Origin of the sequence: Janthinobacterium sp. SUN026 (genome assembly GCF_030397625.1) — a bacterium.
GTDB classification, from domain to species: domain Bacteria; phylum Pseudomonadota; class Gammaproteobacteria; order Burkholderiales; family Burkholderiaceae_D; genus Janthinobacterium; species Janthinobacterium kumbetense.
In genome coordinates, this window is sequence record NZ_JAPQNU010000007.1 from 173,015 (window position 1) to 230,685 (window position 57,671).

Below are 57,671 nucleotides of genomic sequence, written 5' to 3' on the forward strand. Positions count from 1 at the left end.
TTCCACCAGCCATGCGCCCAGCACGTTGATGTCATAGATCTTCCAGCCGGATGGGGTTTTCGCCACGCGGTAGTTCAGGGGCACGGGTTCGCCGCGCGCCACGTTCACCTGCGAGCGCACTTCCACTTCCGTGTCGGCCGGGTCGGCGCGCAGCGGCTTGAATTCCACGGTTTCGTTCTTGATCTGCGACAAGGCGCCCGAATACGTGTAGATCAGCAGGGTGCGGAATTCGCTGGACAGCTGCTTTTGCTGGTCCGGCGTGGCGTCGCGCCAGAAGCGGCCAGCGGCCAGGGCCGTCATGCGCTGGAAATCCACGTACGGCAGGATCTTGCTTTCCACCAATTCGGTGACGCGCTTGATATCGCCAGCCTGGATGGCCTTGTCGTTCTTGGCCGTCTCGATCACGTCCTGGCTGATGCGTTTGACCAAGACGTCCGGCGCTTCCACGGCGGGAGCGGCCTGGGCGGCGGTGGCAAAGGCGATGGTGGCCATCGCCAGCAGTTGTTTCATCAATTTCATGGTTCTACCTTTCATGGTGTTGCTATGCACCGGCTGGCGTCGATCGCAGCCGTGGTGTTTCTTTACCGCAGTTTACTCCTGAGGCCTAGCCTGGGAAGCCACGGTATTGCTACCAGATGTTACGAGGTCCGCCGGCGCCACATCGGCCGCGGCCGTCGCAGGCGGTGTTTCCGCTGGGACAGGCTGCGGTTGCGCCTCATAGGCCGGCTCGTAATCGCTGGTGTCGTTTTTTGGCACTTTGCGGTCGCGGCGGTCCGTATCGCCATCGAAAACCTTGCTTTCGCGCGCCTGCAGGAAGCCGTCGCGGATGAATTCATAACGGTCCAACGCGGCCGCTTCCATCAGGTTGGTGGCGTCGAGCAGCGCGGCGCGCTTGTCGACCACGCGCGTCACCGTGCCGATATTGCGCACCGAGACAGGATCCTTGTAGCGCCATGGGTCGCCCGTGATATCGAGCGGCAGGGCCACCGTGTCGCGCACGGTCGATGGGCCCAGCAGCGGCAGCATCACGTACGGACCAGGCTGAACGCCATACCAGCCCAGGGTCTGGCCAAAGTCTTCGTTATGCTTCGGAATGCCCGCCTGCGACGCGATGTCGATCAGGCCGAAGATGCCGAAGGTCGAGTTCATGCTGACGCGCACGACGTCTTGCAAGCCCGCCTCACCCTTGCCTTGCAGCAAGTTGTTCACGGCGCTCCACACATCGGACAAGTTGCCGAAGAAATTGCCCACGCCCGTTTGCACGAACGATGGCGTGACGGTCTTGTAAGCCGTGGCGACCGGTTTCAGGGCCACCTGGTCGACGGTATCGTTGAACTTGAACATGGCGCGGTTGTAACCCTCGAGCGGGTCGCGCGGATTGGTACCGGTGGCGCAAGCGCTCACGCTGGCGGCGATGGCCAGGGCCAGGCCGATACGCGCCAGGCTGCCTTGGGATTGTTTGGTCGACTCGCTCATTTGCTGTCCTTTCCTTCCGCTGCCTTGCTGTAGATGAACTGATTGATCAGGTCTTCCAGCACTGTGGCCGATTGAGTACGGGCGATCTTGTCGCCCTCCGCCAGGTTCGCCAGATCGCCGCCTGCTTCCAGGCCGATATATTGCTCACCCAGCAAACCGGCCGTCAAAATCTTAGCCGAGCTGTCTTTCGGAAATTTGTAGCCATCTTCGATGTCGAGTTTCACCAGCGCCTGATACGTCTTGTCGTCAAAGCGGATCTCCGCCACGCGCCCCACCACCACGCCAGCGCCCTTGACGGGCGCCTGCGGCTTGAGGCCGCCAATATTGTCGAACTTGGCACTAATGGTATACGTCTTGCTGAAAGACAGCGAGCTCATATTGCCGGCCTTGAGCGCCAGAAACATCAATGCCGCCACACCCAGCAAGACGAACAAGCCGACCCAGACATCCAAAGATTTACGTTGCATAAACAATCCTAAATAATTTTTACTTGCTGCCGCCTGCGCAATATCTTGCCCAGGCCCGCTGTTTTGTCGCTGATTGGCAATTACTTGCTAAACATCAACGCCGTCATCATGAAATCGAGCCACCACACCATCAACGATGAAATGACCACCGTACGCGTGGTGGCGCCGGACACGTCTTCCGGCGTCGGCTGTGCCTGGTAACCCTGGAACAGCGCGATGAAGGTCACCGCAATACCGAACACCAGGCTCTTGATGGTGCCATTGCCCACTTCTTTCCAGACATCCACGCCGCCCTGCATCTGCGACCAGAACGAGCCTTCATCGACGCCGATCAGCACCACGCCGACCAGGTAGCTGCCGATGATGCCGACGGCCGTGAAGATGGCGCCCAGGATCGGCATGGCGATCACGCCGGCCCAGAAACGGGGCGCCAGCACGCGCTGGATCGGGTTCACGGCCATCATTTCCATGGCCGACAATTGCTCGCCCGCCTTCATCAGGCCGATTTCCGCCGTCAGCGAGGTGCCGGCGCGGCCGGCAAACAGCAGCGCCGTGACGACCGGGCCCAGTTCGCGCGTCAGCGACAGCGCCACCAGCAAGCCCAGCGACTGCTCGGCGCCATACGTGGTCAGGGTGTAATAGCCTTGCAAACCCAGCACCATGCCGACAAACAGGCCGGAGACGGCGGTAATCACCAGCGAGCGGTTACCGATAAAAAACAGTTGCTCAATCACCAAGCGCGGACGGCGCCACAGGCCGCCCGACGAGGCGATGATGATGAAAAACGAACGCACGGCAAAGCCGAGGTCTTGTACCGAATTGCGCAACCATGCTCCGATCGCCGCCAGGAAACGCGCGATCATCGGCCGCCCCCCGCCTGCAAGCCCAGGTCGTCGGCCAGCGACTTGCCCGGGTAATGGAACGGTACGGGGCCATCGGCCTCGGCATTGACGAACTGCTTGACGTACGGATGCGTCGACACGGCCATCTCGGCCGGCGTGCCGTGCGCCACAATCTTGCCCGATGACAGAAAATAGACATAATCAGCGATGGCGAAACACTCCTTCACATCGTGCGATACCAGGATAGACGTGGAGCCCAGCGCATCGTTCAGATTGCGGATCAAATTCGCCGTCACGCCCATGGAAATCGGGTCCAGGCCGGCGAACGGCTCGTCGTACATGATCAGTTCGGGGTCGAGCGCGATGGCGCGCGCCAGCGCGACGCGGCGGCCCATGCCGCCCGAGATCTCGGCCGGCTTCAATTGCGCCGCATTGCGCAAGCCGACGGCATGCAGCTTCATCAGCACCAGGGTGCGGATCAGCTCTTCATTCAAATCCGTGTGTTCGCGCAGGGGGAACGCCACGTTCTCGAACGCCGTCAAGTCTGTAAACAACGCGCCGTGCTGGAACAGCATGCCCATCTTGCGGCGCAGTTGATATAGCTCATCGGTTCCCAGCGTATGCACGATCTGGCCATCGACATTCACGGAGCCGGAACTGGGACGCAGCTGCCCGCCGATCAGGCGCAATACGGTCGTCTTGCCACTGCCGGAGCCACCCATGACGGCCACAACTTTTCCACGTGGGAAATCCATTTGAAGGCCCGATAAAATCGAACGTTCTCCATAGGCAAAGTGTAAATCACGGATCTCAACAAGATTTGGCACGACGAAGCTCACTATTTTAATGGCGTATTGTAGTGCAGAAACGCCAACCTCTGCTGAGACACCCCTCGGGACAGCCCCGTAAAGGGGAAGAATACAACACTAATGAATCGAAAGTCAGATATTGTAGTGGAAATTTGGCCCGCGCATCGCGTCCCTGTCCGGCGATGTTCACCGCTGTTGACTTGACAAGTAAAAATAACAAGGGCCACGCCGCATTCCGCGCCGTGGCCCTGGCAAAAAACGAACAATTGCTCGTTAATTAGCGCGGCAGCAGGGAAGCCCCCATCAGGAACTCATCGACGGCGCGCGCACACTGGCGCCCTTCGCGGATGGCCCACACCACCAGCGACTGGCCACGGCGCATGTCGCCGGCGGCAAATACCTTGGCCACCGAGGTCTGGTAGCAGCCGGCGCCGTCTGTTGTCGCCTTGACGTTGCCGCGCGCATCCGTGTCGACGCCGAACGCTTCCAGCACCTGTTGTACAGGGGAAACAAAACCCATGGCCAGGAAGACCAGGTCCGCCTTCATCTCGAATTCCGAGTTCGGCACTTCGCTCATCTTGCCGTCTTTCCATTCGACACGGCAGGCGATCAGCTTTTCCACCTTGCCGCCCTTGCCTTCGAAACGCTTGGTGGCCACGGCCCAGTCGCGCTCGCAGCCTTCCTCGTGCGAGGACGAGGTGCGCAGCTTGGTCGGCCAGTACGGCCACACCAGCGGCTTGTTTTCCTGTTCCGGCGGCTGCGGCATCAGTTCGAACTGGGCCACCGAGGCGGCGCCATGGCGGTTCGAGGTGCCGACGCAGTCGGAACCCGTGTCGCCGCCGCCGATCACCACCACGTGCTTGCCCGTGGCCTTGATCTGGTCCTTGAGCTTGTCGCCCGCGTTGACCTTGTTTTGCAGCGGCAGGAAATCCATGGCGAAATGCACGCCCTTCAGCTCGCGGCCCGGCACGGGCAAGTCGCGCGGCTGCTCGGCGCCGCCGGCCATGATGACGGCGTCGAATTCTTTTTCCAGGTCTTCCGGGAAAATGGTTTCCTTGGCCCAGTTGTTGACGTGGGCCGGGAAATCCTTGCCCACCAGTACGCTGGTGCGGAACACCACGCCTTCGGCTTCCATCTGTTTCACGCGCAAGTCGATGTGCGACTTTTCCATCTTGAAGTCGGGGATGCCATAACGCAACAAACCACCGACCCGGTCGCTCTTCTCGAACACGGTGACGGCGTGGCCGGCGCGCGCCAGCTGCTGCGCCGCCGCCAGGCCGGCGGGACCGGAACCGACGATGGCCACTTTCTTGCCGGTACTAAAACCGGCAGGCTGCGGCGTGACCCAGCCGTGCTCCCAGCCCATGTCGATGATTTTATGTTCGATCGACTTGATGCCGACCGGATCTTCGTGGATGCCCAGGGTACAGGCCGATTCGCACGGCGCCGGGCAGATGCGGCCCGTAAATTCCGGGAAGTTGTTGGTCGAATGCAAGATGTCGAGCGCTTCGCGGTAAGCGCCGCGGTACACCAGGTCATTCCAGTCGGGAATGATGTTATTCACGGGACAACCCGTGGTGCAGAAGGGAATGCCGCAATCCATGCAGCGCGCGCCTTGCACGGTCGCTTGCGCGTCCGACAGGTGCAGCACGAATTCCTTGTAGTTCTTCAGACGCGCGGCAGGCTCCAGATAGTGTTCGTCCTGGCGCTTGAATTCCATGAAGCCGGTAATTTTACCCACGATGTTTCCTTTGTATTTGCTGGCTGGGAGCGGCCGGGCCGCTCCCTGTCATTGCTCTATGCGATTGATCTTGGCTGGCTCAGGCGGCGACGGCTTGGACTTCCATGGCGGCATCGGCAGCCATTTCAATCAGCGCGCGCTTGTATTCGTTCGGGAAGACTTTCACGAACTTGCCGCGCGCCGCGGCCCAGTCGTCCAGCAAGACGCGGGCGCGGGTGCTGCCCGTGTGCTTGAAGTGACGCTCGATCAGGCGCTTGAGGATGACTTCATCCGCTTCCGGCACGCCGTCGCGGTGCTGCGTATGCCAGGCGTCGCGGTCCAGATGCTGTTCCGCCGCGGAGACGACCTTGTCCAGGCTGACCATGGCCGTGTTGCACTTGCTGGCAAAGTCGCCCGCCGGGTCATACACATAGGCGATGCCGCCCGACATGCCGGCCGCGAAGTTGCGTCCCGTGTTGCCCAGGACCACCACCGTGCCGCCCGTCATGTATTCGCAGCCATGGTCGCCCAGGCCCTCGACCACCGTGGTGGCGCCCGAGTTGCGCACGGCAAAGCGTTCGCCGGCCACGCCATTGAAGAAGGCTTCGCCGGCGATGGCGCCGTACAGCACCGTATTGCCGATGATGATGTTGTCCACGGCCCAGCCGCGGAATTCCGTATTCGGCCGCACGATGATGCGTCCGCCCGACAAGCCCTTGCCGACGTAATCGTTGCCCTCGCCCACCAGGTCGATGGTGATGCCGTGCGCCAGGAAGGCGCAGGCCGACTGGCCCGCCGTGCCTTGCAGCTGGATGTGGATGGTGTCGTCCGGCAAGCCGGCATGGCCGTATTTCTTCGCCACTTCGCCGGACAGCATGGTGCCCACCGTGCGGTTCAGGTTGCGCACGGGCGAGATGAAGGAGACGCGCTCGCCCTTTTCCAGCGCCGCGCGCGCTTGCGCGATCAGCTTGTGGTCCAGCGCCTTTTCCAGCGCATGGTCCTGGAATTCCACGTGGCGACAGGCCTGACCATCCGGGGTTTCCGGCTTGTAGAAGATGGCCGAGAAGTCCAGCCCCTGCGCCTTCCAGTGCGAAATCGCCTTCGATTTATCGAGCAAGTCCACGCGGCCGATCAGTTCGTCATACGTGCGGATGCCCAGCTGCGCCATCAATTGACGGGCTTCCTCGGCAACGAAGAAGAAGTAATTGACGACATACTCGGGCTTGCCCGAAAACTTGGCGCGCAGCACCGGATCTTGCGTGGCCACGCCCACCGGGCACGTATTCAAGTGGCATTTGCGCATCATGATGCAGCCTTCGACCACCAGCGGCGCCGTGGCGAAACCGATCTCGTCGGCGCCCAGCAGGGCGGCGATGACCACGTCGCGGCCCGTCTTCATCTGGCCGTCGGCTTGCACGCGGATGCGGCTGCGCAAGCCGTTCAAGACCAGCGTTTGTTGCGTTTCTGCCAGACCCAGCTCCCACGGCGTGCCCGCATGTTTCACGGACGACAGAGGCGAAGCGCCCGTGCCGCCGTCGTGGCCGGCGACGACCACGTGGTCGGCTTTCGCCTTCGTGACGCCGGCAGCCACCGTGCCGATGCCCACTTCCGACACCAGTTTCACGGAAATCGAAGCGCGCGGATTGGCGTTCTTCAAGTCATGGATCAGCTGCGCCAGATCTTCGATCGAATAGATGTCGTGGTGCGGCGGCGGCGAAATCAAGCCCACGCCCGGCACGGAAAAGCGCAGGCTGGCGATGTATTCGGACACTTTATGGCCTGGCAATTGACCGCCTTCGCCCGGTTTCGCGCCCTGCGCCATCTTGATCTGGATCTGGTCGGCCGAATTCAGGTAGGCAGCCGTGACGCCGAAGCGTCCCGACGCCACCTGCTTGATGCGCGAACGCATGGAATCGCCTTCCTGCAGCGGAATATCGACGACGATCTGCTCGGCGCCCACGACGGACGCCATGGTGTCGCCCTGGCGGATGGGGATGCCCTTCAATTCCTGCGTGTAGCGGTTCGGATCTTCGCCGCCTTCGCCCGTGTTCGACTTGCCGCCGATACGGTTCATGGCCACGGCCAGGGTCGCGTGCGCTTCCGTGCTGATGGAACCGAGCGACATGGCGCCCGTGGCGAAGCGCTTGACGATTTCCTTGGCCGGCTCCACTTCGTCGAGCGGGATCGCCTTGGTCGGGTCGAGCTTGAATTCGAACAAGCCGCGCAGGGTCAGGTGGCGACGGCTCTGGTCGTTGATGATTTGCGCATACTCTTTATAGCTGGAGAAATTGTTGCTGCGCGTGGAATGCTGCAATTTCGCAATCGCATCCGGCGTCCACATGTGGTCTTCGCCGCGCACGCGGAATGCGTATTCGCCGCCCGCGTCGAGCTTGTCCACCAGCACGGGATCGTTGCCGAAAGCCAGCGCATGCAGGCGCAGCGCTTCTTCCGCCACTTCAAACACGCCGATGCCTTCCACGTTCGAGGCCGTGCCCTTGAAGTATTTGTCCACCAGCGACTTGTTCAAGCCGATGGCTTCGAAGATTTGCGCGCCGCAGTACGACATATACGTGGAAATGCCCATCTTCGACATGACTTTCATCAAGCCTTTGCCCACTGCCTTGGTGTAGTTGTAGATGGCTTTGTCGCCCGACAAGTCGCCCGGCAAGCCGTGCGCCATCTCGACCAGGGTTTCCATGGCCAGATACGGGTGGACGGCTTCCGCGCCATAGCCAGCGAGCAAGGCGAAGTGGTGGGTTTCGCGGGCCGAGCCCGTTTCCACGACGAGACCGGTGGACGCGCGCAAGCCCTTGCTCACCAGGTGCTGGTGCACGGTGGAGGTGGCCAGCAGCGCGGGAATCGCCACCTGGTCGGCGCAAATTGCGCGGTCCGAGACGATCAGGATGTTGTGGCCGGATTTCACGGCGTCGACGGCTTCCGCGCACAGCGAGGCCAGGCACGCTTCCACGCCTTCCTTGCCCCAGGCCAGCGGGTAGCAGATGTCCAGCTCGTACGACTTGAACTTGCCGCCCGTGTGAGCGCTGATGTTGCGCAAGCGGGCCATGTCGTCAAAGCCCAGCACGGGCTGCGCCACTTCCAGGCGCATCGGCGGGTTGACGTTGTTGGTATCGAGCAAGTTCGGTTTCGGGCCGATGAACGAGACCAGCGACATCACCATCGCTTCGCGGATCGGGTCGATCGGCGGGTTCGTCACTTGCGCGAACAGTTGCTTGAAGTAGTTATACAGCGGCTTGAGCTTGTTCGACATGACGGCCAGCGGCGAGTCATTGCCCATCGAGCCCGTCGCTTCTTCGCCGGCCACGGCCATGGGCGCCATGAGGAATTTCAAGTCTTCCTGCGTGTAGCCGAACGCCTGCTGGCGGTCCAGCAACGATGGCTGCTCTTTTTCGCCCTGGGCGCGGTCCTGTTTCGCCTGCCCTTCGGCCAGCTTGATCTCGTCGAGCTTGATGCGCACCGAGTTGATCCACGCTTTATATGGCTTGGCGTTGGCGTAGGTGTTTTTCAGTTCCTGGTCGTCGATGATGCGGCCCGCTTCCAGGTCGATCAGGAACATCTTGCCAGGCTGCAAGCGCCATTTCTGGATGATCTTCGACTCGGGAATCGGCAGCACGCCCGATTCCGACGCCATCACCACCAGGTCGTCGTCCGTGACGATGTAGCGGGCCGGGCGCAAGCCGTTGCGGTCCAGGGTGCCGCCGATGTGGCGGCCGTCCGTGAACGCCATGGCGGCGGGGCCGTCCCACGGTTCCATCATGGCCGCGTGGTATTCATAGAAGGCGCGGCGGTTGTCATCCATCGTCGTGTGGTTTTCCCACGCTTCCGGAATCATCATCATCATCGCCTGGGCGATCGGATAGCCGGCCATCAGCAGCAGTTCCAGCGCATTGTCGAAGCACGCCGTGTCGGACTGGCCTTCATAGATCAGCGGGAACAGCTTTTGCAGGTCGTCGCCCAGCACGGCCGACTTCATCACGCCTTCGCGCGCGCGCATCCAGTTGAAGTTGCCTTTCACCGTGTTGATCTCGCCGTTATGGGCGATCAGGCGGTATGGGTGGGCCAGCGGCCATTCGGGGAAGGTATTCGTCGAGAAACGCTGGTGCACCAGGGCCAGGGCCGAGATGCAGCGCGCATCCTGCAAGTCCTTGTAGTACACGCCCACCTGGTCGGCCAGCAGCAGGCCTTTATAGACGATGGTACGGGCCGACATCGACGGCACGAAGAATTCCTTGCCGTGCAGCAGTTTCAAGGCCTGGATGGCGTGGCCCGACGATTTGCGGATCACATACAGTTTGCGCTCGAGCGCGTCGGTCACCATGATGTCCGGGCCGCGGCCGATGAAAATCTGGCGAATCACCGGTTCCTTGGCGCGCACGGTGGGCGACATCGGCATGTCCGTATCGATGGGCACGTTGCGCCAGCCCAGCACGACCTGGCCCTCGATGCGCACGGCCCGTTCGATTTCCTGTTCGCACGCGATGCGCGATGCGTGTTCCTTCGGCAGGAAGACCATGCCCACACCGTATTCGCCAGGCGGCGGCAATTCCACGCCCTGCTTGGCCATTTCTTCGCGGTAATACTGGTCGGGAATCTGGATCAGGATGCCGGCGCCATCGCCCATCAGCGCATCGGCGCCCACGGCGCCCCGGTGATCGAGGTTTTTCAGAATCAGCAAACCCTGTTCGACGATCGAATGGGTCTTGTTGCCCTTGATATGGGCGACGAAACCGACGCCGCAGGCATCGTGTTCATTGGCTGGGTCGTACAGGCCTTGCGCTTTCATGGGCTTCTCCGCTGCATATGACTATCGAAAAACTAGAGTAGTGCAACGCAACAAAAAACTCAACTACAATAATTAGGGTCGGAGTCGAATTAAATTCGATTCTGTCGCTCTAAAAATTTAATAGGGACATAGTCGTAGGGATTTCAATAAAAGCGCGGAAAGGAACCATTTTTTGTTTTAAATGCGAATGCTTTTTAATTGGCGGCCGCGTCGGCCACGATTTTGCGGGGACGGCCCCGCTTGGCAGGCAGCACTTGCCGCTGCATTTTCTGCTCCAGCGCCTGCTTGAAAGCGTCGGAACCCAGCGGCCAGCCCTTCAATACAGCCTGTTCCACCACTTTCACCTGGCTGCTGCCCAGGCCTTGCTCGAACAGGCGCAGATACGCCGCCTCGCGGTCGAACGGCGTGTTGCCCAGCGCCCAGTACAGCGCATGGTCGGTGATGACGGGATCGGGACGCACGCCCGCATGGTGGGCATAGCTGGACCAGCTGTAATCGAGCGCCTGGCCCGCCAGGCCCGTTTGCACAGGCACGCATTCCAGGTAGCGGCAGCACGTGAGGAAGAAATTGTCGGGATCGATGACGGAAGTTTTGTAGCGTCCCTGCCACAAGGCGCCTTCGCGGCCGTATTTCTGGTTGAAATACGGCACGTAATAGCGCCCCAGCCACTGCATCAGCTGTCCCAGGCCCGTCGCATCGGCCGGCGTGGCCAGCAAATGTAGCTGATCAGGCAATAAAACATAGGCGTGGATGGCCACCTTGAACATTTTCGCCCCCGTTTTCAGCCAGGACAGGAATTGCGCGTAGTCCGCCGCGTCCTGGAACACGGGTTGGCGGTTGCTGCCGCGCTGAATCACGTAATGGGGCAGTGCTGGAATGATGAGGCGGGGCAAACGGGCCATGGCAGAATCGGTAAAAAGAAGGCTAAGACCTTGATTTTACACACTTGCGCGCGCAAGGAGCGACTCTGTCCCTGTTTTATTTGGAATGTGGAAAAAAGCGACTGACTCTGTCCCTTTTATTGCGCCGGCCACTTGCGGGCGGCGCAACAAGGTCATCAGGACAGGTTAAAACTGGCCGACAGGCTGTAGCCTTCGCCATACGCGCTGCGCAGCGGCAAGTCCTGGCCCAGGCCCGTCTTGGCTTTCTTGCGCAAACGATACACGAGCATGTCGACCCGGCGGCCCGCATCGGGATCTTCGCCCCCCATGCCGGCCACGATGACGTCGCGCGGCACGGGACGGGTATTAATGGTGAGCAAGTGCAGGAAGTTGAATTCCTTTTCCGTCAAGGCGATGACGGCGCCCATCAACTCAAGTTGGCGAGCGCTTACTTTCAACGTCCACTTGCCCGGCTCGGGTACAGGATCTTGCGGCCCGACGCGGCGGTCGAGCGCTTCGATGTGCGCCGCCAGTTCGGGGAATTTGATCGGCTTGGTCAGATAGTGGTCGGCGCCCAGGCGCAAGCCCAGGATGCGGCTGTCGAAGGCGACGCGCCCCGTCAGCACCAGCACGCCGATTTGCGGATACAGCTGGCGCATGCGGGGGATGACGTTGAAGCCGTCTTCATCGGGCAAACCCAGGTCCAGTACGACCACGCCGACATTGCCATGGCTCAACGCCGTCCACATACCGCCAGCGGAGCTGGTGATATGGACTTCGTGTTCGAGCTCAACGAGGAACTCCGCCATGTCTTCGGCGTAGTCGAGATTGTCTTCGACGATCAGTATTTTCGTCATTGCTACGCCATTCTTCCGTTAGTGAGCACACCGAGGGCAAACCATGCCATGCACTTCTACACCATGATGGACGGCACAATAGGTTTACGTCAAGGAATTATCACGGTTGCCTTCAGCGGAAGCAAGGCTTTTCCTTGTCTAGACAGGAAGCGGCAGCCAAATGCGGAAAAGTGCCCCGCCTTCGGGCAGATTATGCCCCTGCAAACTCCCGCCATGCACGTCCACCACGGCGCGCGCCATGTACAGGCCCAGGCCCGCGCCCGGATGCGTGGCATTAGTTCCACGGAAACCTTTTGCGAACAGCTGCGCCAGTTCTTCTTCCCGCAAGCCGGGCCCCGCATCGCGCACGCACAGCGCCACGCCGCCCTCGGGCACCAGCCTGGCCGACAAGGTGATGACGCTGCCCGGCGGGCTGAACTTGACGGCGTTGTCCAGCAGGATTTTCAGGCACAGGGCCATGCCGGGCACGTCGCAACGCAACCTGGCCGGCAAGTCTTCGTCGAGTTCCAGCTGCACGCGGTGGCTGACAGGCACGGTGGCGGCCGCCTGCTGCAGCAAGGCCAGCGGCGCGATGCCGTCGGCGGCCCGCTCGCGGCCGATGGCCGCCATGCGTTCGGGCGACAAATAGTCGTCGATCATGCCTAACAAACGGTCGACGGCCGTCTGGATTTTCACGTAGCGCTTGCGCGTGGCCTCGTCCGCCTCGGTGGACGTCGAGACGAGGCGCTGGATGGCGCCGTCGATGGTGGCCAGCGGCGTGCGGAATTCATGCGACAGCATCGAGGCGAAGCGCTTCTGCTCCTTTTCCCGCTCAGCTTCCTGCGCCTGGACGGCGCTGACGTCGCGCAAGGTCCCCGCCAGGGTCACGCCCCGCCCTGCCGCCGCGGGCACGATGGTGGAATGGATTTCCAGGGCCAGCTGGTGGCCGTCGGCGTGCGGCAATTCCACTTCGCGCAACAGGGTCAGGCGGCTGGCGTCGCCGTCGCGCCAGCGCTGCAGCCGGGCCGGCACGTCCGCCGCCAGCTGCGCCGCGTGCGCGCGCAAGGCGGGCAAGTCGTGGCCCGTCAGGCGCTGCGCGGCGGGACTGATATAGATCAATTCGAGGGTGGCGGCGTCGAGCAGGAAGGCCGCGTCGCGGCCGTGTTCGGCCAGCAGACGGAATTGCGCTTCGCCCGCCCGCGCGCGCAGCAGGGCGCGGCGCAACTGGACGAAGCGCAGCGCCATGAGGATGGCGCCGGCCAGCAGCAATACAAGAAAGGGCAGGAAGGGCAGCATGCGTTATACCTGGCAAGAAAGAATCGCCAAGTATAAGCGTGCGGCAACGTTAATCTTCCAGCGGGGCGAAAATCTGCTGCAAGTCTTCCTGCGTGAGGGCCATCTTTTGCGATTCGCCTTCGGCCAGGATCGATTGCGCCAGCTCCGATTTCTTTTGCTGCAGCAACTGGATTTTTTCTTCCAGCGTGCCCTTGGCGATCAGCTTGTAGACGAACACGGGCTTGTCCTGGCCGATGCGCCAGGCGCGGTCCGTGGCCTGGTTTTCCGCCGCCGGATTCCACCACGGGTCGTAGTGGATGACCGTGTCGGCCGCCGTCAGGTTCAGGCCCACGCCGCCCGCTTTCAGGCTGATCAGGAAGATCGGCACGGCGCCCTGCTGGAAGGCCGCCACTTGCGCGCCCCGGTCCTTCGTTTCGCCCGTCAGCAAGGCGTAGGGGATGTCGCGCGATTCGAGTTCTTCCTCGATCAATTCCAGCATGCTGGTAAATTGCGAGAAGACGAGAATCTTGCGCCCTTCGTCGAGCAAGTCTTCCACCATCTGCATCAGGTCGAGCAGCTTGGCAGAACCGGCCGATTGCTTCTTCGCCGGCAAGGATTTCACGAGGCGGGGGTCGCAGCACACTTGCCGCAGTTTCAGCAACGCTTCGAGAATGACGATCTGGCTGCGCGCCACGCCCTTCTTGTCGATTTCTTCGCGTACTTTTTGATCCATCGCAAGACGCACGGTTTCATACAGGTCCCGCTGCGGCCCCGTCAATTCCACCTTGCGCACCATTTCCGTTTTCGGCGGCAATTCCTTGGCCACATTGTCCTTCGTGCGGCGCAGCAGGAAAGGCTTGATGCGGCGATTCAAGAGCATGCGGCGCAGCGGATCATCCTGGCGCTCGATCGGATGGCGGAACTGGGTGTTGAAGGTCTTCTCGTCGCCAAGCAAACCCGGCAGCAGGAAGTGGAATTGCGACCACAGCTCGCCCAGGTGATTTTCCAGCGGCGTGCCGGACAGGCACAGGCGGTGGCGCGCGCGCAGCAGGCCTGCGCTTTGCGCCGCCTTGCTGCGCGTATTCTTGATGTAGTGCGATTCGTCGAGGATGACGAGGTGGAAATCGTGCTCGCGCAAGGTTTCCTCATCGCGCGGCAACAGGGCGTAGGTAGTCAGCACCAGGTCGCATTGGTCGATCTGGTCGAACTGCTGGGCGCGGTCCTTGCCTTGCAGCAGCAACACCTTCAAGCCGGGCGCAAATTTTGCCGCCTCGTCCTGCCAGTTGCCCATCAAACTCGTCGGTGCAATCACCAGCGCCGGATGCGTCAAACGGCCCGCCTCCTTTTCCACCAGGATATGCGCCAGGGTTTGCACGGTTTTTCCTAAGCCCATGTCATCGGCCAGGATGCCCGCCAGGTCGTGGTCGCGCAGGAATTGCATCCACGCCAGGCCATCGGCCTGGTAATCGCGCAGGGTCGCCTGCAGGCCGGCTGGTGCCGCCACTTTTTGCACGGCGCCGAACTGGCTCAGCTTGCGGCCCATGGCGCGCAGCTGCTCGCCGCCCGTCCACTGCATGTCCAGGCCGCGCGCCAGCTCTTCCAGGCGCGCCGCGTCCAGGGTCGACATGCGCACCGCATGTTTGATCTTGTCGCTGAAATACAGTTCCCCCAGCGTGTTCAGGATGGGACGCACGCGGCCCCACGGCAGGGCCACACGGGTGCCGTCCGACAAGGTCGCCAGCATCTGGTCATCGTCGGCATGCGCTTCGATGACTTTCGGGTTGAAATCGTTGGGTGCGTTGCGGATCAGCTGCACCAGCACGGGCAGCAGCGGCACGCGCTCGTGGTTGACGACGATGCCCAGTTCCAGCTCGAACCAGGCGTTGCCGCTGTCCGGGTCCTGGTCGTCGATTTCCGCGTACCAGTCGCCCACGTCGCTCACGTCATAGCGGTACTTGGCCGTCTTTTCCACGATCCAGCCCTGCGCCAGCAAGGCATCGATGCCGGACTCGGCAAAACGCAGCCATTCCGCCTGGGAAGGCAGTTGCAAGGCGCCCTTCAAGCCGCTCAAGGGGGCCGAGCCCGGCTTCTTGAATTGCAGCTCAGCCAACGTCGCCAGCGCGCGCGCTTCATCGACGGTGTTTCTCTGGATAATTTCCGTCACGTCACCCACTTGCCGCACCACGCGCTGCGACGGGTCGAACGAGACTCTTTCACCATCGTAGTCATAGGACAGCACGGCGAAGTCGCTCCAGCGCTGCGCGCCGCCATCGGCCAGCATGGCGCTGTCTAACAGCAAGACCGGTTGCGCCGGCACGTCCTTGCGCAAGCGCTGCGGCAACGGTTGCGGCAGCGGCATCAAATGCTGCAAGCCCTGCGCCAGCAGCAGTTGCGACACGCGCACCTTGTCGTTCGCGTTCAGGGGCGGCGCCTGCGCCACCAGCGCCTGCAAGTCGGCCAGGGAAATGTCGGAGCCGCCCTGGTTCAGTTCCAGCACGCCGCACGACAGGTTGTCGATGTACCACGGCGGATCCGTGGGCAGCATGTAGTCGATCTGGTCGGCGCCATGGTGCTTCGCGCCTTCCGGCGGGTCCACTTGCCAGCCCAGGCGCATGGTCTTGCCTTCGTCGCGCCAGAACAGGCGCGCGGGACGCACGGGACCTTCCTTCAACGGGTACACGAGGCCATTGCCGACGTCGGCCCAGGAATTGGCCCACAACAATTTATCCTGCTCGGCCAGCATTTTCAGCAGGGCCGCGCCCACCTTGCCCTTCGGCTCCGTGGCGCTGCCCGTCTGCGAATTCTGCCCGCTGCGCATGGCCACGAAGAAACGCACGAGGTCTTCGTCGGCTGGCGTCAGGAACGTGGGGGGCGCCGACAGCAGGGAAAAGATTTCGCTGATGGGGGACGCCGCCGCCACGTCGCCGTTCGGCCGCAGCCGCGCCTTGTACAGGCACAGGGCCACGTGGCGGCCACCGCTGGTGGGCGCCAGCACGTAGATCAATCGATGCTGGTTGAGTTTGGGGTCCGGTTCGGCAATGCTCAGCACGGCTTTCGGATGGGCGGCTGCCTCCACCCGCTGCAGCCAGGTGGCGACGGCATACGGCAAAGGCGCTCCCGGCGCGCTGGCCGGGGCAACTGGGGTTTCACTGGTTTCGTCGCGGGTAAAATCCATGGGGCGCATTTTTGTGTAAAGGTCGTATCCAAATCGGCAACAGGCAATATTATCCGCCATACAGCCGTTGCTGGCTTGATTCACACACGCTCTTTGAGCAGTTTTAATGCGCGATGCCTAAAAAATAAGTATTTAATACGACACTTGGGACCCGCAGACGGCAAAAAAGGCCCGTCACGGGCCTTTTTTGCCGCCGTTGGCCCGCTTGTCAGGCCGGCACAGTTTCTTCTTCTGCCACGTTGGCGGCTTCGACGAGCGGAGCGGTGCTCGTATCGGCCGGCGTAAAGTTGCGCAAAAACAAGAAGAACTGACCCATCATCTGCGTCCACAGTTGCAGATTGATATTCAGGTACTCGCGGCTGACGCCGCCGGCGACCAGCACATCCATTTCCAGCACGACGAAATCGCCATGCTGGGCCACGCGGGCAAAACGCTTGCTGCGGTGCCATTCGGCCAGCAAGCCGGCCGGCAAGTCGCCGCCCTGCACGCGCAGCGGGCAGCTCAGGGTCAGGTCCGCATACTGGCCAGGCGATGCTTCATTGCCCCACAGCACCTGAAAGCCGATGCCATGGCTGGCGCTGTGCAGGCGCACAACACCGTCGTGTTCGATGCTGGTGACGGCGCAGCCGGCCGCCTTGATGGCTTCGGCCGTTTGTTCCGCATTCAGGGTGGTCAGCAAGCTATTCGTGTTTTCCATCGTCATTCCATTCATTTCAAAAAGTAAAATTATTGGGGGGCCGGCGCGGGGGCGGCCGGCGTTGCTGCCGCTTCCGTTTGACGCGCATCAAAGCGGCCCTGGTACAGCTGGTCGCCGTACTGCTGGGCGATTTGCTCCAGCTTGACCCGGCTTTGCGCGGCGAACGGCTGGCGTGCCTTCATGACGTCCAGCACGTCGAGCCCTTCATACGCTTGCAGGATTTCCTGCCCGGCCGCATACAGCTGGGCATTCTTGCTTTCGCAGCGCGCCAGGGCGCCCCGCTGCGACGCCACTTCGCCGTCGAGGCGCGCGCGCTCCGCTTCCAGCTGCTTGCCCGTGGCGGCCAGCTGTTCGCTGGCCTGGCGGTACTGCGCCAGGCTGGCGCTTGCCTCTTGCGCGGCGGCGGCGCTGCGCTGTTGCTGCTCGCCCAGTTTTTCCCGTTGCGCGCGCTCCTGCGCCAGTTGCGACTGGCTGCGCGCCAGTTCCTTTTTCAAGCCATCGCTGGCAGGCGCGGCGACGGGCGCCGCCTTGGCGGCAGGTGCGCCCTTGGCTTTCAGCAATTCCAGCTCGCCGCGCGTCTGCTGCAGTTGCGCCGTGACATTGCGCAACTCGGCGCGCAGGCGCTCTTCCATGCTCTGGCCCTTCTGTCCCTGCGCCTGGGCGGTGCCGGCGGCCAGCAAGCTCAGCAACAGTAGCGGCACGCGCATTTTGTTGGATATCAACATCATGGCTCCTTAAAAACGCGCGTTCAATTCGATTTGCAGGGTGTCGATCGACAGTGCCGAACCGAACACTTCGCGACTCGACGTCCAGCGGCCGTTCAGCCAGGTATTCTTGTCGAGCGCATATGCGCCGCCCAGGTAGTAGCCGCGCGCATTCGTGCCGCCCAGGTGGAAGGTGGAATCGTTGTAAGCGTCAGGCAAGGCATCCGGTTCGATGCGCTTGTAGCCCAGTAAAACGTTCCAGTCGCCGCGCGCCGCCGGGTTCGCCTTGCCCAGGGTTGCCTGCAGCATGTAGGCATTGCCGCCGCTCCGGAAATCGGCTTGCGACACGCCGCCCGTGCCGCCGAAATTGTTCATGATGCCGCCCTTGGCGCGCGCCCACATTTCGTTCTTGTCGTAGGCCATGTTGCGCACATAATCGCCTTCGATGCGCAAGTCCGTGCCGCCGGCCACCTTGCTATCCCAGCGCGCATTCAGGTTGGCCAGGCGGAATTTCGACGCCAGGCCCACGAATTGCGGCTGCGGCGTGTTCGCCGGGTCCAGCGGATTCAGGGCGATATTGCGCAACAACATCAAACTGTTACCCTTTTGCATGCTCGACGGACGCGACCAGTCCGTGTTGCAGCCATCGGCGCCCGCATACAGCGCGCACGGCTGCGAATACTCGCCGCTGATGTTGCGGAAGTTGTAGTAGGCCAGCGCGCCGCGCAATTGGTGGTCGCTATTGATCTTCCACGACGCGCCCACTTGCGCGCCCAGCAGCCATTTGTTTTCGCTGGACATTTTTGCCTGGCTGCGGCTAGGCGCATTGTCGGACGAATACTCGAGCGGAATCAGGCCCAGGGTGCCGAACACGGTGACATCCTTGCTGTCACCCACCGGTTGCTGCACCTTGGCGGCGATGCCGTCGAAATTGAGTTCGCTGGAAAACAATTCATCACTGGAAACAAACGGATTGTCGAAGCGGCCCGCCGTCAGTTTCAGCCAGGAAGCGGGCTGGTAGGACAGCCAAGCCTGGTCCAGCCAGATGTTTTTCTTGCCCAGGCCGCCGCCCAGGGTTTGCGTGGTGGACACGGGGCTGTCGTCGTTGCCGCTGGCCAGGCGGATGCCTGCCTGCGTGCTGTCGGAAATGTCGGCCAGGATGCCCAGGCGGGCGCGCGCGCGCAGCAAGTGCTTGCGGTCTTCGCGCGTGTTCAGCAACGCTGGCAAGGCCAGGTTGGTGTTCGAATTGACGTCGTAGCCGCTGCCGCTGTTGAGCGAGCGCCAGTCGATCTCGATATTGCTGTTGGCCATGTCGTAATAGCGCGATTCGTAGCGCGCGCGCACGTCGCCTTCCACGCGGATGCGCTTGGTCCAGGCCGGCGTTTCATTCGGCGCCGCCCAGCCGCCCGCCTTCGCCTCGGCCAACACTTGTCCCTTGATTTCGTCGCGGATCTGCTCGCGCACGGTTTGCGAAATGTACGGCACGCGCACGTCGCCCGGCTGTACCTGCGCCAGGGCCGCCGGCGCTGCCGCCGGACGGGCTTGCGCGGCGGCCAGCGCTTCGCTTTGCGCCTGCGCCAGCAGCGCTTCGCCGGCATCCTTGTTGAGGGCGCCGCTCTGGATCAGGCCGCGGATCAGTTTGACCATGGTGCTGTCGGCCGGTGCTTGCGCTTGCACGGCGCCTGCCGCCACGCTCAGGGCCAGGGCAGCGAGCGCCAGCGGAAGGCGGCGCAGGCGCTGTGGGGAAGAAAATAAGGAATTCATTGTTTCTCTCGAAAAAAATTAATATGAATTGGGGGCGCTATGGCCGGCGGCCTTTAATGGAAACGCGGGCCGGGAAACGCAGGGACGCCGGCGGCCGCTCGTCGGCGCGGAAGTCGCGCACCATGGCCAGCACTTGCTCGTCCGTCTGCGCATTGCCCGTGCCTTGCACCAGCTGCACTTTCGTCGTCCTGCCTTCCGTATCGAGCCACAGGTCGACGCGGATGTCGGCAAACGCCAGCTGGCGCGTGCGCGGATCGCGGGCAAAGGCCAGCTGCAGCGCGTTGGCGACATAGCGGCCATACGATCCCGCGCCGAGTCCGCCGCCACCGCCGCCGCCCGTCATGCCGCCGCCGCGTCCGGCCTGGATGCCGAAGGCGTCGCTGCCGGCCTGCGCCGCGCCGTCGATGGTGACGGGGTCGCCCTTGTCCGGCGACGGGCTTTCCGGCGCGTCATCCATGGGCTTGTCGGCCGGCGTCGGTTCCGGCTCCGACACTTCCGGCACCACCTTGTCGGGCGTCGGTTCCGGCAGTTTTTCCGGTTCCGGCGGCGGTGGCGGCGGAGGGGGCAGCATCAGCATCGGCGGGGCCGCCACTTCGCGCTTGGTCGCGGCCGTGTCCGACAGCAAATACCAGACCAGCGCGGCCAGCGCGCCGGCCAGCAGCGCACCGCCGGCCACGCCGCCCCAGCGGCGCCACCACTGCGCCGCGCCCGACGGTTCCGAGGCAGCCATCTTCATCATGTCGTCACGCTTCACCTTGCGCTCCTCATGCCGGCTTGCCGGTCACCAGGCCCACCTGGTTCAGGTCTATGCGGCGCAGCAAGTCCAGCACTTCGACCACTTTCGCGTATTGCACGGCGGCATCACCGCGCACGATCACGGGGAAGTCGGGCGTCAGGGCCTTTTCCGTGCGCAAGCGCTCTTCCAGCTCGGGCAAGGTGACGGGATAGGCGTCGAGGAAGACCTGGCCCGCGTTGTCGATGGTGATGGCCTTGGTCTTCGGTTTTTCCAGCGCCATGGCCGAACTGGCCTTGGGCAGGTCGACCTTGATGCCGGGAATGCTGGCATTGCTGGTCAGGATGAAGATCACCAGCACCACCAGCAGCACGTCGACGAAGGGCGTGATGTTGATGCCGCCGCTACGCTTGCGGGGGGTAAACTTGGCGGAGGTGGCCATGGTTATGCGCCCCTCACGCCTGTTGCAGCACGGGACGCATCTGGCGTCCGTCGCCCTGCTCTTCAGCCAGGCGCGTGGCGAATTCGTCGACGAAGACGGCCATATCGGCGACGATGGCGTCCGAACGCGACGACAACCAGTTGTAGCCGAACAGGGCGGGAATCGCCACGCCCAGGCCTGCAGCCGTACACAACAGCGCTGCCGCCATGCCCGGCGCCACCGAGTTGATGTCCACGGCGCCGGCCATGGCCGCCACGACGAACACCAGCATGATGCCGATCACGGTGCCGAACAGGCCGACGTACGGCGCGCCTTCGATGGTGGTCGAGAGCCAGATCATGCGTTTCGACATGCGCTCGCTTTCGCGCACCATCACGCCATCCATGGCGGCGCGGATGGCGCCGATCGTCGCGTTCGACACGGCGTTCAAGTCGTAGCCGCGGTCGTGGCGGCGGCGCATCTCGTCGATGGCCACGTCATACAGGCGCCACAGCGAGGAATCCGTCTTCACGGAAGTGCTCAGCTTGCCGTTGCGCGCCAGGTGGTCCAGCGGCGCGCCGGCCGCTTCGTGGAACGACTGCATGAATTGCGCATTCGCGCGCGAGATGGCGCCATAGCTGCGGCCCTTGCCGATCATGATGATCCACGACAAGACCATCATCAGGCCCAGCACGCCGACGACGATCCACGCGTCGAGCGGCATGGCGGCGATGATGAAGCCGAAATGGCTCTTGCCGGCCTGCTGTTCGTCGGCGCCAAACACGGCAAGGCGCGATTCGGAACCTTGCGAGACGGCGTCGGCCAGCAGCAGGGCGTCGGGACGGGCCGTGCGCGACAGGCGCAGCTCGTCGATGGCGCCCGTGAAGTTGTTCAGGGTGGCGGTGCCGGAAGCGACCGGCGCTGCATCGGCGCCCACCGACGCGGCGCTGGTGAAGGCTGGCAGCGCGGTGGCCAGCGACACGGCTGGACGGCCGCCCACGTACAGGGCCACGTTGGCTTTATCGGCTTTCACAGCCAGGTGCGACCATTGCGCGGCCTGGATCGGTTGGCCGGGCTTGCTGCGCTGGCCATTCACCTGCACGAAAGGCACGCCCTGGTCGACGCCGATCAGCAATTCGTTGGCGCCATCGCGGCGCGCATACAGCACTTGCTGCGGGCCCAGGTTATCGGGACGCACCCAGGCGGAAAAGGTGAAGGGCGCGCCGGCGGCCAGCGCCAGCGAAGGCGAGGCAGGCAGCATCAGCGGCGCCGTACCCAGGCGGGCGCCGGCGCCGATGACGGAACCGTCCAGTGCCGGCACGGCTGTCTGGGCATGGTTGCCGTAGGCGGTGCTGTCGCGCGAAGGCACGCCAGGCTCGGTGAAGTGGTACACGAGGCTGTAATCGGGGTCGAAGGTGCGGTGGCCGTTGCCGGAAGCGGGCGCCTTCGGATTGCCGTAGTACATCCACAGCTGCTGCGGCGTGCCGGCCGTCAGGGCCGGTACGTCGACCCAGATCAGGGCGATGCCCAGGAGCGGGTTGAACTGTTCGATCTGGTGGTTCAGCACCGTCTTGTCGTCGCCCGCCACGAAGCGCAGGTCGGCGCCGTTGTCGCTGACGCCTTCGAAGTTGAAGTTACCAGAATGCAAGCGCAGCAGCACGGGAATGCGGCCGGGATCGCCGCCCACGGCGCCCGCCTTCGGGCCGGCGTCGACGGTGACGGGTTTGCGGTAAGCCCAGTCGGGCTGCCACCAGGCATGCGCCAGGCCGGGAACGAGCGTGCCCAGGATCGTGAGCAGGAAAAGAAAACGTTGCATGACAGTGATTCTCCGAAGAAAAGTCTAAAAAAGTGCAGTGCTGGTGAGCTGGCCCGTCAGTAGCTGGCCGACAGGTTGAAATTGATGCGGCGCACGTGTTTGTGCGTGCGCGGGCCATCGCGCAGCGGGTAAGCGAAATCGATGCGGCCATTCAGGTAGCGCAGGAACTGGAAGCTGCTGCCCACGCCCACGGAGGCCAGGCCGAACAGGTCTTTCTGCTCGATCATCGGATCGCGCAGGCGCAGGCGCGCGCCATCGGCAAAGGCAAACAGGCGCCAGTTTTCCAGGCGGCTGAAATACGTCAGCTGGGGCGTGCGCCATTCGACGGTGCCGGAAATGCCGTAGTCGCCCGTCGCTTCGGCCGACAGGTAGCCGCGCACGGAATTGGCGCCGCCGGCGGCCATCTGCTCGCCCGACACGAGCGCCGCGTCGGCCAGCTGGCCCGACATGCGCCCGTGCAGCTGCGCGCCGCTGCCCAGGGTGTAGGTGGCGTTGGCGTCGCCCTTCAGCACGAGGAAGCTGGGCGAAGCCTTGTAGCGCTTGTTGTCGTAGGCGGCGCTGTCGCTGCCGTAGCCGAACGCGGCGCGCGTGCCGGCCACCAGCGACAGGCCCAGGCCATACGTCGCCGCATCCGTCTGCGCAAAGCCGTTATACGACACGCTCAGGGGCACGTACTTGAGCGGAATATTGCTGCCCGTGCCATTGAGCTTCAAGGCTTCCTGGTTATCCTTGAAATCGATGCCGGCAGAAAAGCTGTGCCACCAGATGCCGCTGTTGGGCACCGTGTAGTTGACTTTCATGCCCAGCGCGTGGCCCTTGCCCAGCACGCTGGTGCCGCCCGTGCTGGCGACGTTGCTGTTCGACTGGTAGCCGGTCGCTTCCACGCTCCAGCCCTGCGTGCCGATCGGCGCCACGTACGAGGCGGACCACACCTTGGTCTGGTTCAGGTCGCCCGGCGTGCCGAAAAAGCTGATGGTGGCGCTATGTCCCATCTGCCACAGATTGTCGTGACCGACCGACATGCTGCTGCGCAACTTCTTGGTATCGGCGCTGTAATCGTTGTTCAAGCCGATGCTGGCGCGCCACGGGCTGCTGTCCTCGACTTTCAAGTCCACGTCCATGGTGCCGGGCAGGCTGCCCTGCTTGACCAGCGGCATCACCTGGCGCTTCGGACCGCGGTTCAGGGCCGTCAGCTCCACTTGCGCCTGCGTAAAGTCGGGCACCTTGCCTTCCGTCAAAGCCGGTACTTGCTGGCGCACGTCGAGCGGCGAGTTGTATTGCGCGCCGACGACGCGCAAGCGTCCCACCTTCGTTTCGCTCACCTGCAGCACCACCACGCCCTGCTCCACCTGCTGCTCCGGCAAGTCCACGTAGACGGACTGGTAGCCGCGGGCTTGATATGCCGCAACGAGGGCGTCGCGCGCCCCTTCCACGTCCTTCAGGGTTCGGCCCGGCCCCAGGAAGGGCGTGACCGCCTCTTCGATGGCACGCGCATCGAGCACGGTATTGCCGCGCACCAGGTATTCCTCGATCGTCACCTGCCGTTCCGGCGCGGCCACAGGAGCGGCCGCCGGGACCGCGTCCTGCGCGCGCGCCATGCCGGGCAGCGCCAGCATGGCCAGGCACAGCATCGTCAAGGCGGTTGCAGGCGCCGCTGGCGGCACGCCCCTGCCCTTGGTTGTCATTTCACGCATCTTCCATTCACCTTAAAATCAAACGGTTGCCCTGTGTTGCGGCGCTGGGCCGGCGTATTTTTGTTGCTAATGCTGATCTACTGATGCCTAGACAGCCGCCGCGCGCGGCGACTGCCGAATGTCATCAAATGTTCATAAAACTCCGCTCAAGGCTGCAAACCGCGCCGCTCGTTCGGCGTGAGCGCCTGCAGCTGCGGCGCCGTCAACGGCCCCGCCCCCAGCACCTGCACCACACCGGCCGGCTGGTAGCTGGACGCCTGCGGTTCGCCGCCCGTGTGCTTGCCGACACCGGCTTCGTCCGCCTGCTCGTTGCCAAAGCCCAGCACCTTCACCGTGAACAGCGACGGCTGCGCCTGGCGCGTGGCCGCCCGTTCGCGCTGCAGCACGTCCTGCGCCGCCGTCACGGCTTGCGAGGCGGCCGCGCTGGCATTGCTGAGCGCACCCACGTTCACGGCGGCGATGGCCGGCATGCCCGTGGCCTTGCCCTGCACCTGGATGTTTTCCGCGTTGACCACCTGCAAGGCCGCCAGGTTGACGTTGCCCGAGACGCGGATGCCCGCCTCGCCCGCGTCGATGCTACCCAGCGGGGCGATCAGGTCGATGTCGCCGGACGGCACCTCCGGGATCGGGTTCAGGGTGGCGATGCCGGCGCCCGTGTTCGGCGTGGTCGGCGACAAGGTCACCATGCCGATGTCGTCGTAGACCCGGCGCTGCGGCGCAAACACCACGGTGGACTTGGAGCCGCGGCCCGCATTGATATCGCCCTGCGCCGACCAGGCCAGGATGTTGCCGCCGAAGGTGGTGAAGATGCGGCTCTGGCCCAGCAGGATGCTGTCCCGGGCGTAGATCTGGATTTCACCGGCGCCCTGCGTCAGCACGCCCGAGCCTTCGCCCGGCACGAAGCCGCCATCGACGCCCACCAGGGTGCGCCCGCCCGGGGTCAGGATGTCGATGTTGCCGCCGAAATCGGTGTGGATGCCGGCATCGGCCAGGTCGAACACGGGGGCGTGGATGTCGCCCCCCAGCACATATTGCTGGCGCGTCAGGTAATTGACGCCCTTGCGCGGCCGCTTGGTGCTGCCGCCTGAGGTGCCGTCCAGATAGTAGGTGGCGCCGCTGAACATGGTCAGGTCACCCGCATAGGTCACGGGCTTGCCCTGCGCATCCTTGCTCGGGAACAGCGTGGCGATGGCTTCGCGGCCGCGCAGGTAGCTGCCTTCGCGCACGCCGCCGGCAGCCGTGTACTCGCGCCCGCCAGCCTTGAGTTCGGCGAAATAGACGTTGCGCAGGAAGACGCGCTGCTGCTCGGCCGGCAAGGCCGCGAAAAACTTGCGCGCGTCCATGCTGCCGGCATCGAAGGTCAGCCCGGCGCTGTTGCGCTGGCCGGCGCCGTAGCGGGTTTCCAGCCAGTTGACCAGATGCAGCTGGCTCGACAGGCCGTATTCGCGCTGCAGGTCGCGCCTGGCGCCGCTGCTGGCCTGGAGAGACTTGTCGAGCTCGCCTTGGCGCGCCGCCAGGAAGGCGGGCGCGCCCGCCGCGTCACCGCTGTAGCCGAATTCCGCGCGCAACCAGTCGGCCAGTCCCAGGCGGCCGCCATACACGGCCACCGCCTTGCCGGGCTGGTCGGCCAGCGGCTTGCCTGGGTCGATCAGGTTGGCAGCGTCGAGATAGCGCGCGGCAAAGGCGTCATAGTTGGGACCGTACGCCCCGACCCCGGCCGCCACCGCGATGCTGGCGCCGCTGCTGCGGTCGCCAGGCGTGATATGCGTCACCGCCCCGATACTCTTCAGCTCGGCCTTGTCGGCCATGTCGATATCGCGCCCGGCCGTCACTTCCAGCGTGCCCGGACCGCCCACGTAGAACGTGCTATAGCGGATGTCGCGGCCGGCACGCACGACCGATACCTCGTCAGGATTGTTGTGCAGTATCAGATTGCCGCGCGCCGAACCGACAAAGTTTTCCGTCGGCCGCAGCGGCAGCGACGGGTTGGCGTACGCGATCTCCGAAGTCCAGCCCAGCAGTCCCTGTGGCGTCGCTTCGACCAGCCCCAGCGCCGTGCCGGAGTTGACGATATCGCGTCCGGCCCGGATATCGACGGGACCGGCGCCCTCGTACCAGGTGCTGTGGCTGGCCGACTTGCCGCCGCCGCGCGTGATGATGGAACCGGTGCGCAAGCCGACGATGTCGCCCGCCAGCGCGTAGTAGCGCGCCGGCAGCTGGTCTTGCACCGCGTAGCCCGAGGCGGTGGGCGGCGTCAGCGTGAACAGCGGATAACGCTGCGGTGAAGCGCCCGCTTCGCGCGACGCGAACAGCACGCTGGGCGCCTGTGCCTCCTGATTGACGTTATGCGTGTACATGTCGCCATACGCGGTGGTGCCGGAAACGCCCGCGAAACCGGGATTGAACGGGCTCGGCAGCGCGGTCGGATCGGCGCCCGACGCCGTCACCGTATAGGCGCCCGCGTAGATCGAATCGGCGGCCAGCAATTCCAGCTGCCCCGGCGTGCGGCGGGTGAAATGCGCATCGACCGGCGATGGCGCCAGCAGCAGGCCGGTGGCCGGCCGCGCCGGCGCATTGGTGCTGGTGTCCATATCCCTCGCCCCTTGGGCGGAGTTGCCGACATACAGGCTGCCGCTGGCGGCCACCGCGCGCAATTGCGACGGCATCACGAAACGCCCGCCGCTGGAAGCCTGATTGCCGCTGGCGCGGTCGTCGCTCCAGGCCGTGGATGGCGTCAGGTTGCCGCCCGCGCTGAACAGGTCGATGGCGGTCGACGGCGTCCACAGCGAGAACCAGCTGTAGCCCTCGCCGTCCTGCGCCACGCCCTTCGCGGTGAACGGCGTGCCGTTGTTGATCTGGGTGACGCGGCCGGCGTCGCCCACGCCGCCCAGCACCAGGTCGCCGCGCGCATCGATGCGCACGCCGGAGTCGCCCGGCACCACCACCGGCCCGCCGCCCGCGATGGACGAGGTGGCCGTGTAGACCTGATGGGCGCGCGACTCCTGGCTGTCGCCCATGTCGAAGCGCAGCTCGATGCCGCCCACCGATCCCGCCTCCATGCGCAAGGCGCCGCGCAGGTTGACGAAGGTGCTATTGAGGTCGCCACGCGTGCCGGAAAAACGGGTATCCGGCGTGATCTCGTCGGTCGTGTCGGCAAACGAACGCACTTCGGCCACCGGATTGAGGCCGCCGCCAATGCGCACGTCGAGGTCGCCACCACCGGTCAGAGTAAGCGCGGAACCGTCGGCCGATACCCGGCCGGTGCTGGCCACCGCCAGGTTCAGGCCCTGGCTGCGCGTGACGAATTTGGCGCCCCGATCGGTGCGCGGCGACAGCATGCCGGCGGCCCTGCCCGCATCGAGTACAAGATTGCCGCCGCCCAGGGTGCCGATGCCGGTAAAGCCGGTCATCACGGGCTGGGTCTCGTACAGGTAGTTCGTGCCGAGACCGCCAGCGACATAACTGCCAAAGTTGATCCACCAGGCGGTGGGCACGCCATCGCCCTGGGCGACCGCGCTGCCGGTGCCCTGGCGCCACAGCCAGGTGCCGACGGCGCTGCTGTCCTGCTGCGGACGCAAATAGCCCACGTCGTCGGGGCGACGCTCCGTGCTGTAGCCGCCACCCACCAGGTCGCCGGTGACGTCACCCTGGGCGCGCACCAGCACATTGCCGCCATGCTCGGGATACCAAGCCTGGTACAGGCTTTGCGCGCCACCGTCGACGTAGGGCTTGAAGGCGTCGCCATCGGGGCCGAGGATGGAACCCTTGCGATCAGCCGCGCGCGGCAGCCGGTAAGCCGCCGCCACATTGGCCGCCTGGGTACCGGCCGTGTACACGCCGTACGGCGAATTCTGGCTGAAGTTGCCGCCGGCCAGCAGGTCGAGGTCGCCCGTGCCGGTACGCAGCACGCTGAACAGCTGTTGCCGCGCAGGCAGCGCTACCATCGGGAAACTGGCGCCTTCGGGCAGCCACGTCACCAGGTCGCCCACGTTCCACTGGTTGTACGCCAGCAGAGCTTCCACGCTCTCAAATTCGGCGAGATTGACCTGCGTACCGGCGGGATAGCCGGCATACAGTTCCGAGTCGCCCATCCAGTAAAAATTGCCCGCCACGCCGTCGATCGGCGGCGCCGCCACCTTCGGCAAGCTGAGTCCCAGGACCGCGCCGTAGTGGTGGTCGGCCAGCAGCAGACTGCGGTTGTCGCCCATGGGGCGCAGCGCGCGGCTATCGGCCGCCTGCAAATCGGCACCGGCCACCAGGCGCATCGACCACGACTGCGAACCGCTGGCCAGCATCGGCGCCAGCGCCCAGTTGCGGCCCTGGTTGCCGTCGGCGTCGGCCGGACGCAGGGCCACCGAATCGGCGCCGCCAGGCAGCCGCACCCAGGTTTCGCTCGGCACCAGCGCGCCCTTGCGCAGCTTCAGTTCGCCGGCCAGCGCCACGCCATTGGCGGGCGTATCGGGGAAGCCGTCACCGTCGTAGTCGGGGCTCGGCGTGTCCCTGACGGCGCCCACCGGGTACGGCAGCGGCACGCCGCCGGGCCAGGTCATGGCCGCCACGGACATTCCCACAGGCAAGCGGGTGCCGGCGTCGAGCCGCGTGCCGCTGCCCAGCGTGACCGCCTTCGCCAGCACGGTGCCGGCCGCATACACGACGGCGCCGGCGGCATTGCGCACGGCGCCACCCAGCACCGTGCCGGCCGGCAATTCCACGTCGGCCGTCAAGGTCGCTTGCGACGGCAGCGCCGTGCCCGCCCGCAAACTCATCGGTTTCATCGGCAGGTCGTAGTTCAGGGTGCGGCCGGACTGGAAGAAGGTGTCGTCGGCCAGCGTGACCAGCTCGCCATGCGGCACGATGACGTCGGCGCCGAACGGCACCCGGCCCTTGGCCAGCATCCAGCCCTTGTCGTCCGGCGTGACCGGCAAGGCCTTGCCATCGAAGCCGTCATTGATGCTGCCGAAGACGTTCAGGTTGCCGCCGGCGCGCAGCACCAGCGCGCCCGCTTCGCCGGAGCCGGCCACGCCGGTCTTCTGCGTGTGCGGATTGACGCTGGCGTAGCGGTGGCCCGACAGGTTGATGTCGCCATCGACATGCAGGTCGCCGTCCGGCGTGGCGCTGAGGATGGCCACGCCCGGACGCAGGTGGAAGGCGTCCTTGTAGTTGCGCAGGCCGGACAGGCGGCCGTTCATCAGCCCGTCGTTGGCCAGGGCGCCCTTCATGAAATCGACGCTATCGTCGTGCTTGCGGTCCAGGTAAGCCTGGTCGATGATCTGGTAAGGGCGGCCGTCGGCCGTCGTTTCCGTGCCCGGACGGGCGTCCGTGTACGACCAGAAACCGTTGACCGTGATGGCGCGGGCGCCGTCGATGGCCAGCGGACCGGCCGCATCGATGGCGACGTCGTTGCCGGTGGCGCCGCCGAGGCGCCGGGCGCTCAGTTCCAGCGTGCCCAGCGAGGCGATGCGCTCGGGCTTGCCGGCCGTGCCGGCACGCAAGTCCATGCGCGCGCCGGTATCGAGCACCAGGCGGCCGCTGCCGGCATCGATGTCGATCACGGCGCGGTTGGGCGCCTCGATCACCTGGCCGTAGCTGTCGACCCGCAGCACGCTGCCGTGGGCGTCGAGCAGCGCACTGCCGGCCACGCTGACGCCGTCGCGCGCGGCCAGGCGGATGCTGCCCACCTGCTCGCCGCTGGCGTCGACGGTGCCGTTGACGGCCAGACGGCCGCCATCCACCGACACCGTGATTTCGCGCGCCTTCAATTCATTCTCCAGCACCAGGTCGCCCTGCTTGAGCTGGAAGCTGCGGCTGCCGAACACGCCGCCCTTGCTCAGGCGCTGGTTCAAGCCCTTGAAATCCTCGATATGCTGGCCGCGCACGTCCAGGCCGCCCGCCGCGAACGGCACGTCGGTGCCGCCCGCGTCGTAGTGGCCGCTGCTGCCGCCGGTGATGCTGCCCAGCAACGCCACGCTGCCCGCCTGCGCGTCCAGCGCGGTAGCGGTGAGCTTGCCGGCGCGGTTGGAGACGGCCGAGAAATCGATGGTGGAAGCGGCCGCCTGGCGCACGTCGCCGTGGCGGCTGTCGAGCACCACGTCGCCGCCCCAGCTGTACTTGGGCACGCCGTTGAAATCGATCTTGCGCCCGGCCAGGTCGAGCCGGGCGCCGTCGCCCAGCACCACGTCTTGCTCAGCGGACACACTGAGCTTTCCGCTTGGCAACAGCACGGCCGTGTCGAGCGTCACGCTGCGCCCGTCCAGCGCCACTTCGGCGCCCAGTGCGCCGGCCAGCGCGGCCGCGCCCGGGACGGTGGCGGCCGCGCCGGACGGCCTGGCGACGTGGATGTCGCCGCCCGCCTTGATCTTGTTGACGGAACCGGCGGCGCCCGTGAGCAGCGCCGTGTTCAGCGCCAGGTTGCCGCCGCTGCGCAGATAGCCCTTGCTGTCCGCATCCCAGCCGCTTTGCGACTGGTACACCGACAGCGAGCCCGTGTGGTTAGCGGTGATGCGCTCGCTGGCATTGATGGCGACATCGGCAAAGCCGAGGATCAGGCGGTCCATGCCGTGAATGGTGTCGGGCCGGCTGTTCGGGCCATAGCCAAACTCGACCTGGCGGGCGTCGACCTGCAGGCGTCCGCTGCCGCCGCCGGCGCCGCCGCTGGCGACCAGGCCCGGCGCCGTCGTGGCGCCGTTCCATACCAGCACATCGGTCTTGATGCGCGCCACGGCGTCGCTGCCGCCGGCGCCGTAGATCGCGGGGGTGCCGATCACCAGCCGCTCCAGCGACGATTTTCCCGTGCTCGCATTGATGGTCGACAATTCGACGCTGTCATAGAAATTGATGGCGTCGCGCGCCGTCAGCGCCAGGCTTTCCAGCGCCGGCGCGCCCGCGCTGGCGTCGCCGCGCAGCAGGCGGTCGAGGATGCCCTGGTTCAGGGTCAGTCCGGCCGGCAACGCGTCGCGCGCGGCCATGGCGGCCAGCGACGCCGCGCTGCCCACATTGATGCCGCCCACGGCCAGCACCAGGTTGCGGGTGCCATAGGTGGTGGCGTCGCGCAGGTTGAAGCTCTGGTCGGTGGCGGCGACGATGCTGCCTTCCGAATACAGCGGCGTGCTGCCGCTGCACACGGCGCCCGCCGCGCAGGCGCCGATGTCGATGCGGCCCGGTCCGGATCGCGGATCGGTGCTCACGCCGGGCGCCAGCATGTCCAGCCGGCCATTCGACACGGCCAGCACGCTGGACTTGCCCGGCGCATACACATAGCCGTTGCTGGAATCCCAGGCGGCGGCGCCACGGCCCAGGGTATTGATGCCGCCCCCCTGCTCGATGACGATGCCGCCAGCCTTGCTATTGGTCACCAGGAATACTTCGCCAGCCTTGAGCACGGCGCCGTCGCGCACCACGATGTTATCGACGCCGCCCTGGAACTGGGCGATATTGGCTTGCTGGTTGCCGTTGGTGCTGCTGTAGTTGACGGTAGGCAAAGCGCCGATGCCCAGGCGCGGGGCGCCGATGGCGTTCAGGGCGTCGACCCGCACCGCCATGCCCTTGAAGTCGACGGTGGGCGCGCTGGCGCCGCCGATGATTTCGTAGTTCTTGCCGGAGCCGCCCAGCAGCAGCGCGCTGCCGCCGAAACCGTCCTTGCCTGGCGTGTAGTTGGTCGTGCCCGCAAAGCGCAGCGCATCTTGCATCACGCCCGTGCCGCCAGCACCCGCATTGGACTGCACCAGTTCGATGTGCAGCGCCTTGGCGTCGCGTTCGAGCAGCGGCCGCGGCACGCCGTCGCGCACCGCCTGCGCCAGCGCGAATGCGCCGTAGCTCGTTTCATTGTATTGCGAATAGCTGCGCAGCACGTCGGCCGGCGTCAATACCGCCTGCGATGGCAGCGCCGCGCGCCGGTCGGTATTGCTGGTGCCCAGCTGCACGGCGGTAGCAAACGAGCCGTTGCGCATGGCCGTGGCCGACCCGACGGGCAAGCCGCCGGCAGCCAGGCCGTTCAGCTCCACCCGGAACGCGCCGGGCAGCAGCGCAAAGCTCGACGGCAGCAAGGTATAGGTGCCGGCGGCCAGGCCGGGCACGCCGGCGCCGATGGTGATCTGGCGGCCCAGCGCCGGATCGCCGGCGCCATTCTCGGCCACGATGGGCGCATAGCCCGGCTGCGCGCCCGGAACGATGGCGTAGACGGGATTGGTAGCCAGGCCCGGCAGCACGAAGCTGCCTTTGCCGGACGTCTGCACCAGCGGGTTGAGGCGGGCGTCCGTCGAGCCGCCGCGGCCGGCCAGGAAGGCCGCGCCGGTCAGGGTGCCGCCGCCTGACAGGTCGAGCACAGCGCCGGCGCGCACGTCGACGTGTTTGCCGGTGAGCACGACGGCCGGGTCATTGCCCACGCCCTTGTAGGCGACGTCGACGCCGTCCATCATGTAGCTCAGGCCATCGAGCGAGCCGCCGTACGGCATCACCAGGCCGTTGGCGCTGACCGACGTCACGCTGCCAGGCAGCAGATTGGTGTAGCCGGTCACCGCGCCATTCGTATTCTGACCCAGCGTGATTTTGCCCAGCGGCGCGCGCACCACGCCACCCTGGTTCACCGTGCCGGCACTCAGTTCAAGCGAGCCGAACACCGAGTAGGGCAGGGCCGGCAACGGCGCGGCAGGGTCGCCGCTGCGCTCGATGGTCAGCTTGCGGGCCGGATCGAACTCGGTCGCCAATTGCCCGAATTCATTGATCACGTTACGTTTGCCCACCTCCACCTTGCCGGTGGCGCCGCTCACCGGATAGATTTGCGCGCCCGCCAGGGTCAGGTTGCCGGGCGTGTACAGCGCGGCCGCCGTGCGCATGCGGATGTCGCCGCTCGAACGCAGCGCCAGCTCGCCAAAGGCATCGCGCTTGACTTCCAGGTCGGCGGCGGCGTTTTGTCCGATCACGCCGTTGCTGCCGACATTAACGGCATTGGCGAGGTCGATCATCGCGGCATTCAGCGTCAGGCTGGCGTGGTCGTCCACGTTGGGCACGCCCAGTTTGCCGCTGCCGACGCCGCCGTTGCCGGAGCCGCGCACCGGATTGGGCATCAGGTGGTCGTCGCTCTGGGTGCGGCTGGTGCCGGCCAGGCGGATGTAGGGCGCCGCCAGCTTGACTTGCGCGCTGGCGCCGCCGGCATCCCCGGCCAGGGCCAATGCGCTGGACGTCAGGCGCAGGCTCTGCCCCAGCGACAGGTCGAGGTTGCCATCAAAGCTGATCAAGCCGTTCGACAGCAAGGCCAGGTGGTCGAAGCCGCCGGCGGCCACGCGGTCCGCACCGAGGCGGGCCACGCCGTAGCGCAGCGCCGGATCGCTGTCGCCCACCTGCAAGTCGGCGGCCAGGCTGCTTTCGCCCTGCAGGCGCGACAGCACCAGCTCGCGCGGCACGCGCACCGCGTCTTCCACGCCCAGGCCCTTCAAGTCGAGCTTGCCGACGATGCCGTAGTTCGGCGCTTCGAGGTTGAGCGCCAGCGTGCCGCCGGCCGCGCCTGTCCCGCCCGCTGCCGCATGCATGGTGCCGTCGAGCAACAAGCCGCGGAAGGAGCTCAGCGCGATGCTGCCGCCGTCGCTGGCCACCTGCACGCTGCCCTGACCGGGCAGGTCGAGCAAGGCGGCGGCGCCGGATGCTTCCAGGCGTGCGCCGGGGCGCACGATGACAAAGGCGTCGGCCGCCTCGACCTGGGTGGCGTCGAGGTTATGCCTGGCGCCGATCTCGATGGTGCCGCCGGCGCCCACATGGCCATACACGCCGCCCTGGGCATCGGTGAAGGTGGCCGCGCGTCCGGCCACGTCGAGTACCGCGCGCTCGCCGATCCAGATCGACTGGGCATTGGCGCTGCCGTCTGGACGGTTGATCTCGCCACCGGTGACCAGCATGCCCGGCAACACGGAAATGCGGCCGCCGGCCGCGCTCAATGTGCCTTCCACGGTGATCTGGCCATTGCCGGTCAGGCTGATGCTCTTGCCGTCATCCACGCGCAGCGTGGCGCCCTGGCCCACCACCAGCGGCGCCTTGGCGTTGCGGGTGCCGCCCGACAGCGCGATATCGGCGCCGGCGCGTTGCTTGAGCACGCCTTTCATGGCATTTTCCTGCCATAGCGGGGCCAGCCACGGTTGCAGGACGGCGGCGGAATCGGTGCCGGTCGGCAATTGCGCCGCCAACGCCAGGTCGGCGCGCAGCAATGGCATGGTGACGTCGATGGTGGCGCCCTGCGCCACCTGCACGCCCTGCTGACCGTTGATGTTGTAGTGCACGAAGCCGCGCTGGAACAGGTCATTGTCCAGCACCAGCAGCGGCTTGACCACCAGGTCCTTCGGCGCACGGTTGCCGGCCAGCAAGCGCTCGCCCGCCTGCAAGGTCACGTCAGCCACGAACGCGGTACCGGCGGCCACCCTGGCGTTGAAAGCGGGCACCGGCATGCCGTTCGGGAAGGCGTTGGCCGGCACCAGGTAGCCGGAACCGAGCTTGCCGCGCACGCCCGTGAGCGTGACGCCGGCCGGCACGGTCATGCCGCTGGTGTAGACGATGCCTTTGCTGTCGGTGATGAAGATGAATTCATAGCTGATCGAGGCGGGCGGCACCACCCAGGCGACCGGCAGGGTGTAGGGGCGCGCCGCGCTGAAATCCGGCAAGTCCAGCAAGGGCTGGCCGGCAGGGACCAGCGTACTCACGTAGCTGAAGTCGGCATCGAGCACGGTGCCGGCCTTGATGGTGAAGGCTTCCGCCAAGGTCAGGTGCACGGGGACGGACTGGCCTGCAAGCAACACACCATTGCCAGCCAGCACGCCGCCGCCCAGCGCCACGCCGGTGCCGCTGTCGATGGTCAGCGTGCCGCCGCCGTTGACGCCGTAGCCACGCAATTCGCCATCGAGCACCAGCGTCTCCGACTTGACGCCGTTGGGATCGTTCTGATTCGAGCGCAAGCTGATGTCGCCGCCGCGTCCGCCCTTCAGTTTGCCGTCGGCCAGCACGGCCGCGCCCGAGGACGTGTCGATCACGCTGCCGGCCGCCAGGTTGACGGTGCCGCTGCTGACCAGCGCCACCGCGCCGCCGTTGACATAGGGCAAGCCGGACGTGTTGGCCGGATCCAGCTTGAGCTGGCTCCACAGGCCGCGCGTGTCGAGCGTCACGCCGGCCGTCACCTCGATGCCCGCCTTCGCTCCGGCCGCCGGCGTGGCGACCGGCGTATCGAGCCAGGCGGTGGTGCCGGTGGTCGGCTTGCTGACGATGTCGCCCAGCGCAATGCTGCCGCCGCGCGCCGTCAGCCCGGCGTTGACCTTGACCTGGGGCGCATGCAGCGCGATTTCTCCGCCCGGCGTGACCTGCACCGCCGCGTCGACCTCGATGGCGCTGCCGGCGTAGGCCTTGATGCCGCCCAGGTGTTGTGCGTTGAGCCAGCCGGCGTCCAGGTAGGTCTTGCCGACCAGATTCTCGGGCAGCGCATCTTCGCGCAGGAGATCGCCGGCGCTGGCGCCGCCGGCACCGATGTGGATGGCCTTCAGCAGCGCCGCGGGATTGTCGCGCAGCTGCGCGCTGGCGGCGTCGTACACAGGCGCCAGCTGGCCCAGCACCAGCTGGCCGCTGCGGGCGGCGGCCAGCTGCGACTGGCGGTAGCTGTCGAGGGAGGCGTCGCGCGCATCCTGCTGGCGCTCGCCCTGGAATACGCTCGATTCGATCGCGCCTTCGAGTACGGCCGATGTGGTTCCCACCACCACGCGGCCCGCATCGCGGCCCACGGTATAGCCGTTTTCCAGCCGTTGCTGGGCGCCGATCAGGGGATTGGCGAAATTTTCCGTCGTTTCCGCGCCCCAGCGCTGGTGGTGCGCGGCGTAGCCTTGGTAGACGCCCGTATACAGCACGTCGCCGGGCGCCGTCGACAGCCGGTACAGCTGGCCATCCTTGCCGCTGAGCCAGCTCTGGCGAATCATGCCCGTCTGGACGTCGAAAGTGCCGCCGGACACGTTGAGCTTAGAGCCGGCCTGGGTCACCAGTTCGCCGCCCTGGAAGGCCACCGTGCCGCCCTGCGCCGCCCATTCGCCGATGCCGTGGCCGCTGGTGTTCAGGTAACCGCTCACTTCGAGCAAGCCGCCACCCGTGTACCAGCGGTCGGTCGGATAGCCGTTGGTGCCGGCCGCGACCCGTACCAGGTCGCGCCGGTCGACCCACAGGTCGGTGCTGTTGAGGGCCTTGCTGTCGCGGTTGCCCGGCGCGTCGCGCTGCTCGTTGCCCTGCGCATTGATCAGCACATTGTTCGAAGCCATCGCCACGTTCACGCCGACGGCGCCGGAAACGTCGATGGCGGCGCCGCGCGCCACTTGCGTGCGGCGCGTGGCCAGCGCATTGACCTGGCCGCCGGTGGCCAGGGTCAGCGAGCCGCTGTCGAAGGCGATATCGCCGCCGGAGGCAATCTGGATCAGCGACAGGTCGCGGCGGTTGTAGGCGCCGTCGCTGAGCAGCGCCGAATCCTTGATGAGCGCGTCGCGCTGCACGTCCAGCGCGGTGGCGCCGCTGTCGTCGAGCAGCACCGTGGTGAGGCTGTCAGGAGCCAGCGTGACCAGGCCTTCGCTGCCGTCGGCCTTCAGGTGCACGGTGCCGCGCGTCGTCACGCTGGTGCTGCTGAGCAACACGCCGGCCTGCTTCACGTCACGGCCAGTCAGGGTGACGTCGCCGGTCAGCGCCTGCACCAGACCCGCATTCGTCACCTTGCCGGCGCCGCTTTGCGCGTTGAACTTGACGTCGACCTCGTTGCCACGGGTGCTAGAAGTCTGGTTGGCATCCGTCCCCAGCCCCTTGCGGATGACGAAGCTGTCGCCGGCGGCCAGCGTGACTTGCCCGTTCGGCGCCGACAGGCTGCCGCCGTTATGCACTTCGCGCCCGGCCAGCAGCACGTAGCCGCCGCCTTCCGTCACCGTCTGCGGCTTGCGCGTGCTGATCTGCGCGCCAGCCTGCACCACCACGTCGGCCGTGGCGTTGGCGTGCGTGACCGCGCTGCCGTTGAGCGCCAGGTCATTGGCCAGCGTGGGCTTGAAGCCCGCGCCCTGCGTTTCGCTGTAGATGCCCTTCTTGAATTGACTGTCGCTCATGCCCACGGCGGCGGCCACCAGGCTGCGCGTGTCGACCTGGCTGCTGCCCGTAAACACGATGCCGTTGCGGTTGACCAGCATGACCGTGCCGTCGGCCTTGATCTGGCCGCGAACCTGGCTGGGACGGGCCAGCGGATCGTTGACGCGGTTGAGTACGGACCAGTTCGCCAACTGGTCAAATTGCAGGGTGGTGTTCTGGCCGATATTAAACGTTTCCCAGTTCAGGATCGCCTTGTCGGCCGTCTGCTTGACGGTCACGACGGTCTTGCCGTCGGCCTGCGCCTGCGTGGGGCCATTCGCATTGAACCAGCCCGCCGTCAGGCTGTTGCTGTCGACTTTCAAGCCGCCTTCGGCCAGGCCTTCCGGCACCTTCGAGCCGGCGGCAATGGCCGTCTGGCGCGCCGCCTGCTGGGCTGCCTGCTGCACGGCGATGGCGCGCGCCGCCAGTTGCAGATTGTTCAGCGAACTTTGCAGCTGGGCATTGGCTTTTTGCTGCTGCGCCTGCTTATTGTCCGTCCCGAGGATGGCCTGGCCATTCGGCAAGCGTCCCGTGCTGGCCGCCGTGCCCTGCTGCGCGCCCTTGCCGGCAAACCAGGCGCCGCTGAACGGCTGCTGCGCCTGCGCGCCGCCTGCCTGCAGCAGCACGGCGATGGCCAGCGCCAGCGGTTTCAGGCGCACGGGGCGCCCGGTCCGGTTGCCCGCCATGGCGGAGGAGGATGCGTGTTTCGTGACCGACTTGCTTCGCTGCATGGCGACATTCCCTTTTCATGTTCCGTTGCTGACCGATATCGCGAGGCGGCGCGCGGCACGCACGGGGGCGGGCGGCAGGCACTGATTCGCGGCTTCCAGCAGCATTGACAGGGAACAAGGTCCGGGACTGCAAAAGGTCATGAAAATGTCATAATTGGCGGCATGCCATCGGCGTGCATCGCTAGCCAAACAGCACGATGCCGCCCGGCAGCCGCGTCACGCGCGCGCCATACGCGTCCTGGATCAGGGCGATCACGTCGTCGAGACGGTCGAGCGAAAAGCTCGCTTGCACGCGCGTGAGTTTCAAGGCGTCGCCATTGAGGATCAGCTTGCCGGGACGGTAGCGGTTCACCTCATCCACCACCTCGGCCAGGGTGCTTTGCTTGAATACCAGCAAGCGCTGGCGCCACGCGCTGACGTCGCCCCTGGCCACCGCGCGGGCGATACCGAAATGCTCGGGCCGGTAGCGCAGCTGCTGGCCCGCGGCCAGTTCCGCATCGTTGCCCGCTTGCGCCACGCGCAGGCGGCCCGCCAGGCACGTCACGCACACTTCCTGGCCAAACAGGCGGATATTGAAACGGGCGCTGCCGGCCGACACGGTGCCGTCGCCCGCCTGCACGCGCACCCGCGCCGCGCCGCGCAAGCCGGCCTGGAATTCCGCCTCGCCCGCCAGCAGCACCAGCGCCGCGGCGCCATCCTGCACGGGCGCCGCGTCGAGGCGCGTCTGCGTATTCATCTGCACCAGCACGCCGCCGTCGAGCGCCACTTCGCGCTGTTCGCCCGTGCCCGTGGCGTAGTCGGCGGCAAGCCCAGCGACGGCCGGCCACAGGTCCATGGGCGGGCGCAGCACCAGCAAGCCCAGCGAGGCGGCCACGGCGCCGCCGAGCCAGGCGCGCCGCGCCGTGTTGACGGGCGCCTGCGCCCGCTTGACGGCGCGCGCGGCCGGCGCCATGGCGCCCCACACGGCGCGCGCCTCGGCAAACGCGTTGGCATGCTTGCGGCTGCGCGCACACCAGTGGCGAAACACTTGCGCATCGCGCTCGCTGACCTGGCCCGAGGCCAGGCGCACGACCCACGCCTGCGCTTCCTTCTGGATGACACTCATGTCGTCTTCCGCTTGTTCAGTCATGATGTTTAGACGTTTTTCCCGCGCCGGGACCGAAGCGCTGAATGAAATCGCGTCCCATGCGCTCGCAGCAATGTTCCAGGCCGGCGCGCAATTCCTTCTCCACCGTGCGGGCGGAAATGCCGAAGCGCTCGGCGATATCGCGGTGCGGCAACTGGTCGACGCGGGCGGCGATGACGATGGCGCGCCGGCGTTTCGGCAACTCCTGCAAGGCCCGTTCCAGTTCTTCCAGCTCGGCGCGCGCGCTGAAGGTGCGGGCCGGGTCGGCCAGCTCGTCGGCCATCTCGTACAGGTCGTCGATATCCGGCAAGCTGAGCAGGCGCGCATTGTCGCGACGTTGATCTTCCGCAATGTTGATGGCGATACGCATCAAGTAGGCGGACGGGTAGCTGATGGCCTCGGGCGCATTCATCCGTTCGACCCGCAGATACGTTTCATGCAGCGCGTCATTGGCCAGGTCTTCCGAGCCCAGGCGGCGCTGCAAGTGGCGGCGAAACTGTCCGTAGCGTTCCAGGAACAGCTTGCGCAAGGTGGTTTTGAGCAATTCCGGCATGGTCAGGGCGCCCCGGCCAGCAGGTAGGGCGCGCAATCGGCATCCGGATCGGGCCGCGGCGTCAATAAAATCGTCAGCGGCTGCGGCAAGCCCGCCGGTGGCGCGCCATCCATCAGCAGGCTGCGCAAACGCTGCAGCACGGCGCGGTCGCGCTGTTCCACGCCGCTCGGTTCCAGCACGTGCACGGCGCGCACCTTGCCCCGCTCGTCAAGCCACAGCTGGAAAGCCAGGCGGTAGCGGCCGAAGGCGTCCGGATGCAAGCGGCACAGGGCGCGCGTGAGCGAGCGCTGCAGGATGGCCGCATAGCCTTGCAACGGTAGTGCGGCAGGGGCGGCCTCGGCCGGCACGGGCGCAGGTGCCACGGGGAAGTCGGCCAGCGCCAGCAAGGTAAACGCGTTGCTGCCGCTGAAGCGCGCGCCCAGCTGCGTGCCTGCCAGCAAGCGCTGCAACGCTTCGGCCGGCGTGTAATCTCCGCGCACGGGCGCGGCCACGCGACCGGCCGCCAGCTGGCTGCTGACGAGCACGGAATACCCGGTCACTTCGCCAAACGCCACCAGGGCCGCATCGAGCGGCTGGGCGGGCAAGTCGAAGCGCAGGGTCGCGTGCGCGCTGGCGTCAGCACCGTCCGCGCCCGCAGCCGGCCGCACGAATGTCATCAATGTCATGAATGTCATCAGCAAGCAGGCGGACAGGGCATTGCCCGTTGCGGCGCGGCGGTGGCTTAGTGTCATTTTCCAGGGGAATCAACGAAAAATCCTGCTCATGAAGTGTCTTGACTGCAATGTTGTCTGCAGAATGGCAAGATGGTAGCTTCATAAAATGACAACTGCATGACATGGCGTCGGCCCGCATGCCGGCCTGTGTCATCGCCGCGACATATGATCTTGCTATGCTGAACGCCTGATCCACCACTGCGGGAGCCGCCATGGCACGCCTGATATCACTATTGCTGCTGGCCTGCGCCGCCCTGCCCGCACAGGCGGACGAGCACACCGTCGTCGTGAAGGCGGCCGCGCCGGAGAAGGGTTGCGTGGAAGTGGAAGTCAATGGCAAGCGCGCGCAATCGATGTCTTGCTTGAATGAAAAATTATTGCCAGATAGCAACACCGTGAACCGGCAGCCGCCCACCCTGTCCGGCGCGGAAGCGATCATGCAGCGCCCGTCGAACCAGCTGGGTCTGTACAACCGCGCCGCCCTCGAACACCGCATGGGCAATGCCTTTGGCAAATCCGTCACGCCGCAGCGCCCGCCGCCGCCGACGCCCGCCAGCCCGCTGCTGCCGGCCCGCTGACGCTGTTGTCAACGCACAGTCCATTTGCGCTGTCAAGATTGCGCAATCGCGCCGATTGCGTATCATTCCAGGCTTGATCGCTCTGGAAACAACCATGCTGCCCACTATCGAACAACGTCTTGCCCTTGAACTTGCCGCCAAACCGGTGCAGGTTGCCGCCGCCATCGAACTGCTCGACGAAGGCGCCACCGTGCCCTTCATCGCCCGTTACCGCAAGGAAGCGACCGGCGGCCTCGACGATATCCAGCTGCGCCTGCTGGAAGAGCGCTTGCGCTACCTGCGCGAGCTGGAAGAGCGGCGCGCCGCCATCGTGGCCTCGATCACGGAACAGAACAAGATGACGCCCGAGCTGCTGGACGCCGTCATGCACGCGGAAGACAAGACGCGCCTGGAAGACTTGTATCTGCCATACAAGCAAAAGCGCCGCACGAAGGCGCAGATCGCCATCGAAGCGGGCTTGATGCCGCTGGCCGACGGCTTGCTGGACAATCCCGAACTGACGCCGGAAATGGAAGCGGGCAAGTTCCTGCGCGAAGCGTTCACGAGTGCCGACGGCAACAACCCGGGCGTGGCGGACACCAAGGCGGCCCTCGACGGCGCGCGCCAGATCCTGATGGAGCGTTTCGCCGAAGACGCAACCTTGCTGCAAACCTTGCGCGAATACGTGCAGGAACACGGCATCGTCGAATCGAAAGTGGTGGAAGGCAAGCAGGACGAAGGCGAAAAATTCGCCGATTATTTCGATTACTCGGAAACCATTTCCACAGTGCCATCTCACCGCGCGCTCGCGCTGCTGCGCGGCCGCCGCGAAGGCATCCTCGACGTCACCCTGCGCCTGGATACGGAAGCGGAAAAACCGAAATGGGATGCGCCGCACAACCCGTGCGAAGGCCGCATCGCCGCCCGTTTCGGCATCAAGCAACAGGGCCGTCCGGCCGACAAATGGTTGCTTGACACGGCGCGCTGGACCTGGCGCGTGAAAAGCTTCATGCACCTGGAAACGGAACTGATGGGCGCGCTGCGCGAACGCTCGGAACTCGACGCCATCAATGTCTTCGCCACCAACCTGAAAGCGCTGCTGCTGGCCGCGCCGGCCGGTCAGCGCGCCACCATGGGCCTGGACCCTGGCTTGCGCACGGGCGTCAAGGTCGCCGTGGTCGATGCCACGGGTAAAGTGGTCGACACGGCCGTGATCTACCCGCACCAGCCGAAGAACGACTGGGATGGTTCCTTGCATACCTTGGGCCGTCTTGCCGCCAAGCACAATGTGTCCCTGATTTCCATCGGCAACGGCACCGCCTCGCGCGAGACGGACAAGCTGGCGCAGGATTTGATCAAGCAGCATCCGGAAGCGAAGATGACGAAGATCGTCGTCTCGGAAGCGGGCGCGTCGGTGTATTCGGCGTCCGAGTTCGCCTCGAAAGAGTTGCCGGACATGGATGTGTCCCTGCGCGGCGCCGTGTCGATTGCGCGCCGCCTGCAAGACCCGCTGGCCGAACTGGTGAAAATCGACCCGAAATCCATCGGCGTGGGCCAATACCAGCATGACGTGAGTCAAAGCCAACTGGCCCGTTCGCTCGATGCCGTGGTGGAAGATTGCGTGAACGCCGTGGGCGTGGACGTGAACACGGCGTCGGCGCCGCTGCTGGCGCGCGTCTCCGGCCTCTCGGCCAGCGTGGCGCAAAGCATCGTCACCTACCGCGACATGAAGGGCGCGTTCACCTCGCGTGCGGCCTTGAAAGCCGTGCCGCGCCTGGGCGACAAGACGTACGAACAGGCAGCGGGCTTCCTGCGCGTGATGGGCGGCGAAAATCCGCTGGACGCCTCGGCCGTCCACCCGGAATCGTACCCGCTGGTGGAAAAAATCCTGGCCGATATCAAGAAGGATATCAAGGCCGTCATCGGCGAAACGGCCTTGCTGAAAACCCTCAGCCCCGCCAAGTATGCGGATGAAACCTTCGGCGTGCCGACCATTTCCGACATCTTGAAGGAACTGGAAAAACCGGGCCGCGATCCGCGTCCGGAGTTCACGACGGCCACCTTCAAGGAAGGCGTGGAAGAAATCCGCGACTTGCGCCCGGACATGATCCTCGAGGGCGTGGTCACCAACGTGGCCGCGTTTGGCGCCTTCGTCGACATCGGCGTGCACCAGGATGGCCTCGTGCATATCTCGGCCCTGTCGAACACCTTCGTCAAGGACCCGCACACGGTGGTCAAGGCGGGACAAGTCGTGCGCGTCAAAGTGCTGGAAGTCGATGAAAAGCGCAAGCGCATCGCGCTGACCATGCGTTTAACGGATAGCGCGCCGCAAGCGGGCAGCAAGCCGGAGCAACGTGGCGACCGCAACGACCGCCGCAGCATGGCGCAGCACCAGTCGCAGTCGCGCAACGCGCCGGAACCGGCCGGCAGCATGGCCGCCGCGTTCGCCAAGCTGCGCGGTTAAGTTCGTGGCCGCCGGGCAGGACCTTGTCATCCTGGCGGCGGACGCGGCCGGCCCGGATGCGCAGCGGCTGCTCGACGAATTGTCGGAAGCATTGCTGCGCATCAATGGCGACAGCGGCCGTTCTTCCTTCGATGCCGAGGCGGCCACGCCGCGCGGCGGTTTTTATATTGCCCGCGATGCCGCCGATGAACTGCTGGGCTGCGCCGCCCTGCGCCCGCTGGGCGGGCCGGACAGCTCCACGGCAGAACTCAAGCGCATGTATGCGCGCCCCGGCCAAGGTGGCGTGGGCGCGGCCCTGCTGGCCCATGTGGAAGCGCAGGCGCGCTGCTTCGGCTATGCGCGGCTGCACCTGTCCACCCGCGTGGCGAATACCCGCGCGGTGGCGTTTTATGCCAAACACGGCTATGCACCCGTCGTTGCCTGGGGCAAATACGTGGGCGCGGCACAATCGGTGTGCTTGGGCAAACAGTTATAAGCGTCAACGTGGCTGACTTGCCCGATTTATGACTTGAGCGCATACCCGTGCCGGCGTTTTCTTATAAAATGACGGCATCTATTTATTTACCCATCAGAGGCAGCTATGAGCGACGTACAAACCTGGATCAAAGAAACCGTGACGAACACGCCAGTCGTGCTGTTCATGAAGGGCACGGCCCAGTTCCCGCAGTGCGGCTTTTCCGGCCGCGCCATCCAGATCCTGAAAGCATGCGGCGTGGAAAACATCGCTACCGTCAACGTGCTGGATGACCCGGAAGTGCGCCAAGGCATCAAGGATTACTCGAACTGGCCAACCATTCCGCAACTGTATGTCAAAGGCGAGTTCATCGGTGGTTCCGATATCATGAATGAAATGTTTGAATCGGGCGAACTGAAGTCCCTGCTCGATGCCTGATAGTCAACAGCAGCGGCCGCGCCGTATCGTCGTGGCCATCACGGGCGCCACGGGCGCCGTGTATGGCTTGCGGCTGCTGCAATTGCTCGGCGCCATCCCCGGCGTCGAGACGCATCTGGTCTTGTCGGATGCAGCCGTATTGACCCTGCACCAGGAAACGGGCGTGGGGCGCAAGGACATCGAAGCGCAGGCGCACATGGTGCACAAGCTGCGCGACATCGGCGCAAGCATCGCCAGCGGCTCGTTTCAATCGGATGGCATGGTCGTCGCACCGTGCTCGATGAAGACCCTGGCGGCCGTGGCCCATGGCCTGTCGGATAATTTGATCACGCGGGCAGCCGATGTGGTACTCAAGGAGCGCCGCCGCCTGATTTTGATGGTGCGCGAAACACCGTTCAACCTGGCGCACCTGCGCAATATGACGGCCGTGACGGAAATGGGCGGCATCATCTTCCCCCCACTACCCAGCTTTTATCACCACCCGCAAAGCATTGCGGAGATGGTCGACCATACGGTCGCGCGCGTCATTGACCTGCTGGGCATCGAGCACAGCCTGGCACCGCGCTGGAATGGTTTGAAGTCCGCTGGCGACACCCCTATCCTCTAGTTGGCGTCACGAATTAACTGGCATCACGATGCCTGACAAAAGCGTAGCGAGCGGAAGGAAGAGCTAGTCGAGAAGCGCAACCGTACTTTAGTACGGTGAGCATCGCAGGCTAGCTATGCCGACGCGCAGCAGCTTTGGTCATGCATCCCTCACCGCTTGTCGAACTGGTGAGCACTGGCCTGCTTCAAATCCCTGGCTTCTTCAACCATCCTGCGATGGGCGATCCGTTTGCGCATCACTTCCGCATGTTGCGCGGCAGTCATGGGGGGCACGGTCATCAAGTCCTTCAGCTGCGCGGTATTGCTGTAGTTACTTTTCATAAGACGGCTCAAATGCTCGGCTCCGTAGTGGATGAACTGGCTGCTTCTGATGTGATTATGCGCTGGTATTGGCCGCTGCGCCGCTGCGCGCGGGATTATTGTCAAATAATTCCGCTGCAGCGCAACATGCGAGGTCTTATTGTGCGACAAAATCATGTCTCCAGTATGACGTTGCGCAAATAAAAGGACAGGAAGAGCGCCGCCAGCGAAAGGCGGACGGCGCCGGCCGGGGATGGCCTGAATGCTTACTTTTGGTAGTTGACTCTGACCAGCATGCGAATAAATTCTCGCGCGATTTGACGATGATGTTCATCTAATCTTTGCAAATCGGCAATTAATTTCACATCGGCGGACTCAAACCGCGACAAAGCGCTGCCCGCTTCGCCATTCGGCGTGGCGCTTTCCGGGCCGCCAAAACGCAACCATTCCGCCGGAACGCCCAACCATTGGGCAATCATGCGCAATTTCTCTTGCGTCGGAATTGCTTCACCTACTAACCATTTCCTAGCTGCATGCACGGTAATCGGGCGCCCGTCGAAACGGATATTGAATTCCCGGGCCAGTCTGGTCGGGCTGTCTGGAGAATAATGGGCGTTTTTGAGAGCCAACTGAAGTCGCTGGCTGAAGCTTTCGCGTTCGTTAGAAGAATTCATAGGTGTACTATTTCATGTTGTAACATGAAAGTCAGTTTCTTGAATGACCATACAGAATGTTACATTTGAAAAGAGTATCAATTAACAATTAACACTCCGGCCGGGCTTTCCGGGTAGAAAAGTGGGCCGAATTTTCTCTTGTGATTCTGCGTGGCTTCGGGTCAAATTCGCGGCTGGCCTTGATTTTCGCACTGCAGCACGATTCAAAGCCTCGGTTTGGCATTACAACGTACGGTATCGGATAATGCCCTCCTCTACCGATGTACGCAATGCCCATGTCATACAATTTCTTGTAGACAAAGTTTTCAGAAGGGCCATTTTGTTTCCAACATGGAAACGATTCGAACAACGTGCTCAGAGTGAAACGTTGTTTTTTGATCGTGCCGGTTGGAAAGAATCTGCGCCCGAAAAATTTTACTGCCATCGCAGCGAAAAGAATGTCGCTGTTATGCCAGGAAAGCTCTTTTTGGTGTCATCTTGGCCACCAACTCTCGATCTTAAGCGCGTTTGTGCCAGAAGAATCAATTTATTTTCAGTAACTGTTGCCTTATTCGCCAAATTCCCCTGTCCAGGTCCTCTTTTTTCTTTGTTGCAGCACGGGCAGGGCACGCTACAATAGTATTGACGTTGACGTAAACGGCACTTTGCCCCCCATTACCCTGCAGCACCCATCCAGCGACCGACCACCCATGCAACCGACACCGCCCGCAGCAATGACGACCTATACCATTACCGAACTGGCGCGGGAATTCGACATCACGGCGCGCGCCATCCGCTTCTATGAAGACCAGGGCTTGCTCAGTCCGAAACGCGAAGGCGCGGGCGGGCGCAGCCGCGTCTACACGCCGCGCGACCGCACCCGATTGAAACTGACCCTGCGCGGCAAGCGCCTGGGCCTGGCGCTGTCGGAGATCAAGAGCCTGGTCGACATGTACGAGTCGCCGAAGGACACGCGCGCGCAGATGGACCGCTTCCTGGGCGTGCTGGCGCAGCACCGGCAAACCCTGGAGCAGCAGCGCATCGATATCGAAATGGCGCTGGCGGAAATCAGCGCGCATGAAGACGCTTGCGCGCACATGCTGGCAGACTTGAACCTGGATCAGGCGCAAACCAGCTAGGCAGCGATGCGGCGGCGCAGGCCGCACGCGCATCGCTTTACGTTTACGTAAACGTCACAACTGAGTATCATAGCTTCACTGACCCGGCATCCATGGCCGCCACACTTATAACGACGAGGACGACATGCTCCATCTCCCAGGCTTGACCTTTGACCACGGCGAAGACATCGCCTCGCTGCGCGAAGCGATCCAACAATTTGCCGCCGCCGAAATCGCGCCGCGCGCGGCCGAGATCGACCGCACCGACCAGTTCCCCATGGACCTGTGGCGCAAGATGGGCGACATGGGCTTGCTCGGCATTACCGTCAGCGAAGAATACGGCGGCGCCGGCATGGGTTACCTGGCGCACATCATCGCCATGGAAGAGATTTCGCGCGCCTCGGCCTCCGTCGGCCTGTCCTACGGCGCCCACTCGAACCTGTGCGTGAACCAGATCAAGCGCAACGGCACGGCTGAACAAAAGGCCAAGTACCTGCCGAAGCTGATCACGGGCGAACACATCGGCGCGCTGGCCATGTCGGAACCGAACGCGGGCTCGGACGTCGTCAGCATGAAGCTGCGCGCCGACTTCAAGGGCGACCGCTGGGTCTTGAACGGCACCAAGATGTGGATCACCAACGGCCCCGACGCGGACGTGCTGGTGGTGTACGCGAAAAACGACCTGGAAGCGGGTCCGCGCGGCATGACGGCGTTCCTGATCGAAAAGAATTTCAAGGGCTTTTCCATCGCGCAAAAGCTCGACAAGCTGGGCATGCGCGGCTCGCACACGGGCGAACTGGTGTTCCAGGATTGCGAAGTGCCGGCCGAAAACGTGCTGGGCGGCCTGGGCAAGGGCGTCAACGTGCTGATGTCGGGCCTCGACTTCGAACGCACCGTGCTGTCCGGCGGCCCGCTGGGCATCATGCAGGCGTGCATGGACCTGGTCGTGCCTTACGTGCATGACCGCAAGCAATTCGGCCAGCCCATCGGCGAATTCCAATTGATGCAGGGCAAACTGGCCGATATGTATTCGACCATGATGGCGTGCAAGGCGTATGTGTACGCCGTCGGCCAGGCGTGCGACCGCGCCACCACGCCGGAAGCCGTGCGCCAGTTGCGCAAGGATGCGGCCGGCGCCATTCTGTATAGTGCGGAGAAGGCGACGTGGATGGCGGGCGAAGCGATCCAGGCCCTGGGCGGCAACGGCTACATCAACGAATTCCCTGCCGGCCGCCTGTGGCGCGATGCCAAGCTGTACGAAATCGGCGCCGGGACCAGCGAAATCCGCCGCATGCTGATAGGCCGCGAACTGTTTGCGGAAACCAAGTAAGCACGGGCGCGCGGCTATCGACTGGGTGAAGAGCTATTTATGCGAGCACAGCTATGACGCACATTGCCTTCCCCAAATTGCTCTCTTCCCAGATTGCATTCGATATCGCGCGCACCATCCGCGACGGCTTCGACAAGCATTACCGCCTGTTCCGCGAAACCAGCCAGCAAGCCAAGCAGTATTTCGAGCAAGGCGCCTGGGCCGCGGCACAGACGGCGGCCCGCGAACGCATCGACTTTTATGACAAGCGCGTGCAGGAATGCGTGCAGATGCTCGAAGATGAGTACGAAGAGTCGGAGTTGAGCGATGAAGTGTGGCGCGAACTCAAGCTGCACTACATCGGCATGCTGACGGAACACAAGCAGCCGGAACTGGCGGAAACCTTCTTCAATTCCGTCTGCTGCAACATCCTGCACCGCACGTATTTCAATAATGACTATATTTTCGTGCGTCCCGTCGTGTCCACGGAATACATCGAAACGCAAGACCCGGTCCCCACCTACCGCGTGTATTACCCCGGCAAGGATGGCTTGCGCCACACCCTGACGCGCATGCTGACGCACTTCCAGCTGGATTGCGCATTTGCCAACCTGGAGCGCGACGTGGCCCAGGTGGAAGCGCGGCTGCAGCAGCTGTTCGGCGGCGACAGGATCGAACCGAACCACCAGATCCAGGTCTTGACCAGTTTGTTCTACCGCAACAAGGGCGCCTATCTGGTCGGCAAGGGCATCAACGGCAACCGCGAATATCCGTTTGTCGTGCCCATCCTGCACAACCGTCACGGCAAGCTGGTGCTCGACACGGTGCTGTTCGAGCAGCAGCAGATCGCCGTGCTGTTTTCGTTTACGCGCGCGTATTTCCTGGTCGATATGGAAGTACCGTCGGCCTACGTGCAATTTCTCCGAAGTTTGCTCCCGCGCAAGCCGCGCAGTGAGATTTATACGATACTGGGCTTGCAAAAACAGGGCAAGACGCTGTTTTACCGCGACTACCTGCAGCACTTGAAACACTCGTCGGACCACTTCGAAAGCGCACCCGGCATCCGCGGCCTGGTGATGCTCGTGTTTGCCCTGCCGTCGTTTCCGTATGTCTTCAAGGTGATCAAGGATTTTTTCCCGCCGCCCAAGGAAACCACGCGCGCGCAAGTCCAGCAAAAATACTTGCTGGTGAAACACCACGACCGGGTGGGCCGCATGGCCGACACGCTCGAATATTCCAACGTGGCCTTTCCCCGCGCCCGTTTTGCGGAAGAATTGCTGGCCGAGCTGAAACAGTTCGCCCCCTCGCTGATCGAAGAAGACCACGAACAGATCATCATCCGCCACCTGTACATCGAGCGGCGCATGGTGCCGCTGAACATCTGGCTGAGCAATGCCGAGAAGGAAGGCCGCGATGACCTGGTCGAACACGCCATCGTCGAGTACGGCAACGCCATCAAGGAATTGGTGGCGGCGAATATCTTTCCGGGCGACATGCTGTATAAAAATTTTGGCGTCACGCGTCATCAACGTGTCGTTTTTTACGATTACGATGAAATCGAGTACATCACCGATTGCCAGTTCCGCGTCATTCCCCAGGCGCGCACGGAGGAAGAAGAAATGTCGGCCGAACCTTGGTATCCCATCGGCAAGCACGATGTGTTTCCCGAACAATTCGGCACCTTCCTGCTGGGCAATCCCCGCATCCGCACCTATTTCATGCAGCACCATGCCGACCTGCTGACGGCGCAATATTGGCAGGCGCGCAAACAGCGCATCGAAGACGGCCATATCGAGGACGTCTTCCCTTATCCGCAGCACCTGCGTTTTTGTATGCAGTCATCATCCCCACCCCTAACCGGAGATCCAACATGAATGATCCAGTCGTAATCGTCGGTGCCGCGCGCACCCCCATGGGCGCCTTCCAGGGCGACTTTGCCAACGTCACCGCCAGCGACCTGGGCGCCGTGGCCATCCGCGCCGCCGTGGAACGGGCCGGCGTGGCGCCAGATGCCGTGGAACACGTGTTTTTCGGCAATTGCCTGATGGCTGGCCAAGGCCAGGCGCCCGCGCGCCAAGCCTTGCGCAAGGCTGGCTTGCCCGATTCCACGGGCGCCGTGACCCTGTCGAAAATGTGCGGCTCGGCCATGCAGACGACCATGTTCGCGCATGACACCTTGCTCGCCGGCAGCGCCGACGTGGTGGTGGCGGGCGGCATGGAATCGATGACCAACGCCCCTTACCTGGTGCCGAAGGCGCGCGGCGGCTACCGCATCGGCCACGGCATGATCTATGACCACATGATGATGGATGGCCTGGAAGACGCCTACAGCCGCGATGAAAAGGGCAATGCCCGCTCGATGGGCACGTTTGCCGAAGAGTGCGCCAGCCAATATCACTTCACGCGCGAAGCGCAGGATGCCTTTGCCATCGAATCCGTGAAACGCGCGCAAGCGGCCACCAAGGATGGCAGTTTCGAATGGGAAATCGTGCCCGTGACCGTCTCCGGCCGCGGCGGCGACACCGTCGTCAGCATCGATGAAGGCCCGCAAAAAGCCCGCCTGGAAAAAATCCCCACCTTGAAGGCGGCGTTCAAGAAGGATGGCACCATCACGGCCGCCTCGTCTTCGTCGATCAACGATGGCGCGGCAGCTTTGGTGCTGATGCGCGAATCGACGGCGAAAAAGCTGGGTTGCACCGTCATCGCGAAAATCCACGGCCACGCCACGCATGCGCAGGCGCCGAACGAATTCACCACGGCCCCCATCGGCGCGGTGAAAAAACTGTACGCGAAAACGGGCTGGAGCAGCAGCAATGTGGACTTGTTCGAGATCAATGAAGCGTTCGCGGCCGTGCCGATGGCCGCCATGCACGACCTCGACATTCCACACAGCAAGATCAACATCCACGGCGGCGCGTGCGCGCTGGGCCACCCGATCGGCGCTTCGGGCGCGCGCATCATCGTCACCCTGCTGGGCGCCCTGAAAAAAACCGGCGGCAAGCGCGGCGTGGCGGCCCTGTGCATCGGCGGCGGCGAAGCGACGGCGATGGCGATCGAACTGGTATAAGCTCTTCCTGAGCCCGGGCGCGCACCGCAGTTCACGGTGCGCGCCCTTTCATTTTATTTTCAGGGAGAAAACATATGCCTACCGCATTGATCATCGGCGCCTCGCGCGGCATCGGCCACGAAATCGTCCGTCAATACCGTCACGATGGCTGGCGTGTCATCGCCACGGCCCGCACACCGGACGCTTGCGACGCCCTCAAGCAACTGGGCGCGGAAGCGCACCAGCTGGACGTGACGGACGTGGAAGGCTGTGCCGGCCTGGGCTGGAAACTCGACGATGAAAAGCTCGACGTGGCCATCCTCAACGCGGGCGTGTACGGCCCCCGCCACGACGGTTTCCCCGCGCAAGCCGATTTCGACCTCGTCATGCACACGAACGTGCTGGCGGCCATGCGGCTGCTGCCGATCCTGGCGCCGCTGGTGGCCAACGCGAAAGGCAAGCTGGCCGTGCTGTCCTCGCACATGGGTTCCCTGAGCGAGCGGGGCAATCCCACCGGTTCGCTGTACCGTGCCAGCAAGGCGGCCCTGAATTCCGTGCTGATCGACACGGCCCTCGTGCATGGCCCGCAAGGCGTCAGCTGCGTGGCTTTCCACCCGGGCTGGGTGCGCACGGACATGGGCGGCGCCGGCGCCGATATTTCCCCCGAGGAAAGCGCTGCCGGCATCCGCGCCACCCTGGCCAGCCTGCCGGCCACGGACAAGGCCGTGTTCCGCAACTACGATGGCAAGCCTATCGGCTGGTAACTCCCTGAATTCACGATAAAAACAAACGAGACGACGTCCCATGATACTCAATGAAGAACAGACCATGATCCAGGAAGCGCTGCGCAGTTTTTCGCGCGAGCGCCTGGCGCCCAACGCGGCCCGCTGGGACAAGGAACATCATTTCCCGAAAGAAGAATTGCAGGAACTGGCCGCGCTGGGCGCCTTTGGCGTGGCCGTGCCGGAAGCGCTCGGTGGCGCCGGCCTCGACTACGTGTCCCTCGCCCTGGTGCTGGAAGAAATCGCCGCCGGCGATGGCGGCACTTCGACCATCATTTCCGTCAACAATTGCCCCGTGTGCAGTATCGCCATGATGTACGCCAACGATGCGCAAAAGGAACAATGGCTGCGCCCGCTGGCGCAAGGCACCATGCTGGGTGCGTTTTGCCTGACGGAACCACACACGGGCAGCGACGCGTCCGCCCTGCGCACGACGGCCACCCGCGACGGCAATGACTACGTGATCAACGGCACCAAGCAGTTCATTACCAGCGGCAAGTATGCGGACGTGGCCATCGTCATGGCCGTGACCGACAAGGCGGCCGGCAAGCGCGGCATCAGCGCCTTCTGGGTACCGACGAACACGCCCGGCTACATCGTGGCGGGACTGGAACAGAAGATGGGCCAGCATTCGTCGGACACGGCGCAAATCCTGTTCGAGAATTGCCGCATCCCGGCGGAAAATATGATCGGCGAAGAGGGACAAGGCTACAAGATCGCCCTGTCCGGCCTGGAAGGCGGCCGCATCGGCATCGCCTCGCAAGCCGTCGGCATGGCGCGCGCCGCGTACGAAGCGGCGTTAAGTTATGCGCGCGAGCGCGAAAGTTTCGGCAAACCCATCTATGAACACCAGGCCGTGCAATTCCGCCTGGCCGACATGGCCACGCAGATCGAAGCGGCGCGGCAACTCATACGCCACGCGGCAGCCATGAAGGATGCGGGATTGCCGTGTTTAAAAGAAGCGGCGATGGCCAAGCTGTTCGCGTCGGAAATGGCGGAGAAAGTCTGCTCGAACGCCATCCAGGTGCACGGCGGCTACGGTTATGTGTCCGACTTCCCCGTCGAGCGCATCTACCGCGACGTGCGCGTGTGCCAGATTTATGAGGGGACCAGCGATATTCAGAAGATTTTGATCGCGCGGGCTTTGTAAAGTTGAGGACGATTAACCCCAGGCAAAGGCTGGGGTCAGACTCCCACATGCGTTGGCGCGGAGCTTTACGTTAGCGGTGTCGAGGGTCTGACCCCATACGCCAACGATGGACGAAAAAAAAGCCTGCACATATGCAGGCTTTGTTCCAATGTATTACCAATGCTTTAATCGTGTCATGGACGCCAGTGCTATCTGCAAAGTGCCTCCTGATTTTCGGACTCCCATGCTATCTGCATGGTGACTCCAAGTGTAAATCGACCAACGTATCCGGAATTACAAAAATCCACTCTTTCGCACTGTCACGCCATCGACATTACACCTGTCGGTCGCCGCGCTGAGCCTGGATAGTGAGACTATTCGCAAGCGAATCTCAATCACTGAACGGAGTATAGCACAGCTTTTTGTGCAGTGCAATAATCTTTTTAAATCAAGTCCTTAGCGCCAGCGGCTTGTCTTCTTCGCCGCCACGGGCCACCCTTTCGTACTCGGAAATCACTTGCGCGCCCAGCAGCAGCAAGGTGGCGCCGATTTCCAGGCTGAACATGACGACGATGGCCGTCGTCATCGAGCCATACACGATATTGACCTGCGACAAGGTGGAAAAATACCAGACCAGCACATGGCGCGCGATTTCCCACAGCAGGGCCGCCGTCACGCCGCCGATCAGCGCATGCGTGATCGACAGCCGTCCGACGGGCATGACCAGGTAGATCGAACTGAGCACGAGGATTTCCCCCGCCAGCCCCAGCAAATACAGCAACACGCCGGACACGCCTTCCAGGCCCCAGTCGTGGCGCAAAAAGCGCACGCTTTCCTCGCTCATCACCTGCAAGCTGCCCGCCACCAGGGTGATCAGCAAGATACCCACGCCCAGGCACAGGATGTAGCAGTACGGCAACACGGCGGAAATGAGGAAATGGCGGCGGCGGATGGCCACGCGGTGAATGAAAATCACGCTCATGGCGTTTTCCAGCACGGTAAACGCCAGCGAACTGAAAAACAGCATGGTCAACAGCAAGAGCCAGCCGATCACGCCCCGATTGTTGAGGAAATGCGCCACTTCCGCCACGATGGCCTTCGATTGCCCGGGCACCAGCCATTCCAGGTAATGGCCGATTGTCTGCAGCAATTCGTCCTGCGCGATCACGTGCGACAGGGCCACCACCACCAGCATCAGCAAAGGCACGATGGACAGCAGCGAGTAATACGCGACGGCGCCCGCCAGCAGCAAGCCCTGGTTGGCGCGAAAGCCCTTCAGCACCTGCAGCACGAAGGCCAGCGGGTGGCTCAAAATGTAGGCGCTGGCGCGGCGGTTGATCATGAGCAAACCGTTCAAGGATGCCGGCATGGCCCGATGCCTTGCCGCACATGCCCCTAGCATACTGACTATCCCCGTACTGTGCCGTGCGCGAACGAACAGACTAGCTCACGGCGGCTTCCAGCAAGGTCAAGGTTTGCCGGTCCGCATCCAGGGTGGCGAGGATGCCCATCGGTATCGTGAACTGGTGGCGGATGTGGCCAAACGAATAGCCGCTGACGGCCGGCACCTTCAATGGCAGCAAATGCTGGTCCAGGGTGGCATCGAGGGTCAGCGCCGTATCGCCCTCGGCCGCCTCGCAATGCTCGAAGATGCCCAGCATCAATGCCGCCGCCTTGTTGAAGCCCACGGACAGGTCGAGCTGGCACAGCATGCGGTCGATGCGGTACGGTACTTCATTGATTTCTTCGAGGAAAAGGATGTGCTCGCGGAAATCGGCCGCATACGGCGTGCCGGCCAGCGCGCTGACCATGCACAGGTTGCCGCCCGTCAAGCGTCCCGTCGCCTGGCCGCCATGCACGGTGCGGATGGCGAAGTTCGGCTGCGTCTGCGCGCGGCGGTGGTTGTCGAGCGCCATCGGGATCGTGTAACTGTCTTGCGGCGTCATCAGCACATTGCGCAGCTGCGTCACCGTGTAGTCGGAAAACGTGGATGACGCCACGGGGCCGTGGAACGTTACCAGGCCCGTCTGGCTGGCGATGGCCAGGTGCAAGGCCGTGATGTCGGAATAGCCGATCAGCACTTTCGGGTTGCGCTGGATCAAGCCATAGTCGAGCAGCGCCAGCAGCGAGATGCAGCCGGAACCGCCGCGGATGGCCCAGATCGCCTTGACGTCCGGGTCGCGGAACGCGGCGTGCAAATCGTCCAGGCGCTGCTGCACCGTGCCCGCATAGTTGCCGTGCACGGCGCGGATGTTCGCGCCCAGGCTGGCGCGCAGTCCCAGCGATTCGATATTGCGCTGGGCCTTGGCGATGGACTCCTCATCCGTAAAGCCGCCCGGTGCGATGATGGCGACCAGGTCGCCGTCGCGCAGGCACGCCGGTTTGATCAATGCGTGTTGCTGTTGCATGCGTTTTCCCTTCCCTTGCGCGGCCGCCGCCCATGCCGGTGTGCCTGCCGCCCCGAGGGTGGCGGCCAGCAAGCCGCCGAAGTGGCGCCGGCTGAGATTGGTCTGACTGGACATGCGGCCCTTTCCTGGAATAAAAAACGGCGACGCCAGGCGCCGCCGCACGAGGTTAGCATGCCGGCGGGATCGCCGCCGGCATGGTTGCCTTACATGAACTTGTACTTCAGCTGGAACGACAGCGAACGGCCGCGCGGGTCGGCCACGCGCGGGTCCCAGCCGGCGCCCACCACTTCATCCACGTTGTGCGCGGTGAACGGTGGATCGCGGTCGAACAGGTTCTGGATGCCCACGGTGATGGTGGTATTCTTGAAGCCCGTGTACGTGCCCGACAAGCTGTACGTGGTGTAACTGGACACATCGGATTTGAAACCTGGTGGCGGCGTCCCCTTGCCATCATTCGGTACCTGGTCCTTGTAGCCGGAAGCAAAACTCTGCACGAGCAAGCCGCTCCAGTCGCCGCGCGATACGCTGAAGCTGGCATTGTGTTTCCAGCGCAAGTACAAATCACGCGTGTAGAAGTTGCCAACCAGCTCCTTGTATTCTTGCCCCTTGTATTCGGCAAACTTGAAGCTGTCCATATACGTGCCGTCCAAGGTTGCCGTCCATTTCACGTCCTGGACCTTGCCTTCGCCGCGCAAGCTCACGTCCAGGCCGCGCACGCGGCTGCCGCCTGCATTGAACCAGCCCGCCTGTACATAATCGATGGTGCCATCGGATTTGCGGAAGATGTACTGGTTCAGCGCCTGGTAATTGGCCAGCACGACTTGCGGCGTGCGTTTGAGGAGCTGGTCCTGAGTATTGATGGCCCAGTAATCGAACGAGGCGGAGTAACCCTTGACCGGTTCGATGACGATGCCGACGCTGCCCTGCTTCGACGTTTCCGGCTTCAGGTTCAGGTTGCCGCCCGTCGTGTAGCTGAGACGATCGATGCTGCAATATTCCTTCACGCCGGGATGCTTGAGACAGCCTTCCGGATCTTTCACACCATTCGGCAATTCCTGCGTCAATACACCTGAATACAGCTGGTCGAAACTCGGTGCCAGGAAGCCCTTGCTGGCCGAGGCGCGGAACAGGACGAAGTCGGCCGGCTGGTAACGCAAGGCAATCTTGGGATTCGTGGTGGCACCCACCTGGCTGTAATCGTCACGACGCACGGCCAGCTGCATTTCCAGGTCTTTCATGACCGGCACCAGCAACTCGGCATACACGGCCTTGACGTTGCGGCTGACATCCTTCAAGGCGGCATTTCCTGGCGCCAATAGAATCAGGTTGGCGTCGACATCCTGTCCAAAACTGTAGCCCTCGCGGCGCAAATCAAAGCCGGCGGCCATTGCCACGGCACCAGCCGGCAGCTGGAACAGTTCGCCCGAAACGGAACCGTCGATCTGCGTCAGGGTCGTCTTGCCATGCTGGAAGTCGCCACGGAACTTGGTCGATTCGATCAATTGCCTGGCCGCTTCCGTCTGGCTTTGGCCCGCGCCCACCCAGGGATTGATGATCCCTGTCCCCAAGGCCGCATATAACTTGTCCGTGTAGGAATAGCCATCGGTCAGCTTGGTCTTGGTGGTGCTCTGTGCGTAGGAAACGCCGGTCTTGTAATCCCACTTGCCGAAGTTGCCTTCAAAACCCAGCAGCACGCGCGCATTGTCGGTGGTGTTTTCCTGCGTGCGGTTACCGATCTCATTGGCGCGCCATTTGTAGGCAATCGGCTTGGTATTGTCGAACGTGGGAATATAGGCCGACAAATCCTGGTAATACGCGCCGCCCACCGGATACACGCCCTTGTTGGCGATGCTCGTCTGCACCTGCATCGGCGTCAGGATCGCCGTGGCCTTGGTGCGCGAACCGAGCACTTCGACAAACATGCGGTGGTCGGGCGCCAGCTGGACAGTTCCACGCGACAAGAAATTGACCCGTTCCACAGGGAATTGCAGCACATAGTCTGCGCCATAGTCGTAGGCGCACGAATATTTGGTGCGCAGCGGCGAGGTCACGTCTTTCCA

The 57,671-nt window shown here is 64.0% G+C and carries 39 protein-coding genes (2 of these 39 running past the window's edge); 13 read left to right on the forward strand and 26 right to left on the reverse strand.

Annotated features, from left to right (window positions below):
- From OX459_RS25380 to OX459_RS25485, 22 genes are all read right to left on the reverse strand, one after another.
- Positions 1–519, reverse strand: partial view of an ABC transporter substrate-binding protein gene (locus OX459_RS25380; protein ID WP_099666076.1) — the 5' portion only. The gene continues 117 nt to the left of window position 1, outside the view; only the first 519 of its 636 coding nucleotides appear in the window; it begins with the start codon at positions 517–519; the stop codon falls past the left edge of the window.
- 72 nt (positions 520–591) lie between these two features.
- Positions 592–1,476: a VacJ family lipoprotein gene (locus tag OX459_RS25385; protein WP_077398231.1), complete on the reverse strand. Its 885-nt coding sequence runs from the start codon at positions 1,474–1,476 to the stop codon at positions 592–594.
- Positions 1,473–1,943, reverse strand: a complete 471-nt coding sequence (gene mlaD / locus OX459_RS25390; protein WP_070346035.1) for an outer membrane lipid asymmetry maintenance protein MlaD — start codon at positions 1,941–1,943, stop codon at positions 1,473–1,475. Before mlaD ends, OX459_RS25385 begins: the two co-directional genes overlap by 4 nt.
- Positions 1,944–2,023: 80 nt before the next feature.
- Entirely contained in the window at positions 2,024–2,806 is a 783-nt protein-coding gene (gene mlaE, locus OX459_RS25395) for a lipid asymmetry maintenance ABC transporter permease subunit MlaE (RefSeq protein WP_034780952.1), read from the reverse strand.
- On the reverse strand, positions 2,803–3,612 hold the full coding sequence (locus OX459_RS25400) for an ABC transporter ATP-binding protein (RefSeq protein WP_034753922.1): 810 nt from the start codon (positions 3,610–3,612) through the stop codon (positions 2,803–2,805). The genes mlaE and OX459_RS25400 overlap by 4 nt, the downstream gene beginning before the upstream one ends.
- 259 nt (positions 3,613–3,871) lie before the next feature.
- Positions 3,872–5,335 (reverse strand): glutamate synthase subunit beta, encoded by a 1,464-nt coding sequence (locus OX459_RS25405; RefSeq protein ID WP_070257787.1) that lies wholly within the window; start codon positions 5,333–5,335, stop codon positions 3,872–3,874.
- Between the two features lie 79 nt (positions 5,336–5,414).
- The gene (locus OX459_RS25410; RefSeq protein ID WP_099666074.1) at positions 5,415–10,115 is read right to left on the reverse strand and encodes a glutamate synthase-related protein; all 4,701 of its coding nucleotides are present in this window, start codon (positions 10,113–10,115) and stop codon (positions 5,415–5,417) included.
- A gap of 194 nt (positions 10,116–10,309) precedes the next feature.
- Positions 10,310–11,017: a transposase gene (locus OX459_RS25415; RefSeq protein WP_099666073.1), complete on the reverse strand. Its 708-nt coding sequence runs from the start codon at positions 11,015–11,017 to the stop codon at positions 10,310–10,312.
- A gap of 155 nt (positions 11,018–11,172) precedes the next feature.
- Complete coding sequence (locus OX459_RS25420) at positions 11,173–11,853, reverse strand: response regulator transcription factor (protein ID WP_034753797.1); 681 nt, start codon at positions 11,851–11,853, stop codon at positions 11,173–11,175.
- Positions 11,854–11,991: 138 nt separating this feature from the next.
- Positions 11,992–13,128: a HAMP domain-containing sensor histidine kinase gene (locus tag OX459_RS25425; RefSeq protein ID WP_289907038.1), complete on the reverse strand. Its 1,137-nt coding sequence runs from the start codon at positions 13,126–13,128 to the stop codon at positions 11,992–11,994.
- A gap of 49 nt (positions 13,129–13,177) precedes the next feature.
- Positions 13,178–16,282, reverse strand: a complete 3,105-nt coding sequence (locus OX459_RS25430; RefSeq protein ID WP_251351534.1) for a DEAD/DEAH box helicase — start codon at positions 16,280–16,282, stop codon at positions 13,178–13,180.
- Positions 16,283–16,490: 208 nt separating this feature from the next.
- Positions 16,491–16,979 (reverse strand): YbjN domain-containing protein, encoded by a 489-nt coding sequence (locus tag OX459_RS25435; protein ID WP_230523257.1) that lies wholly within the window; start codon positions 16,977–16,979, stop codon positions 16,491–16,493.
- A gap of 29 nt (positions 16,980–17,008) precedes the next feature.
- Complete coding sequence (locus OX459_RS25440) at positions 17,009–17,704, reverse strand: hypothetical protein (protein ID WP_289907039.1); 696 nt, start codon at positions 17,702–17,704, stop codon at positions 17,009–17,011.
- A gap of 9 nt (positions 17,705–17,713) precedes the next feature.
- Positions 17,714–19,447, reverse strand: coding sequence for a putative porin (locus OX459_RS25445; RefSeq protein ID WP_289907040.1), 1,734 nt, complete (start codon positions 19,445–19,447; stop codon positions 17,714–17,716).
- Between the two features lie 37 nt (positions 19,448–19,484).
- On the reverse strand, positions 19,485–20,201 hold the full coding sequence (locus OX459_RS25450; protein ID WP_289900556.1) for an energy transducer TonB: 717 nt from the start codon (positions 20,199–20,201) through the stop codon (positions 19,485–19,487).
- Positions 20,202–20,211: 10 nt separating this feature from the next.
- Positions 20,212–20,622 carry a biopolymer transporter ExbD gene (locus tag OX459_RS25455; protein WP_034753784.1) on the reverse strand — a complete coding sequence of 137 codons (411 nt, stop codon included), beginning with the start codon at positions 20,620–20,622 and terminating at the stop codon, positions 20,212–20,214.
- Between the two features lie 13 nt (positions 20,623–20,635).
- The gene (locus OX459_RS25460) at positions 20,636–22,417 is read right to left on the reverse strand and encodes a MotA/TolQ/ExbB proton channel family protein (RefSeq protein ID WP_289907041.1); all 1,782 of its coding nucleotides are present in this window, start codon (positions 22,415–22,417) and stop codon (positions 20,636–20,638) included.
- Between the two features lie 56 nt (positions 22,418–22,473).
- A complete protein-coding gene (locus OX459_RS25465; RefSeq protein ID WP_289907042.1) occupies positions 22,474–24,111 on the reverse strand; it encodes a ShlB/FhaC/HecB family hemolysin secretion/activation protein in 1,638 nt (545 codons plus the stop codon).
- Between the two features lie 146 nt (positions 24,112–24,257).
- Positions 24,258–37,955: a filamentous haemagglutinin family protein gene (locus OX459_RS25470; protein WP_289907043.1), complete on the reverse strand. Its 13,698-nt coding sequence runs from the start codon at positions 37,953–37,955 to the stop codon at positions 24,258–24,260.
- Between the two features lie 181 nt (positions 37,956–38,136).
- Positions 38,137–39,084 carry a FecR domain-containing protein gene (locus OX459_RS25475; RefSeq protein ID WP_099666066.1) on the reverse strand — a complete coding sequence of 316 codons (948 nt, stop codon included), beginning with the start codon at positions 39,082–39,084 and terminating at the stop codon, positions 38,137–38,139.
- Positions 39,077–39,670, reverse strand: coding sequence for an RNA polymerase sigma factor (locus tag OX459_RS25480; protein WP_289900560.1), 594 nt, complete (start codon positions 39,668–39,670; stop codon positions 39,077–39,079). Before OX459_RS25480 ends, OX459_RS25475 begins: the two co-directional genes overlap by 8 nt.
- The gene (locus tag OX459_RS25485; protein ID WP_289907044.1) at positions 39,637–40,299 is read right to left on the reverse strand and encodes a secretin and TonB N-terminal domain-containing protein; all 663 of its coding nucleotides are present in this window, start codon (positions 40,297–40,299) and stop codon (positions 39,637–39,639) included. The genes OX459_RS25480 and OX459_RS25485 overlap by 34 nt, the downstream gene beginning before the upstream one ends.
- A 260-nt stretch (positions 40,300–40,559) precedes the next feature.
- Between OX459_RS25485 and OX459_RS25490 the strand changes: the two genes are divergently transcribed.
- From OX459_RS25490 to OX459_RS25515, 6 genes are all read left to right on the forward strand, one after another.
- Positions 40,560–40,925 (forward strand): hypothetical protein, encoded by a 366-nt coding sequence (locus OX459_RS25490; RefSeq protein WP_289907045.1) that lies wholly within the window; start codon positions 40,560–40,562, stop codon positions 40,923–40,925.
- Between the two features lie 94 nt (positions 40,926–41,019).
- Positions 41,020–43,368: a Tex family protein gene (locus OX459_RS25495; RefSeq protein ID WP_289907046.1), complete on the forward strand. Its 2,349-nt coding sequence runs from the start codon at positions 41,020–41,022 to the stop codon at positions 43,366–43,368.
- A 4-nt stretch (positions 43,369–43,372) separates the two neighbouring features.
- Positions 43,373–43,843 carry a GNAT family N-acetyltransferase gene (locus OX459_RS25500; RefSeq protein WP_289907047.1) on the forward strand — a complete coding sequence of 157 codons (471 nt, stop codon included), beginning with the start codon at positions 43,373–43,375 and terminating at the stop codon, positions 43,841–43,843.
- 105 nt (positions 43,844–43,948) lie between these two features.
- Entirely contained in the window at positions 43,949–44,260 is a 312-nt protein-coding gene (gene grxD / locus OX459_RS25505) for a Grx4 family monothiol glutaredoxin (RefSeq protein ID WP_034753766.1), read from the forward strand.
- On the forward strand, positions 44,253–44,867 hold the full coding sequence (locus tag OX459_RS25510; RefSeq protein WP_289907048.1) for a UbiX family flavin prenyltransferase: 615 nt from the start codon (positions 44,253–44,255) through the stop codon (positions 44,865–44,867). Before grxD ends, OX459_RS25510 begins: the two co-directional genes overlap by 8 nt.
- Before the next feature lie 140 nt (positions 44,868–45,007).
- The gene (locus tag OX459_RS25515) at positions 45,008–45,370 is read left to right on the forward strand and encodes a hypothetical protein (protein WP_289907068.1); all 363 of its coding nucleotides are present in this window, start codon (positions 45,008–45,010) and stop codon (positions 45,368–45,370) included.
- A 62-nt stretch (positions 45,371–45,432) separates the two neighbouring features.
- On the opposite strand, the gene OX459_RS25520 is transcribed toward OX459_RS25515, so the two are convergent.
- Positions 45,433–45,840 (reverse strand): hypothetical protein, encoded by a 408-nt coding sequence (locus tag OX459_RS25520; protein ID WP_034753756.1) that lies wholly within the window; start codon positions 45,838–45,840, stop codon positions 45,433–45,435.
- A gap of 244 nt (positions 45,841–46,084) precedes the next feature.
- On the opposite strand from OX459_RS25520, the gene OX459_RS25525 reads away from it, so the two are divergent.
- The 7 genes from OX459_RS25525 (at position 46,085) to OX459_RS25555 (ending at position 53,224) form a co-directional block, all read left to right on the forward strand.
- Positions 46,085–46,459 (forward strand): hypothetical protein, encoded by a 375-nt coding sequence (locus OX459_RS25525; protein ID WP_251351519.1) that lies wholly within the window; start codon positions 46,085–46,087, stop codon positions 46,457–46,459.
- Between the two features lie 94 nt (positions 46,460–46,553).
- Positions 46,554–46,958, forward strand: coding sequence for a MerR family DNA-binding transcriptional regulator (locus tag OX459_RS25530; protein WP_251351570.1), 405 nt, complete (start codon positions 46,554–46,556; stop codon positions 46,956–46,958).
- Positions 46,959–47,082: 124 nt separating this feature from the next.
- Positions 47,083–48,267 carry an isovaleryl-CoA dehydrogenase gene (locus OX459_RS25535; RefSeq protein WP_077398251.1) on the forward strand — a complete coding sequence of 395 codons (1,185 nt, stop codon included), beginning with the start codon at positions 47,083–47,085 and terminating at the stop codon, positions 48,265–48,267.
- 53 nt (positions 48,268–48,320) lie between these two features.
- Positions 48,321–50,120, forward strand: coding sequence for a bifunctional isocitrate dehydrogenase kinase/phosphatase (gene aceK / locus OX459_RS25540; protein ID WP_289907049.1), 1,800 nt, complete (start codon positions 48,321–48,323; stop codon positions 50,118–50,120).
- The gene (locus OX459_RS25545) at positions 50,117–51,313 is read left to right on the forward strand and encodes an acetyl-CoA C-acyltransferase (protein ID WP_152285190.1); all 1,197 of its coding nucleotides are present in this window, start codon (positions 50,117–50,119) and stop codon (positions 51,311–51,313) included. Before aceK ends, OX459_RS25545 begins: the two co-directional genes overlap by 4 nt.
- Positions 51,314–51,387: 74 nt before the next feature.
- Complete coding sequence (locus OX459_RS25550) at positions 51,388–52,056, forward strand: SDR family oxidoreductase (RefSeq protein ID WP_289907050.1); 669 nt, start codon at positions 51,388–51,390, stop codon at positions 52,054–52,056.
- 40 nt (positions 52,057–52,096) lie between these two features.
- On the forward strand, positions 52,097–53,224 hold the full coding sequence (locus OX459_RS25555; RefSeq protein ID WP_289907051.1) for an acyl-CoA dehydrogenase family protein: 1,128 nt from the start codon (positions 52,097–52,099) through the stop codon (positions 53,222–53,224).
- 427 nt (positions 53,225–53,651) lie between these two features.
- Here the strand turns inward: OX459_RS25555 and OX459_RS25560 are convergent, their stop codons facing one another.
- From OX459_RS25560 to OX459_RS25570, 3 genes are all read right to left on the reverse strand, one after another.
- Positions 53,652–54,572, reverse strand: a complete 921-nt coding sequence (locus OX459_RS25560; protein WP_289907052.1) for a YihY/virulence factor BrkB family protein — start codon at positions 54,570–54,572, stop codon at positions 53,652–53,654.
- Positions 54,573–54,645: 73 nt separating this feature from the next.
- Positions 54,646–55,725: an LD-carboxypeptidase gene (locus OX459_RS25565; RefSeq protein WP_289907053.1), complete on the reverse strand. Its 1,080-nt coding sequence runs from the start codon at positions 55,723–55,725 to the stop codon at positions 54,646–54,648.
- 89 nt (positions 55,726–55,814) lie between these two features.
- A protein-coding gene (locus OX459_RS25570) for a TonB-dependent receptor (RefSeq protein WP_289907054.1) crosses the window boundary here: on the reverse strand, positions 55,815–57,671 show its 3' portion. 936 nt of this gene lie beyond the right edge of the window; only the last 1,857 of its 2,793 coding nucleotides appear in the window; its start codon lies beyond the right edge, outside the window — the gene reads right to left on this strand; the stop codon is at positions 55,815–55,817.

Coding starts and splice junctions, on each gene's coding strand:
- OX459_RS25490 (WP_289907045.1), top strand. CDS start 40,560: ATGGCACGCCTGATATCACTATTGCTGCTGGCCTGCGCCGCCCTGCCC.
- OX459_RS25470 (WP_289907043.1), bottom strand. CDS start 37,955: ATGCAGCGAAGCAAGTCGGTCACGAAACACGCATCCTCCTCCGCCATG.
- OX459_RS25460 (WP_289907041.1), bottom strand. CDS start 22,417: ATGCAACGTTTTCTTTTCCTGCTCACGATCCTGGGCACGCTCGTTCCC.
- mlaE (WP_034780952.1), bottom strand. CDS start 2,806: ATGATCGCGCGTTTCCTGGCGGCGATCGGAGCATGGTTGCGCAATTCG.
- OX459_RS25385 (WP_077398231.1), bottom strand. CDS start 1,476: ATGAGCGAGTCGACCAAACAATCCCAAGGCAGCCTGGCGCGTATCGGC.
- OX459_RS25550 (WP_289907050.1), top strand. CDS start 51,388: ATGCCTACCGCATTGATCATCGGCGCCTCGCGCGGCATCGGCCACGAA.
- OX459_RS25435 (WP_230523257.1), bottom strand. CDS start 16,979: ATGGAAAACACGAATAGCTTGCTGACCACCCTGAATGCGGAACAAACG.
- grxD (WP_034753766.1), top strand. CDS start 43,949: ATGAGCGACGTACAAACCTGGATCAAAGAAACCGTGACGAACACGCCA.
- OX459_RS25535 (WP_077398251.1), top strand. CDS start 47,083: ATGCTCCATCTCCCAGGCTTGACCTTTGACCACGGCGAAGACATCGCC.
- OX459_RS25495 (WP_289907046.1), top strand. CDS start 41,020: ATGCTGCCCACTATCGAACAACGTCTTGCCCTTGAACTTGCCGCCAAA.
- OX459_RS25560 (WP_289907052.1), bottom strand. CDS start 54,572: ATGCCGGCATCCTTGAACGGTTTGCTCATGATCAACCGCCGCGCCAGC.
- OX459_RS25555 (WP_289907051.1), top strand. CDS start 52,097: ATGATACTCAATGAAGAACAGACCATGATCCAGGAAGCGCTGCGCAGT.
- OX459_RS25410 (WP_099666074.1), bottom strand. CDS start 10,115: ATGAAAGCGCAAGGCCTGTACGACCCAGCCAATGAACACGATGCCTGC.
- OX459_RS25440 (WP_289907039.1), bottom strand. CDS start 17,704: ATGTTGATATCCAACAAAATGCGCGTGCCGCTACTGTTGCTGAGCTTG.
- OX459_RS25515 (WP_289907068.1), top strand. CDS start 45,008: ATGCATCCCTCACCGCTTGTCGAACTGGTGAGCACTGGCCTGCTTCAA.
- OX459_RS25475 (WP_099666066.1), bottom strand. CDS start 39,084: ATGACTGAACAAGCGGAAGACGACATGAGTGTCATCCAGAAGGAAGCG.
- OX459_RS25545 (WP_152285190.1), top strand. CDS start 50,117: ATGAATGATCCAGTCGTAATCGTCGGTGCCGCGCGCACCCCCATGGGC.
- OX459_RS25465 (WP_289907042.1), bottom strand. CDS start 24,111: ATGCGTGAAATGACAACCAAGGGCAGGGGCGTGCCGCCAGCGGCGCCT.
- OX459_RS25445 (WP_289907040.1), bottom strand. CDS start 19,447: ATGAATTCCTTATTTTCTTCCCCACAGCGCCTGCGCCGCCTTCCGCTG.
- mlaD (WP_070346035.1), bottom strand. CDS start 1,943: ATGCAACGTAAATCTTTGGATGTCTGGGTCGGCTTGTTCGTCTTGCTG.
- OX459_RS25530 (WP_251351570.1), top strand. CDS start 46,554: ATGACGACCTATACCATTACCGAACTGGCGCGGGAATTCGACATCACG.
- OX459_RS25455 (WP_034753784.1), bottom strand. CDS start 20,622: ATGGCCACCTCCGCCAAGTTTACCCCCCGCAAGCGTAGCGGCGGCATC.
- OX459_RS25430 (WP_251351534.1), bottom strand. CDS start 16,282: ATGGATTTTACCCGCGACGAAACCAGTGAAACCCCAGTTGCCCCGGCC.
- OX459_RS25425 (WP_289907038.1), bottom strand. CDS start 13,128: ATGCTGCCCTTCCTGCCCTTTCTTGTATTGCTGCTGGCCGGCGCCATC.
- OX459_RS25485 (WP_289907044.1), bottom strand. CDS start 40,299: ATGACATTGATGACATTCGTGCGGCCGGCTGCGGGCGCGGACGGTGCT.
- OX459_RS25415 (WP_099666073.1), bottom strand. CDS start 11,017: ATGGCCCGTTTGCCCCGCCTCATCATTCCAGCACTGCCCCATTACGTG.
- OX459_RS25565 (WP_289907053.1), bottom strand. CDS start 55,725: ATGTCCAGTCAGACCAATCTCAGCCGGCGCCACTTCGGCGGCTTGCTG.
- aceK (WP_289907049.1), top strand. CDS start 48,321: ATGACGCACATTGCCTTCCCCAAATTGCTCTCTTCCCAGATTGCATTC.
- OX459_RS25420 (WP_034753797.1), bottom strand. CDS start 11,853: ATGACGAAAATACTGATCGTCGAAGACAATCTCGACTACGCCGAAGAC.
- OX459_RS25510 (WP_289907048.1), top strand. CDS start 44,253: ATGCCTGATAGTCAACAGCAGCGGCCGCGCCGTATCGTCGTGGCCATC.
- OX459_RS25525 (WP_251351519.1), top strand. CDS start 46,085: ATGCCCTCCTCTACCGATGTACGCAATGCCCATGTCATACAATTTCTT.
- OX459_RS25520 (WP_034753756.1), bottom strand. CDS start 45,840: ATGAATTCTTCTAACGAACGCGAAAGCTTCAGCCAGCGACTTCAGTTG.